The sequence below is a fragment of the Heyndrickxia sp. NPDC080065 genome, from assembly GCF_050281185.1.
Taxonomy (GTDB): Bacteria; Bacillota; Bacilli; order Bacillales; family Bacillaceae_C; genus Heyndrickxia.
This window is the reverse complement of record NZ_JBNNWS010000007.1, coordinates 115343-173013: the sequence shown is the minus strand read 5'-3', so window position 1 is coordinate 173013 and position 57671 is coordinate 115343. Positions and strand designations below refer to the sequence as shown.

Genomic DNA, 57671 nt, shown 5'->3' with positions numbered 1-57671 from the left:
CTCGCAGTCATCGTAATTGATTCTTGTGGATTTTGTAAAATATAAGAAGCGATTTTTCTTTCTGATGGTGGAAGCTTCGAAAGCATCTCAGAGAGCATAGCTAGTCCCCCAGTTGTTACTGCCATATACACCACCTCATTTCGATCATTCTATTTACCTATGTCAAGTTATAGCTGTTTTTATATAATAAAGTCAACAAAAAACCGAAGTCTCCACTTCAGTTTTTTTGCATTCGTATTACAAAGTCTTTTTCATCACATGAAATGTTCTAGTAATTTCAAAGCCCGTTTTCTTATAAAGATAGCCTGCTGAACTTTTTTCTCCGGTCCAAAGGAACCAAGCACTATGCAATCCCTTAGAACGCATTAAGTTTAGACAATCATGCAGAAGAATTTTTCCCAATCCCTTTCCTTGCTGATCAGGATCTACTCCAAATGGTCCAAAACGTTCTGGAACACCTTCATATCCTCCATGCATACAAAAACCAACAAGTTTTTGTTCCTGTCTAGCGATTAATATTTGGGTTAGGGACAAGCCTTGTAAAATTCCTTCTCGAATGGCTCTTCCCCAATCATGATTGAACTTTTCATTAGCAAATTGAATGACTTCATAAAGATCCTTATCTTCACAAGTAGAAAAGGTATAACCTTCAGATTCCCTCTGACTCTTCAAATCACGAACATCATTAGGAGCTTCATAACCAACTAGATTACGATCCATAGCAACAGGTGAATAGAGCTTTTCAAAGCCTTGTTTTTGTAGGAATCCGTGCGCTTCTGGATATGTATCTTCATCAATTCCCGGCAAAATGTAGTTCGGTGCATAAGAAGCAAAAAAGACATTTTTTCTCCCTTTTGCTTTTAAAAACTCAACTGCTTCTTTTATCAATTGAGATCCGATTCCTAATCGTCTGTAGCTAGGATCGATGAAAAAGAAAGGAATCCAGCCATTATCAGGCTCCAAGTCCGTACCATACATAGGTAACAATCTTCTGATAGTGTACACACATCCAACTAATTTATCGTTATCAAATGCTAGCCTTAAACCATTTGGATCAAAATTTGCATCTAACAAAACCAAATTCCTAAATCTTAATGAATGAATAGGATCCTTTTGTAAACTCTTATTCCAGAGAGAAACGATCTGCTTCTCATCACCTGATTCGTAGCATCGATAGGTAATCAATACGGACACTCCTTACTATTACTTATAGATTAAATAAGGTGCTTTTCTTCTATTAAAATCATCCAAGAGCTCATTGCACTCATCAAGGAAATGATGAACGCTTCCATTTAATATTTGGTTTTTTAGCCTTTTTGTCCCTGCTAATAAGTCAAAAAAATACTTCCCATTCGCTTCATTTTTATTAAATTGAAATTGTTTAGGGTACATTTCTGCTACTAATTCTAGCAATGTTAATCCAGCTTTTAAGGAGTGAAGGTTAAAGCGGTCAACTACATGCAATTGAATCCCTTCACACACTTGATCCTTATGTTTTTGATAAGTTGGGATAAAAGAAACAGGTCTAGCCAATACCCCAGGAATTTTTTTCTCATTAAAATGTTTTGCTAAACGATAACCATCAATAAAAGGAGCGCCTACATACTCAAACGGTCTTGTCGTTCCTCTCCCTTCTGATAGGTTTGTTCCTTCAACTAAACAAGTCCCTGGGTATAATGTACTCATATCTATTCCTGTTGTGTTTGGTGATGGAGGTACCCAAAATAATCCTGTTTGATCAAAATACATTTTTCGGCTCCAACCTGTCATAGGAACAACAGTAAGTTCACAATCAATCCCAAACTCATATTTATAAAGCTGGGCTATTTCTCCGACTGTCATACCATGGCGATTAGGAATGGGATATAATCCGACAAATGAACGAACATCATCCTCTACTAAATTCCCTTCTGTTGATAATCCAGAAATTGGATTTGGCCGGTCTAATACAACAAAGTGCTTTCCATACTCCGCACACGCTTGCATCACATAGGCCATTGTATAAATAAATGTATAGTACCGTGCTCCAATATCCTGAAGGTCAAAAACTACTACATCAACATGATCCAACATTTCTTTGCTAGGCTTTTTAGAAGCGCCATAGAGACTATATACAGGCAAACCTGTATATTTATCAATGAAGGATTCTACTTTTTCTCCCTCTTTTGCATCTCCTCTGATACCATGCTCAGGTCCATATAATGCTGTTAAATGAATAGAAGGATGCTCGTGGAATAAATCAATAGTAGGAATTAGTGATTCATTTACTCCAGTCATGTTTGTGACTAAGCCGATTCTCTTGTTTTGGAATTTTGAAATGTATTCTTCTAAGAATACAGTAACTCCTAATTTCATGTAAGTGACACTTCCTTTCAGTGAAAGGCAAATCTATTTTTGTAATTTGAAGCTCTTCTCTAAGCTTATACCGTCTGCTCAATTCTTTTTTCCTCTGCGACACGTTTTTCTTTCTTACCTAGCTCCAAATTCTTTGTTGCATTTAATACAAAGATAGAAAGCATTCCAATAAATAGTAAAAAGAACCCGATGATAGTAAAGCTAATTAAAAGTGTGATACAGAGAATTTGCACAAAAAGTCCAATCGTATACCATGTATGTCCCATAAACTCCTTTATAGATTGATTCATAGCTTTAATTGCCTTTACATCTTTTAATACTAAAAGAGGAATGGCATACACCTGCGTCGCAAGAAAAGTTAAGCAAAGATAGGTTTGAAACACTGCAAAAATGAAAATGAAGTAACTATTATTTATATTTAAGTAGTACCACCATTCGGATAAAGGAATGATTACCGCTAAGCTATAAATTAAACCAAGAAGGAATGCTCTTTTGAAAAAGTAAGCAAAAGACTTCAGAAACATTCCTAACTTATACTTTTTCCCTTCTAAAACGTGCTGAATTACAGCGTAAACAGCCGTTGTAGCCGGCAAAAAGATAATCATCAAATAGGCAATTGCCCAAGTTATTGGGAGTAAGAATACGGCAGGAACGATAAATAATGACCAACATATACTAACTCCCAGTACTGTTAGAATGTTCAAAAAGATTTGATGTCCCGTTTTTTTCAGTAATTTGCTGATCGATAGCATATGATTATCACCGTTCCTTCTTCAATTTTAAAAATTTCAAATTCTTTCCTGAGTCGCAGGGTCAAAAAGATGCATTTTTTCTAAATTAAAAAATAACTCAACTTTTGTAAGGCTGCTAAGTTTTGCATCAGCAGTTACTCTACCAGTAATTTGGTCATCACCAATATTAAAGTAAAAGAGTAACTCTGCCCCCAAATGTTCAACTACCTTTAACGTAGGATTTACAACATTGACTTCAGGTTGAGCACTTAGTAGATTGGTAGAAATAATATCCTCAGGTCTTATTCCTAGAATAACCTCTTTGTTCTGATAGCTTTTGTATTTTCCCATCAGTTTTTCCGGTACTGTAAATGTATAATCCGAAGTAATTAATTGATTTCCATCTAACCTAGCCTTGACAAAATTCATAGGCGGTGAACCAATGAAGCCTGCTACAAACATATTATTTGGAAATTCATATAATTCTTCCGGTGAAGCGATTTGTTGAATTTCACCTTGATTCATAACGACTATCCTTTGACCTAATGTCATTGCTTCAACTTGGTCATGCGTTACGTAAATGACAGTTGCTCCCAGCCTTTTATGTAACTCAGAAAGTTCCACACGCATTTGTACTCTTAATTTAGCATCCAAATTACTTAATGGCTCATCAAATAAGAAAACACTTGGATTTCGAACTATTGCCCTTCCAACAGCGATCCGCTGCTTTTGTCCACCACTTAATTCTCGCGGTTTACGATCTAAAAGATTCTCTATACTCAAAATGGCTGCAGCCTCTTTAATCTTTGCTTCTATATCAGCTTTTGGGGTTTTTAAATTTTTCAATCCAAATGCTAGATTCTCTTTAATTGTCATATGTGGATAAAGGGCATAATCCTGAAAAACCATAGCAATATCCCTATCCTTTGGATGTACCTTATTCACTAATCTATTGCCAATGTAAATATCCCCACTAGATTGTCTCTCAAGTCCAGCAACCATTCGCAAGGAAGTCGTTTTCCCGCAACCCGAAGGTCCAACAAAAACAAGAAATTCTTTATCTTTAACAGTAAAATTCGCGTTATTTACGGCACGAACCTTACCTTTTTTCTCATCTTCAAACTCCTTAATAACATTGACAAATTTCACTTCTGCCACTGAAATTCCTCCTAACCTTTAACAGCTCCTATAGTAATACCACGTAAGAAATACTTTTGTAATGCAAGGAATACAATAATCATAGGAATTGCGCTACAAACCGCCCCTGCCATCATAGCTCCGTAGTCCTGTAAATGTTCAAATCTAAATGTTGTTAAACCTACCTGTAATGTTCTCATTGTGTTTGTATTCGTTATTAAAAATGGCCAAAAAAAGCTATTCCAATGTCCAACGAATGTAAATATAGCCAAGACTGCTAATCCAGGTTTCGAAATCGGAAGAATTATTTTCCAGAATACACCAAACTCACTACATGCATCTATTCTTCCAGCATCAATCAATGAGCTAGGTAAAGAACTCATAAATTGTTTCATTAAGAAAATACTACCGACGCTAACCATTCCTGGAACGATTAATCCTACATATGTGTTTTCTAAATGAAATGTATTTACAACTAAAATATATAATGGAATTAATGTTACCTGTCCAGGTATCATCATCGTTGATAAAAGAATCCAAAAAATTGTATTTCTTCCTGGAAATTTTAATTTCGAAAATGCATATCCTGCTAAAGATGCAAAAAAAACATTAATTATAGTACTTATTCCTGCGACAATAATACTATTAAGAAACCACCTGCCTAATCCACCCATTTCAAATATTCTCTTAAAAGCATCTAAAGTAGGATGTTCAGGTATTAATTGGGGAGGAACAGCAGTTATCGCTGATGAATCTTTAAAAGAAGAACTAATCATCCAAATGAAGGGGACGAAAGTGAAAATTGCCCATATCCCCAATACTATGTAAATAATAATAAATCCACATGTTCTTAAAACTTTTTTATTCTTCTCTCTCTTCTCATCAATATCCATTTGATGTTGGGGATTAGTTGTTGGTTGTAATTCCATGTTACTATCCTCCTAATATTCTACGTCACTCGACATATACTTAAATTGTAGAACGGAAACTATAATAATAATTACCCCTAAGACAAAAGCCTCTGCCGATGCTAATCCAAATTGGTAATATTCAAATGCATGCTTGTAAATCAAATATGCAATGGTTGTCGTTGCAAAATTTGGTCCACCCTGTGTCATAACATACGTTGCTTCAAACACTTGAAACGAACCAATAATTCCGGTTATTAACATATATAAAGTTGTTGGTTTTAATAGCGGCCACGTTATATTTTTAATTTTTGACCACCAGCTTGCAGCATCAATATCAGCTGCTTCGTATAAAGATTTTGGTATCCCACCCATTGCTGCCATATACAGGATAATCCCACTACCATGTCCACCAATATATGTCATCAACATTAAAGAAAATAAAGCAGTATCTGAACTTGCCAGCCACATATGCTGATCAATGCCAAACCAACTTAAAAAAAGATTAATTAATCCTGATTTTGTTGGATCAAACATCCATAACCATATAAGTGACATCGTTACTCCTGAAGTTACTGCTGGTAAATAAAAGGATGCTTTAAAAAAGGTTTGAGATCTTTTATTTAATGGGAAAATTAATAACGATAATAGAAAGGATATGATAATACTTACAGGTACAGTGCCAACTGTATATATCACTGTGTTTTTTATTGATTTCCAAAAAATTTCACTACCAAGTAATTTCTTATAGTTTTCTAAACCTATATATCTAGACTCTAAGATTCCATATTCCTGAAAACTCATGATAAATGCTGATATAAGAGGATACACAGTAAATACAAGAAACAAAAGAACTGGAAGAGCAATAAATATATAACACCATCCATAGTCTTTAATAAATTGTTTTGCGATCCCCCATGACCATCGCTTTTTATTTTCCCTAAGAACAGTGGCCATAGTTTTCATCTCCTTCACATTTTTTTAGCTAGCGATGAAAGGATTCCCGCCAAAAGGCGGGAAATCTTATTAAGGTTTATTTCAAAATACTTTCTGCAATTTTAGTCCACTGCTCAACCGTTTCTTTAGGTGTTAATTCACCGGCTAAGAAACCTTGGAATTTCGGTTCTACTCCATCTGCATCAATTTGTCCGTCTTTTTGAGCCATCACTGGATCTAATTGAGGTGCCCTTACAACATATCCCAATGTTCTTTGAATAAACTTACCATTGTCAGTATCAAACTGTAGCATATCTGAATACATTTTTTGACCAGATTTTCTTGCAGGCGGAATGAATTGTGTAGCTGCAGTTATACTTGATTTAGTTCCTGTTAGGTATTTTAGTACTTTTGCAGCATTGTCTGTATGCTTATCCCCTTTATAATTTTTTTGTTTGAATAACCACATACCACCACCGCCACCGGTAGCTACTTCTTTTGAACCTTCATGATGTGGGAAAGGCAGTAAAACCATATCTATTTTCTCACCTTTTATTTTTCCTTCATCTATCTCTTTGTTTCTATTGTCATTTTGTGTGATTTGATATGGACCTGTTCTTCCGAAAATAGCTGCTTGTCCATCATTAAACATGTCTATCATTTTTTGTTCATCGATACCGGCTGTTTCTTTTGGCATTATTTTTTCATCCATTAATTTTTTCAAGAATTCTAATGTTTCTACTGCCTCTTTTCCTCCCCATTGAAACTTACCCTCTGGAGATAGAGACCTTAATATGCCATAGTTTCTCATCAAATGCCCGAAAGTTTCAGGTGATTTTCCTTGTGTTAGGAAACCATAAAGGTCTTTCCCATCCTTTGTCTTTTTACCTGTAAATTTCTTTGCAATATCGTAAAATTCCTCCCATGTCCAGCCATCTTTTTGTATTTTAGCAATATCTACTCCTGCTTCTTCTAATAGAGCTCGATTTCCTCCCCAAGAATGAAGTGCAATCCATTGCGATACTGCCCATATTTTCCCATCAAGTGTGAAGTTTTCCTTCGCAAATGGTTCTAAATCTTCAAGGTCATCTTTATCTAAATACTTATCTAATGGTATAGCAAGACCTGTATTAATATACTTTGGCTGCATTGTAGAGAAGAAAACATCTGGTGGATTTCCAGAGTTTAAAGCAACATCAAATTTCTTAGCCCCTTCTTCCCATGAAAGAATTTCATATTTGACCTTAATATCTTTATTTTCTTTTTCAATATCAGCAATTAATTCCTTAAGATGGTCTTCATAACTTTTTTGTCCAATTTCTGGATGTGCTGGATAATGAGGATATGTCCATACCGTGATAATATCCTTACCATCCTTAGTCTTTCCTCCGGTTTCTTTACTACTACATCCAGCCATTGAAATGACTAGAATAATAGATAATAATAAAACAATTAGTTTCTTCATTTACTTTCCCCCTATCATTCATAACCTATATACACACTTTGTAAACAATAATGTTGACCGCTGCTCCCCCCTCACCTCCTTAACATTTTTAAAAACTAGAACTTTTTTTCATTTATTTCTGAGCACTTTGTTGTGGTAAGGTAACCGGTAGTTTTCCTTCAACTAATATCTTCCCGTAGATTGCCTGTGCAGCTATTCTTAGTGCAGGTGTGGTAAATTCGTAGGTACAAACATATCCTGGGACATTAGGTAAAAACGCTAAATCATACGGATTCCTAGTTGCTACAACTACTACCCTATTATTTGTTTCAACTATTTTTTCTACTAATTTGATTTGCTTACTCCCGGTTATTGCTGATAATGTCGCAACTACTACCGTATCGAAAGTTTTCGCTTGAAGAGCAATATCATTAATTTCATCCTCTGTTGGAGGATTAGATAATTGGACGACTTGAGCATTCGGATGAATCTCCTTAATCGACTCACCGAAGGAAAAACTTAAATATCTTTTGTCTTCTACACCCAATTTCGAATTATTTTCTGGATACACAATAAGAACCCTATGAAAAGCATCTGTTGATAAAGGTAATATATCCTGGTCATTTTTCACTATTGTTACCCCTTGACGATAGACCTCATTCACCATTTCATCATGTTCTTCACACCCTACAACTTCAGGGACCTCAATCTCTTCGTAAAATTGGATATCATTCCAACTTAAATATTTTTCTTTTAGTTTCGCCACTCGATTAAGTGAGGAGTCAATAGTTTCCAACTCAATTTCTCCTGTTTCTACAGCATGAATTACTGCTTCCATTGAATTCACTTGTGGACTGTATGAGTGAGAGATCATCACTAAATCTACACCGGCTTTTATTGCTTCCACTGCCCCTCGAGGGGTTCCAATCGTACTTGAAATAGCCTCCATTTCCATACAATCTGTTGTTACGACACCATCAAATCCGAGTTCCTCCCTTAGCAAACCATTAATAACTTTATTTGAGAGTGTTGCTGGAACATTTTTGCGATTTTCGATAGCAGGAAAATACACATGTGCTGTCATCACTGTATCAGCACCATTTTGGATACAGTCCCTAAAAGGCAATAGTTCCACATTTTGAAGTCGTTCCATATCATGATCAATTGTAGGAAGATCTAAGTGAGAATCCACACTTGTATCTCCATGTCCAGGAAAATGCTTTAATGTCGTGATCATTCCAGCATTTTGCATCCCTCTCATCAATTCTTTTCCTAATAACGATACATTTGATGGGGATTCACCAAATGATCGAACACCAATAACTGGGTTTTGAGCATTATTATTCACATCTAATACAGGTGAGAGATTCCAGTTGATTCCTAATGCCTTAAGTTCCTTCCCTGTGGCATTTCCAACCTTATTAGCATTTTCTGGTTTATTAGTTGCTCCTAATAACATAGCTCCTGGAAAAATTGTTGTTCCCTCTCCTAATCTACGAACCGCTCCATTTTCCTGATCCGTACATATTAACAACGGATGTTTATGTCCCGCCTCTTTTGCTACTCTTTGCAGCTCAGTCGTTAGCTTAAGTACTTCTTCAGGCGTTCCAATATTTCTTCCAAATAAAATAATTGCTCCAAGATGATAATCCTTTATTAATGCTTTTATTTCTGGAGTTGCCTCTTTCCCATTAAACCCAAAAACCATTAATTGTCCGACTTTTTTCTTTAAGTCCAATATATTCACTCCACTCGTTAATGGCTTTTATGACAATTCAAAGCCTGGGATGATTGCTCCTTTTCTTACATTCGCTCCAATTGGAAATTTAAGTGTTTGGGCATATTTCGTTCGATTTACGCATCCTCTCACCGTTCCAAGTGCTTTATAGTAGTCGTAATAACGGAAAGACTTTGAATTCATAATGAACCAATAATTTGATAATGCCTCTAAGTAAGTGTCGAACTCATCTGATACATCAACGAATACATCTGGCTCGTATCCCTCCATGTCCTCCCAGTTTTCACTATGATAAAAGCCGTAATAATGTGGGGCTAATCCATCTAAATCAAAGCCCGGCAGCCCTGCTTTTAATTGTGCTGCTTGCACAATTTTTGGACAAAGAGCATGGTCAGGGTGGATACTATTCACCCAGTGTGTAATTACAACATTCGGTTTTAGCTTACGCATTAAAGTCGCTACTCTTGTTACAGTTTCTTCATCACACTTAAGCTCCGCATCCTTATAATCAAGAGTGATACTTTTTCCACCAAGGATTTCAGCTACCTTTTCTGCTTCTTTTACTTTTTGAACCCGATAATCTTCAACAGAAATGTGTGCAGGATTCCCCTTCTCGCCAGCAGTTAAATGAACAAAGGTTACCTCATGTCCTGCCTTAGCATATTTGTGAGCAATAGCTCCAGCCTGTATTTCTGCATCTCCACAATGGGCTCCCAATATAACTAAATGCATAATGATACCTCCGGAAAAATTTTAAAAATACGAACGAATCAAATTATGTAGTCTTGGACGCAATCGAATAATGGCATTCTTTCTCCCTAAATGAACTCGATTGGTTAATAAAATGACATGTAGTTTTATTTCTGGATCAAACCAAATGCTTGTGCCTGTAAATCCTGTATGTCCGTAGGAGCTTTTTGAAAATAAGTCACCACTAGAAGAATAATTCTCGCTCTTTAGCATCCAGCCCAGTCCACGGAACTCCTCATCAAAAGGGGTAAAATTTTCTCTTGCCAATAAAAGAGCCGCACTTGATAATATACGTTTTCCCTGAAATACCCCTTCATTTTCAATCATTGATGCATAGTTACCTAAATCCTTTATAGTAGAAAATAATCCTGCGTGTCCGCTTATGCCTCCCATACTTTCGGCATTTTCATCATGAACAATGCCTGTCTTGTATTCCTCTAAATTCTCACAAAACTCAGTAGCGGCAAATCGATCTCGATTATCGTTCAGATTAAATCCTGTATCATTCATTTCTAAAGGGTTAAATATTTCTCTTTTTGTGAATGTTTCGAATTTTTCCGTCGTGACTACTTCAATAATTTTATATAGGAGTATAAGACCAAGGTCACTATATGTCACCTTTTCCCCTACTCGAGAAATGAGTGGTTCTTTACAAATCCTATTAATTAATTCATCCTTGTTTAGTGACTCTTTATAAAATGGTTTGTGTGCTGGAAGTCCTGATGTATGGGTTATTAAATGTTTTAATGTAGTTTCTTCGGTGTGGAATTGCGGAAGGAAATATTTTACTTTATCATCAAGTCTAAAAGTACCTGTCTCTATTAGCTTTAAAATAGCTGGCAAGGTTGCAACTACTTTCGTGAGAGATGCAAGGTCAAATAGCGTTTCCGTTTTCATTGGACTTTTTTCTGGAAATAAAGCACGATAGCCAACCGCTTCTTGTAAAAGAACCTTCCCTTGATAGGAAATATGGATAACAGCTCCAGGTATATGTTCTAAATCTATTTCTTGCTGAAGAAAATGAATGATTTTATTTTTCACAGGCCAGCTTTCCCCCTTTTGCTTTTACAATTGCTTTATGAACAAAACCATGGGTACGATTTAATAAATAGTTAGCTTCCTCCAATGATACTCCTGCAAGAATCATAACAATCGCAGGCTTAACCTTTTGATCGGTCTGATTTAATATTGCTGCAGCTTCAGTATAACTGACTCCAGTAATTTTTTTCACAATGTTTCTCGCTCTTTCGATTAACTTTGCATTGCTTGGGTTCAAATCAACCATTAAATTTCCATATACTTTTCCAAGTTTGATCATGGTAGCTGTAGTGAGCATATTTAAAACCATCTTTTGTGCTGTTGCTGATTTTAATCGAGTAGATCCTGTTAATACTTCAGGACCAACAATAATTTCGATTCCTATTTTTGCAAAATTACTAATTTCAGCATTCTTATTGCATGAAAGAGCAACAGTGTTTGCACCTATGCGATCGGCGTATTCAAGTGCTCCAATAACATAGGGAGTTCTTCCACTTGCAGCTATTCCTACAACTACATCTTTAGCTTGTAACTGTTTTTCTGCTAAATCGTATTCTCCATTTTCCTTGCTATCTTCAGCACCTTCTACTGCTTTAAAGACGGCACCCTTGCCACCTGCAATAATACCTTGTATTAATTCAGGAGGTGTACAAAAAGTAGGTGGACATTCCGAAGCGTCTAAAATCCCAATCCTTCCACTTGTTCCTGCACCGATATAAAATAATCTTCCTCCATTTTTTAGTGATTCATAAATCAACTCAATTGCCTTTGATATTTGAGGGAGTTCCCTTTTTACAGATACAGCAACTGTCTGATCCTCATCATTCATCAACTCTATTATTTCCAATGTTGTGAGCCGATCTATATTTTGAGATCGATTATTTGTTTGTTCTGTCATTAAAGTTGAAAGATCTACCTTCATTTCCACACGCCTTTCCAAGCTTTCCGTATTTCTAATTCAGAAGCAAAAGAATTCACTATTTACTCCACCAAGCTTTTACTATATTTTGAGTAGCTTTTCCATTTCGTATATCCTAATTTCCCATAGAAATCTACTAATCCGGTCCAATCAATAACAATATCATTGATTCCTCGAGATCTTAGTGTAGATATTCCAGCCTCGACAATCGCAATACCATATCCCTTTTTCCTTTCAGCTGAATCTACTCCTAAAGGGCCAATTCCACCTAATTGTCCATTTAGTAAAGGAGACCAATATACATTTTGAGCGATAAATGGAGATTCGGAATCATTCACTCGGCAGAATCCTATAATTCTATTATTTTTCTTTAATACGACAAATTCCCGTCCTTTACCGCCTTTCTTAAAGTAGTGAATCGCTTCGTATTCCCATCTTCCAGGAAAACAGCGATGAAGAAAGGATAATAATTCCTCTTTTTCTGATTCCTTAAGCAACATAAATTCCACATCTTCTACAGAGGGGGCTTCAAACGGTAACTGTTGGCTGTAATGAGCAATTAAATCATGGTCACTGCCAGTATTTATGTATCCTCTTTTTTCAACCCATTGGTTTATAGTTTTATATTCACCAGGAATTCCAGGAAAATAGTGCCATGGGTCTCTTCCAATCAATACCTTTTTAACACCTTCTTCAGCTAATGCTGTTTCCGCTTTTTCTAACAATGCAGTCCCTATCCCTTTATTTCTGTAGTTCGAATCAATTAAAAGGCATTGAATCCAGCCAATCTCTTGGCTCATGTCAACTTTTAGACCATTTTCATTCCACTTTTTTGCAACAACTAGTCCAATCACCTGATTATCATTATTTAAAGCAATGGCTGAACCAGATAAACAAACATTTTTATCATCAAAACTATTTTGCTTAAGCAGTTCCTCCCTCATCGGGTATTGATTCCCAATCTCTTTATTCCAAAAACTAACTAATTCTTCTAATCTGTTTACTTGCCAATCTGCGATAATCATTAATCACTCACCTCTTAATGAACAAAATATAATAACATTAACAAAATTATATTTTTGTTTTTATATTTCATTGCCGATAAAAAAATAATCGCTAATCACTTGTTAACGCTTCCATTTTGTTAAATTCTATTATAATCGATAATTATGATTTTTCAATATTTTTATAAAAGTTTTAAAATATAATTTTATTGATGAAATAAAAAGGCTCTTTACGAAAGTAGCCAAAAATAAAACGCCTTATCAAAAAGGCGTTCGTATTGTTAGTAAATTAAATTGATAAGCTCTTCTGTTCTATTGAAATGTTACTAAGGAAAAGACGATAGTAAATTATATCGTCTCTCAATTTTTCCCGTTAACTAATTCATTAATTGCTTCTCGTAAATATCCGTTACTGTTCACTAAAGCATTTGTCACCTTTTCTCCCTTTTCACCAGTTATTAAAGAAAGGATAGCAGGTTTAACTGAACCGAATTCTTTTAATGCTTCTTCCGCTTGTTCAATGCTAACACTTGCTGCTTCTGCTACAATATGCTTGGATCTTTCCCTTAGTTTAAGATTAGTAGGCTTAACATCGACCATTAAATTACTATAAACTTTTCCCATCCGAATCATCGTTGTTGTAGTTAAAGTATTTAATATTAACTTTTGAGCAGTCCCTGCCTTCATTCTTGTAGATCCAGTTACCACTTCTGGCCCTACTTCTGCGACCATTGTAATGTCTGCTACCTCTTCCATTAATGATTTTGGTGTACATACTACAGCTGCAACTGTTGCACCCTTGTCCTTTGCAGCCTTCATTGCAGCTATTGTATATGGAGTTCTTCCACTCGCAGCAATTCCAACGATTGTATCATTTGGCCCAGGGTTATGGCTCAGCAAATCTTGTTTACCTAATTCTTCATTATCCTCAGCACCTTCTAATGCGAATTGAAGTGCTTTTTCACCACCTGCTATAATAGCGGATACTTGATCAGAGGATGTACTATAAGTTGGAGGGCATTCAGAGGCATCTAAGATTCCTAATCTCCCGCTTGTCCCGGCTCCTATATATATTAATCTTCCACCTTTTTTCATTCCTTCAACGATTTTATCAACTACTAATGCAATGGTCGGAAGAATATTTTCAATAACGAAAGCTACCTTCTTATCTTCCGTATTAATGGCTCTCACAATTTCTACACTTGATTGTTGATCTATGTTAAATGTATCAGGATTTCTTTTTTCTGTAAGTATACTTTGAAGATTCAAAGTTGTCCCCTTCCTTTATATATAAAATTCGGATCACCGTTAGGAGGCAAGGTAATCGATCCAAGGATTACTTGTTCTTTTGATCCTGTTGCTCTTGGTACATTTGAATATTGCTGATGGATAGTCTCATTTGCCAAAATGGAGAAAGCAATTGCCTCTTTAGCATCAGATGAATACCCTATATCCTCCTGTATATAGATAGCTATATTAGGCATCAGTTCCTTAAGCAGGCGGATTAAGGTACGATTATAGCTTCCTCCTCCACCAACAATCATTTCATCAATTGGAACGTTAGGAAAAACAAATTTTTTATATGCGTCTGCAATTGAATACGCAGTAAAATATGTCACCGTTGCTATTAAGTCCTGATTAGATAAAGCAGGATATTCTTTAAGTACTTTTTCAGTGAAATGTGTACCAAATAATTCTCGACCTGTTGATTTAGGTGGGGATACATGAAAATATTTTTGTTGCATCCAAAGATCAACTATATGTTTATGCACTTTACCTTTTGACGCCCATTCTCCATTAGGGTCGTAAGGCAAACCTATTCTTTTTCTGCAAACCTCATCAATAATCATATTTCCTGGACCTGTGTCAAATGCATATAAATGATTTAACGTACCACCTTTAGGTAAAACCGTTACATTGCCTATCCCGCCAATATTCTGTAGTGCTCTACCTTTCGTATCGCTTTGATAAATTAAATAATCTGTGTAAGGAACTAGCGGTGCCCCTTCTCCGCCGGCTGCCATATCCATCGCTCGAAAATTAGAAACTACAGTTACACCTGTCTCATAGGCGATAATAGCTGGCTCTCCTATTTGTAAAGTTGATTTAACATAATCTCCATATGCAGTTGGAAGATGATAGACCGTTTGACCGTGCGAACCAATTGCATCGATACGAGTCAACGGAACATTTGCCTCTGCACATACCTTTTTCACAGCTTCAGCAAAAAGCCTTCCAAGCTTAAAGTTCATACTTGTTAAAAAAGCTACATTTGATATTTGTATATCCATACATTGTAAAATATCTTTCTTTAATTCTGCAGAAAAAGGCAAGGTGATAAAGTGTATGAGTTCGACCTTTGTCCTTATACCGAAATCATTTATTTTAACAAGCGCTGCATCTATGCCATCTAGAGAGGTTCCAGACATTAAACCAACAACAAGTTTCTCCAACTTATTCACCTCCAAGAAATAGAGTTACAAAGGCTTATACAATTTCGCAGCTGCATAGGCTCCAGTCGCAGGTAAATTATTTGATTCTAAAAAATTGATTGATTCCACGTACTTATTTAATTCACTCTTGAAAGCTTCTTGAACATACTTATTTTTTTCCAATAAGCTTCCTTTACACCCTACGGATAATGGGGAAGTTAATTTTAAATTCTTTATTAGCCTTAACGTTTGGTTAGCTAAATCAATCCCTGCTCGTTCAAAAATATCCTTCGCTTCTTTATTTCCTTCCTCCGCTTGAAGAAAAACAATATAGGAAAGAGAAGCAATTTCCCCCTTAGTTGCACGGTAAATGAAGCCTTTCAGTTGTTCAGCATCATGAATATTTAATTCTTTAAAAAACGCTAAGGACAACGGAGAATAATGATCCCCAAACTCCTTTTCCTTGATCATTTGCTTGCAGGCCTGTATGGCAACATCGTAAGAACTTCCTTCATCACCAAGTAAATGCCCCCAGCCACCTGCATACTTTTCGGCATCCTCATTTCTCCCATATGAGATCGATCCTGTTCCCGCAATCGTTAAAACACCATCTCCTAATTCAAATATGGAGTGATAGGCGAGAACCGCATCATTTATAAGAATAATAGGGATATTGACTGCTTGTTTCAGAGATTGGTGGATTCTTTCACGATTATTTCCAGCCTCTATTCCGGCAACACCAACAACTACTAGATGGCATTGGGATCCAAATGGACTTGATAAACATATTGAAAGAACCTCAGAAATATTTGCTATTGCACCTTCAAAATCAATATTAGGATTACCATATCCTGCATCTGCTTCAAATAATATTTCTTTATTATCTGTCAAGATGAGTCCTTTTGTTTTTGTACCACCTGCATCGATCCCAATAATATAGCTCATACGCGCACCTCCTATTTCCCCGTTTGGAATGCAAACTTACCCCAAGGCTTTAAATAGTCTAGAAGGAATATTTCCTCTTCACGAATTCGTCCGACTACATTTGTTTTTCCTGAGTTTTTCATATCCTTTAAGACAATTTGGAGCTCTCCTGCATATTGACCGTATAAATCATTCTCGATGACGATATCGCCTTTTTTCATATTTTCAGTATGGTGCGGTTTAAATTCTTCACCACGATATTTCACCCTGCTCTGTGTTGATCGAATCATGTAGTCTGAGACATCTCCACGGTAAAAATGAGGTTCTTCAAGAACAATCGTTTTTTCCAAATCAGAAACACCCTCATGAAGCGTTACATTAAATGTTAATTTTTCTTTATTTATTTGCGACAAGCTTATTAATTCTTGCTCAGAAGCATAAGCATTTCCAATAATCACATCATCAATAAGACCAGTAGCAAGAAGATGCTTTGCTTGAACATCAATAGGAAGATCACGATGCATCTCTAATGTTGGGAGTCCTTCAACAATTGGCCATGGCCCGAATTGGGCATCATGAGACGAAACAAACGCCGCTGTTCGAATCCCAAGCTCTTTAAATTTTTTACTGCATTCAATAAAGAAAGGATACGAAAGTCCAGAATAACGATGTGGATAGAAATTATGACAGCCTAGAAGCTGCTTTTGATTCGGTTGATATGACATAATATTGTCAATATATCTCGTCGCATTACTCATATTTAACTCAATTTTTAATTGATGTGGGTTATAAGTCATCATCGCTTCTTCATTTCCGGTAAAGCCCATATCCAATCTAATTCCTGAAACTTCTAAATTAGCAAAGAAGGATAGATCATTGTAGGAAATTTGCAGTTCCTTAAATACTCGCGGACTAATATCAGCAATAACTTCCATTCCACACTGATTCGCATGTTCGATTGTTTTTTTGAAATTAGAGATTACTGCATCTTTATCGCCGTCAACAGATAGTAAGCAGGTAAAAATACGCATAAATCCATAACTGCTTGCTAAAGAAATATATTCCATATCCTTTTCCAGCTTGGAATGGTTTGGGTAAATAGAAATACCTAATTTATTTTCCACTGCTACTCACTCTCCCTATTTGTTTTCTAAATCATGAATTCGTTTAATCATTTTTATCATTTGTTCAATTAATGAGATTTCGCTAATAGCCGTCATTAAATGATCCTGACAATGAATCATTAATAAAGATTTTTCAATACTCTCCCCGTTAATTTCAGCTTGGATCAGTTTTGTTTGAGTATTATGAGCCAAATTTAACTCTTCGTGTGCTTGTTTAATCATTTCTTCTGCTTTTATAAAATTGCTTTTATGTGCTTCTTCTAATCCTTCATAAACTAGACTTTTAGCATTCCCACCGTGTGCAATAATAGCAAAAATTGATTCTTCCACATTTAAAGTTGTCATTTTACAAACTCCTCGAATTTGAAATAATATTTTAAAAATGTTAAAAAATAAATGAAATTTAACTTCACAACTACTTGTATTTATCTTATAATGAAACTGCTTACAATTCAATGTTTTTTTCGGAGGTGGTCAAACGATAATAGATTAATAGAATTTCGCTTTTTTTATAGCAAAATTCATTAAACCTCAATCTTTATATTTTTAGTTTATAATTTTATTTGTCTTTCAAAAACTCAAATAAATGATATAGGAGGAAATAATATGAAAGTATTATTTGTATGTTCTGGTGGTATGTCTAGTGCAATTGTAGTTAACGCACTTAAGAAGGAAGCTGAAAAAGAAGGAATTGAAATGGAAGTTCAAGCAATCGGTACTGGGGAAGTAGCACAAGAAATTAAAAACGGCTGGGACATTTGTATGGTTGCCCCTCAAATTCGTCACCGGTTTGATAGTGTGAAAAAAGAAGCTGATGCTGTTGGAATTCCTTGTGAGGCAATTCCACCACAAGGATATTCACCACTTGGCGGACCTATTGTTTTAAAAAAGCTTAAAGAAGTTATGAACATAAAATAACCATCTAAGATAAGGGGGAAATTTCATGGGAAATTTCGTTAGTTGGCTAGATAAGTCCTTATCGGGACCAATGGCTAAGTTATCTGAGCAACGACATTTGCAAGCAATTCGTGACGGAGTAATTTCCGCATTACCTTTCATCATTGTAGGATCTTTTTTCTTAATTGTGGCCATGCCACCACTTCCGGAAAAATGGGCATATACACAATGGGCTGCTGAACATGCTGGTGAGATTCTTATTCCATATCGCTTAACGATGTTTATTATGTCACTTTATATATCGTTCGGTATTGGTTTCAATCTAGCAAAAAGCTATAATATTGATCCACTGTCTGGAGCACAAATTGCTACAGCTGCTTTTCTTCTAACGCTCGTTCCGCAAGTTGTTGATGGACTAGGATTTGTTCTGCCTATGGCAAACATGGGAGGACAGGGTTTGTTTGTTGCAATGGTTACATCCATTGTGGCTGTTGAAATTCTAAGGTTTTGTAAACAAAAAAATATAACGATTAAAATGCCTCCACAAGTACCTCCATCCGTATCACGGTCTTTTGAGGCATTAATACCTGTAGCCATTGTTATTCTTTTTATTTCACTATTTACTGTATTATTAGGTATTGATTTACACAGTGTAGTTAGTAAAGCCGTTGCTCCACTAGTAAAGGCTGGAGATAGTCCATTTGGAGTTATCCTCCCTGTATTTTTAATTACTTTTTTCTGGTCATTCGGTATACACGGGGTTTCAATCGTAGGAACGATAGCACGTCCCCTTTGGGAAGTTTATATCGGTAAAAACTCGGAGGCAGCCGCTGCTGGTGAAGTCATTCCACATATTGCACCTGAAACTTTTTATCAATGGTTCATTTGGATTGGAGGATCAGGAGCAACTTTAGGACTAGTATTAGCGATGGTATTTTTCTCACGTTCGAAATATTCCAAAGCACTTGGAAGAACTTCTATTATTCCATCCATCTTTAATATTAATGAACCGGTTATCTTTGGTGCACCAATTGTATTGAATCCAATTTTGATTATTCCATTTATTATTACACCTTTAGTAACAGGAACATTATCTTACATTGCAACAACTACAGGCTTAGTTAGCCCAACTTATATTATGCCACCTTGGACATTGCCTGCTCCTATAGGTGCATACCTTGCCACTGGTGGTGACTGGAGAGCCATTGTACTAGTCTTAATAAATATAGCTATTTCTTTTTCTATCTATTTTCCATTCTTTAAAATGTATGATAATAAACAAAAGAAACTAGAAGAAACCGACAATGGAAGTATTGCTAGCTAAATCTTTTGGTGGGAATCAAATCGATTCCCACTTTCTTGTAATATGAACTTTTAAAGATTGGCTTCATTTACTATTTTAATAAGGAGGCCTTTTTTCATGAATTCGAGCTTTGAATTTAAAAGAATCTCTGCTAAAAGCATTATGTTTTTTTTAATATTTGTTTCATTAGTAAATTTTTTACTTGCTCAGCCTTTAATATTACTTGGATTTTCAAAAGAACTAGCCTTTTTTATCAGTACTAGTATTTCCGGTACAATCGGTTTAACTATTGTTTTAACAGTAATAGAAAAAAAAATAAAAAATCGAAAAAAGATTTTAAATAGATTATTACTCTCTTTTGTAATATGTACCGCATTTAGCTACTATTTAATCTATTTACTAAAACTATTTTCGTAAAGATAAAAGCTACTTTATAGAAAAGATAGAATTACAGTTTGGTTTCGAGGCATCTCTCCTTTTTATTTACGTTAGATTAAAAAACAAAGGATGAAAAAAGAACCTTCACAAAGCCTATTTAATAGAATTGGAGGATTTCAAAATGTCAAATCAAGGAATAAAAATTGCAACGATTGGAGGAGGCTCAAGCTACACTCCTGAATTAGTGGAAGGATTTATTAAGAGATATGATGAACTCCCGATTAAAGAGCTCTGGCTTGTTGATATTGAAGAAGGCCAAGAGAAATTAAATATTGTTGGAAATCTTGCTAGACGTATGGTCGAAAAAGCTGGAGTTCCTATGGAAATCCATTTAACATTGGATCGCAAAGCAGCATTAAAGGATGCAGATTTTGTTACTACTCAAATGAGAGTTGGACTGTTGGATGCCCGAATGAAGGATGAAAGAATCCCACTGCAGCATGGAATCATCGGTCAGGAAACCAATGGTGCAGGCGGGTTATTCAAAGGTCTACGTACGATCCCAGTATTATTAGAAATTGCGGAAGAGATGCAGGAGCTTTGTCCTCATGCATGGCTAATAAACTTTACAAATCCAGCTGGAATGGTAACCGAGGCATTGCTACGCTATGGAGCGCATGATAAAGTCATCGGAGTATGCAACCTTCCAGTTAATATGCGGATGACAATAGCCAAACTATTAAATGTAGAGACTGAACGAGTTTATATTGAATTCGCAGGATTAAATCATCTTCTTTACGGTATTGATGTCTATCTTGATGGTAAATCTGTTCTGGACGAGGTACTAACCATTATGGGAGACCCCGAAAAACAAATTTCTATGCAAAATATCGCACCGCTTCCATGGGATCCTTCGTTCCTTCAATCATTAAGACTAATCCCTTGTCCATACCACCGCTATTATTATAAAACAAAGGAAATTTTAGAAGAGGAGCTCGTTTCGTTTAAAAAAAGTTCAACTCGTGCAGAAGTTGTTAAAAGACTTGAAGGAGAATTATTCGAACTATATAAAGATCCTAATCTTAACATTAAACCTCCGCAACTTGAAAAAAGAGGTGGGGCCTACTACAGTGATGCTGCATGTAATTTAATTGCATCCATCTACAATGACAAACGTGATATTCAAACACTGAACGTTAAAAATAATGGTGCTATTTCTGATCTTCCAAATGAATCTGCTGTAGAAATCAATTGTATCGTTACAAAAAATGGCCCCATTCCTTTAGCTGTTGGAGAGTTACCGACTTCAGTGAACGGTTTAGTTCAACAAATTAAATCATTTGAACGAGTAGCTGCAGAAGCTGCTGTTACTCGTTCCTATGATAAGGCACTTTTGGCAATGACAATAAACCCACTTGTTCCAAGTGACAAACTAGCAAAAGTCGTCCTGGATGAACTATTAGAAGCACATAAAGAATACCTGCCTCTGTTCTTAAAAAAATAACATAAAAAGGAGTATCTTCTTAGTATATGGAAGATGCTCCTTTTCAAATGAAATCATTTATTAACTATTTAACTTTAATTACACACCCCTGTATCCTCTTCACCGCAATCTCCAACCTCTCCCTCGGACAGGCAATATTCATGCGCAAAAAGGCTTGTCCACTATCCCCAAACTTATAACCTTCATCAAATTTGATTTTTGCTTCCTTTAAAAAGTATTGAAATAATTGTTCTCCGGACATTCCTAGTTTGCTGCAGTCTAGCCAAATGAGATGGGTAGCTTCAGGCTGGATCGGGATGATTTCAGGAATATGGGTTTGGAAATAGTCCAGAACATATTGTAGGTTATCTTCTAGATAGACAAGCAATTCCTCAAGCCAATATTCACTCGATTCATAAGCAGCAATCGTTCCTTCAACACCAAAGGCATTTGGTCTCATTAATCCATATTGAAAAAGCTTTTGCTGATACTTCTCTCGCAGCTCTTTGTTTGGAATCATAATAATGGAAGTTTGTAACCCCGCTACATTAAATGTTTTACTTGGTGCTGCACATAATATGGCTCGATTTTTTATTTCAGGATGAACGCTGAACAATGGATAATGACGATTTCCCTTGTAAACAAGATCTCCGTGCATTTCATCAGAAATGATCCACACATCATGCTTTAAACAGATTTCAGCTACTCTTGATAATTCATCTTCTGTCCAAACCCTTCCAACAGGATTATGCGGACTGCACAGAATCATCACTTTTGCTTTCGGATCACTCGCTTTTTTCTCTAAATCGGAAAAATCCATCTCATATGTACCATTTTTATAAATTAATGAATTTTGAACAATGTTACATTGATGATTATCGATAGTACTATAAAAAGGGTAATAAACTGGCTCTTGAACGATTACATGATCTCCAGGTTTTGTTAGCAGCTGAAGCAAAAGATTAATACCAGGAATAATCCCAGGACTGAAGGAAATCCATTCTTTATCGATATCCATATCGAATCTTCTTTTCCACCATCCAATAATCGAACGATAATAACGGTCACAAAAAGTCGTATATCCATATATACCGTGCTCAGCTTTTTTCTTCATTGCCTCCAAGATTTCCGGTGCCACTTGAAAGTCCATATCTGCGATACACATCGGAATTATTTCATCTGGTGCAGCCGACCATTTTACTGAATGAGTATGTGTTCGTTCTATACAGTCATTCCAATTCATCCATGAGTCCTCCTATAATTAAGAATCTTAATTATTACTTTAATATAATTTGGAGAATTTAAACACCTCTTTTATGAACAATCAAAAAAGGGCCTTCACTAAGGAAAGTCCTAAATTAATGGAGCAAGATTATTTTCTAATCGAATGATTTCTTCATTAATCTCTTCATATATTCTGTCTATAATGGAAAAATCCATAGCCTTTATATAATATTTTTCTAATTCATCATGTAAAGATTTAGCTTTTGCTAAACAAACGGTTCCTTCTTTCATTTTATCTTTATACCGTTTATGAACTTCATTTATTTCAATTGCGTATTTTTCATCGGTACCCGGAGTAACAGCTGCTAAATAAAGATCGATAATTTCATCTCCATCTCTATCAGGAAAATATTCATGTGGATCTGTACTATCGAAAATGGCAAAGCTTAATTCTCTTACTACGATCATATCAATACTATTTGGATCGAAACCACAATGATAGATCTCGGTATCAAAGCCTCTTTCATCTGCAGCTGCTGCTAATTTTTTCAGTAATGTGGACTTTCCTGTTCCTGCACGGCCTTTTAGAAAATACCGCTTTTTTAACCCTTCCGTTATATTCGGTATATAATCAACTGCTCCTTGTGGCGTAGCCGCACCTAGAAAACGGTGGCGGACATCTGCCGCTTTAGAAAGTCTATTATCTTCAAATAATTGTTGGATTAATTCCTTTGTAAGATGATTTGCCTTTGCAAAGTTCATTTCTTTAAAATATATTTCCTCTAATTCATCATGCTCTTGAAGACCCTTTGCAAACGTAACATAGGCTAACTGAAAAGCATTTTTTATTTCAGTATGAAGTGCGACGATGTTTTCTTTCTCTCGTATTAGTTTTTTACTATCCCAGGCTAAACCTAAATTAACATATTCTTCGATAGCACCCGGTGCAGTTGGTTCAATAATATGTGGAGCGGTTCCATCTACCATACCAAATTTTAATTTTGGAATCATCACTCCATCAATCGAATCATTATCGGACGAGCAATGAATGATTTCCAAATCATATCCTTTCGTACCCCACTCATCTGCAAGTCTTTTCATCAAACTTGATTTTCCGGTTCCGGGTCCACCTTTAAGGATAAAAAGACGGTCTAACCCCTTTACATTTGATTCAAATAAACTGTAAAATCCCCTGCCAGTATTTCCTCCTGCATAATAATTCAATACTTTTCCTGCCAAGTAAAACACTCCTTTTACAGTGGGTTTTTATCTATGGATCTTTTCGTAAACTTTTAACCGAAAACAGCCCCCTCATTTTATCTACACATTAGCCTATGCATCTCATCGAAATAGGTTCACAAATGTTATTAATAGAAAAGAGCCTTAATAAAAAATACAATCAAGGGAAAACTTTACATATTCAGTGAAGCTAGTTCATTAGATACAGCCATCTTTCTACCATAATTTTATAAAGGGGTTAATGAATAAATGACTTTTAAACATAAATTCGTACGGATGATTGTCTTATCAATACTGGTTATTGGTTTGTCATTTCAATTCCTGCACCATACTAGTTCAAATAAAAACTCATTTTCAAAAAAGGATGCCATTCCAACCATTTTTGTACATGGATACAAAGGAAATCTTCATTCTTTTAATAATATGTTAAACCGATTTGAAAATGATTATTACTGGGGAAGAAAAACAATGATCTGCAGGGTTAGTCGTAATGGGCAAATTCTAGTGCCTGGCGGGATTCCAGCTAATCAAAAGCATCCTTTTGTCCAAGTGATTTTTGAAAATAATCGTGCCAGAATTCAAGATACAACCAACCAGCTAAAAGAAGTAATGAAGATATTGAAAAATAAATACCATATAAATAATATGTATGCTGTTGGTCATTCCATGGGAGGACTGGTACTAACAAATTACCTTGAACAAACATATAGTCAAAAGAACTATCCCGAAGTAAAAAAACTGATCACGATCGGAAGCCCATTTAAAGGAATCGAAAAGAAATCTTATTTTACTAATCCTCGTAATACCGGCCCTGCTTTAAAGGATTTTAAACCAAACTCGACTGCATTAAAAACGTTATTTGATCGTAAAAAGGAATTCAATCCTAACATTAGTGTCTTAGCAATAGCAGGAGTTACATTAAACCCTAAAGTAGGGGATGGGGTTGTGTCACAGTCAAGCGCTCTTGCCATTAAAGAAATAGTGCCCTCCAAACAATTCCAAGAACGGATTGTTAAAGATAAAAATACCACTCATAGTGGATTGCATGAGCATCAAACCGTTGATCGCTACATTGGTGAATTTTTGTGGGGGATTGAAAAGTAAGAGATAGGGGCTGTCTGACACTTTGCTTTTCAGACTGCCCCAAAAAATTTATTAATTCTCTTCATCTAATTTTTCTAATTGATCATTTAAAACTTTTAGCTCTTTCTCAATTTCGTCTAGTTGTTTTTCTAATGGGGATAAATTTCCCTTTACGAACTCAAGCTTTTCTAAGTCATGCTGAAGACGTATATAATCCGCCTTTAAATCTTGGATTTTATATTCAATTTCATTTCGATTCATGAAAAAACACCTCTGACTTTTCTATTGGCTTTATGAATGGTTTATTGTTGATAAAATTACTTGTGGTGCATGAAGCAGCCATATTTACTATTACCGTACCATAATTTATTCATAAGTTGTTAACCATTTATTTTATGAATATTTTCCCATGCGTAGGCAACTTCTAATATACCGCTATCTCCAAGCGGCTGTTCAGCAATTAGTGATCCACCCAGCTTTTCATAAAATTTTCGTGCATTTTGATTATCTTTCAACACCCACACTAATAAGGACTGAAAATTCCTTTCTTTAAGGAATTCTATGACTTGATTGAATAATAATTTACCTACTCCATTTTTTTGGTACTCCTTTAGCATATAAATCGTATAAAGCTCACTGTCAATTCCATATTTTTTTGTTCTCTCTATCCCGCATTCTGCAAACGCAAATACTTCATCCCCATCCGTTTCTGCTAGTAAGCACTGATAATCGGAATTGGGATTATCTAATCGAGGTCGCCAGTTTTCTAGTACTCTTTCATATGTACGATTCTTAAACGTTTCATCTGAAAAAATCCCTTTGTATGTAGTTAGCCAGCTCTCATAATGGACTTTCGCTAGTCCTTCAATATCCTGGATTGTTCCAACTCTTATTCTCATAGTTTCATTTCCACTCCTTTGTTAGTATGTTATAATAGAAATATATGTTATGCGCTTTCATGGATGAGTTTTGTTATTAACATGATTCTACCATTTAATGGGCAATTTTTTTATTTCCAATATCATAGGAAGGTGAAAAACCAGCATGGATCAACGTACTGTTTCATCCATAATGGAAGTTATACAAGATATAGTACCTAAGGATACTTCTATTGCAGTAACAAATAATAAAAAATATATATACTATCAACCTAGTAAACAAATAGATTTAAAGATAAAACCCGGTGATCAAATTAAAGAAGGTACAGCAACCTATAAAGCCTTAACAATCCAGCGGAAAATTGCTGATTATATTGATAAAAATGTATTAGGAACTTCTTATTTTGGCATGTCCGTTCCGATATTAAACGAAGGAAACGTAAGCGGTTGCGTAACCGCTATCCTTCCAAGGAAACCACTGGCATTCCCCACTTCATTCCTTACGGTGAAATCAAATGATCGTTGGCTGCCAGTACCATTTAAAGAAATTATGTATTTAGAAGCCCAGAGCAGAAAAACGAATGTTCATACTGAATCATTGATTGGCACACATAAATTCAATTTAACAGAACTTGAGTTTTATTTACCAAATGATTTATTTTTAAGATGCCATCGTTCTTACATTATTAATATTAATTTTATTGCTGAAATTCATCCAGATTCACATTCAACCTTTTTATTAATCATGAAAGATGGCACTAAAATCCCTGTAAGTCAGACCTATGCCAGCCAGTTTCGAAGAATACTTTGTTTTTAGCAACTTGCAAATTATGCAAGTTGCTTTTTTTATCTTAAGAGTAATCGCACGCTTGGTGTCTTTGAAGTACATGCTTGGCTTTTTTACGTATGATGTACCTTATTCTCCATCGTTTTTCGTTCTTTCAAAATTGCTTGGTCACCTTTCATTTCCCAAGCTATCGTACCACCATTACAAAACTCTCTCCTTTACGTATTTATTTTTCTGCTTAATACACCATTAAAGCCTTTTCATCCCAAAACCAGTGAATTACCATTCATTTATTGATAGAATATTTGAAAAGAAACAAGGGGTGATAAAAATATGGAAATTAATACTTCAAAATATATTAGAGACCCTCGTTTAACGGATCGAATTGTAACTGCTAAAGAAGCAGCTTCATGGATAAAAGATGGTATGACATTAGGCTTAAGCGGATTTACAAGAGCGGGAGATGCGAAAGCGATACCTATTGCACTTGTAGAACGAGCAAAATATGAACAATTAAAGGTTAATGTTTTCACAGGAGCCTCTTTAGGATCTGATATAGATAAATTAATGGCAGAAGCCGGTATGGTTCATAAAAGAATGCCATTTCAAGTAGATAAAACGATGCGAAAAAATATCAACCAAGGCGAAGTGTTATTTGTTGATCAGCATCTATCTCATATGGCAGAGTCTATTCGGGCAGATGTTTTAAACCCTGTTGATTTTGCAATCGTGGAAGCGATTTCAATTACTGAAGATGGCATGATTATCCCAACAACCTCTGTCGGCAACTCTTCTATTTTCGTAGAAAAGGCAAAACAGGTTATTGTTGAAATTAACACGGCTCAGCCTCAAGGATTAGAAGGGCTTCATGATGTTTACGAAGCTGGTAAACAAGGGGAACGCGACCCTATTCTATTAAAAAAAGTTGATGATCGAATTGGCAGTTTAGGTATTCCAGTTGAAAGTGATAAAATCGCTGGAATTGTATTCACTCATCAATTGGACTCAGCGTCTTTAATTGTTCCGCCAGATGAAGAAACACAAATCATGGCAAAACACTTAATTAGCTTTTTAAGAACAGAAGTGGAAGCTGGGAGATTAACCAATCAGCTAGCACCTTTACAATCTGGAATTGGATCAGTAGCAAATGCTGTGCTCCATGGACTGCTAGAATCAGAGTTTACTGACTTAGAAGTATATTCAGAGGTATTACAGGATGCTGTCTTTGAATTAATTGATGCTGGCAAGGTACGCTTTGCTTCTTGCTGTTCGATTACATTATCCGATGAGAAAATGAAGCAAGTTTTCACAGAACTTGATAAATACAGGGAACGACTTGTTCTTCGTCCACAGGAGATTTCAAACCATCCAGAAATTATCCGGCGCTTAGGTTTAATTTCGATAAATACTGCTTTAGAAGTTGATATATATGGTAATGTGAACTCTACACATGTTCGCGGCACACATATGATGAACGGCATCGGAGGCTCAGGTGACTTTGCTCGAAATGCACGTTTAGCCATTTTTGTAACGAAATCTATCGCAAAAAATGGTGACATCTCTAGCATTGTTCCTTTCGTCTCACATGTTGACCACACAGAACACGATGTAGATGTCATTGTGACCGAACAAGGATATGCAGATTTACGCGGACTAGCACCCATTGAACGTGTTCCGCTTATTATCGAAAATTGTGTGCACCCATCCTATCGAGCTCAGCTTCGTGAATACTTTGAAGAAGCAAAGCTAAGAGGTGGACAAACACCACATATACTTGAAAAAGCTTTTTCTTGGCATATCAATTATGAAAAAAATGGAACGATGCGTCAGCTAGTAGAACAAATCTAATCCCTTTTCACAAAAATATAAAACAAATTTCTATCCAAATAAAAAGCCGCCCCTTTTCTATGTGGAAATAGGACGGCTTTCTTATTTTTCTTTCTCTACTATGCTTCAATTGCTTTAGGCTGTTGATATACTTCTTTATCTAATTCTCCAGTTATTTTACCTGTCAACACTCCTGCTGTCATACTGCCGCTGACGTTAAGTGCAGTACGTCCCATATCAATTAAAGGCTCAACTGAGATCAGTAGACCAACAATAGCTATCGGAAGGTTCATCACAGATAAAACGATTAGTGCTGCAAAGGTAGCGCCACCGCCGACGCCTGCGACACCAAAGGAGCTAATAGCTACTACAAGAATTAGTGTAATAATAAATGACGGGTCCGTTGGATTAATACCTGCAGATGGGGCAACCATAACCGCCAGCATCGCTGGGTAAATGCCCGCACAACCGTTTTGCCCGATGGATAGACCAAAGGAAGCTGCAAAATTGGCAATCCCATCGGATACACCATAATCTTTTGTTTGAGTCTTTATATTTAATGGCAATGTCCCTGCACTTGAGCGTGAAGTAAAAGCAAACGTTAACGTAGGTAAAGCTTTTTTCACATACTTTAATGGACTAAGTTTTGCTAACGATATTAATACTAAGTGAACGATAAACATAATTATTAATGCGACATAAGAGGCAATAACGAATTTACCTAACTTTGCAATAGCTGCATAATCACTAGTAGCCATTACCTTTGTAATTAATGCAAGCACTCCATATGGGGTCAATCGAAGGATAAGTGTAACAATCCTCATTGTAATCATATAGAGAGTGTCAATTATTTTAGCAAAAAATTCTCCATGCTCAGGATCTTTACGCCTTACACCTAGGTAGGCCATCCCCACAAATGCTGCAAATATAACTACGGCAATTGTAGAAGTTGGACGAGCCCCTGTTAAATCCTGAAATGGGTTACTTGGAAATAGCTCAAGGATTTGCTGTGGAATGGTCATATCCTTCACACCCGTTACTTTTTCCTGTAATAACGCATTTCGCGCCGCTTCTGCTTCCCCTTGGTTTAATTTAATCCCATCTAGGTTAAAGCTTAATGCAGAACCGATACCAATCGCTGCTGCAACAGCAGTGGTTCCTAACAAAATTCCAATCACTAAAAAACTAATTTTCCCTAGATTTTTAGTCAACTTTAATTTTGTAAAAGCTCCAACGATTGAAATAAATACAAGTGGCATAACAACCATTTGTAATAGTTTTACATATCCATTGCCCAAAATATTGAACCAATCTATCGTATTAATCGTTACTTCGGACGTTGTTCCGTAAATAAGATGAATGAAAAAACCAAAGACAATACCGAGTCCTAAACCAGCAAATACACGCTTTGAAAATGATACATGCTTTTTCTGCATAATGAAAAGACCGATACTCAAAAGTAGTAATACAACAATATTTATAATAATCAGCAAAGTATTCACTTTAATCCTCCTTTATTCAAGTAAAAAATGAATGCAAGCAAAACTATATTATAATTAATCCAATCAGTCAAGTATGAATTAATATAATACTAGTTTTCTAGTATATGCTCAAATACCACATTTATTACAAAAGATTTAAATGAAACTGAATGCTTTTATAATCGTAAATAAATTAAAAGGAAAAGGAGGATATGCTATATGAGTTCGGTTTATTATTTTATGTTTGCTGTTATTATTGCAGTTATTGGTATTGCGATAAATTTTAAAATTCATATGGACAAATTAAAAGAAAACCCAGCTAATCGAGAGTCTATTCAATCTAAGTTTTTTATAGGTATCGCAATCATTGAAGTTATTCCGATCATATTAGTTATATTTGGTTTTATGAATTTAACTCCAGTATCGAATATAAACGAGCTGCTGCTACCTGGTATTATAACCATTCTATCAGCTCTGCTTGGGCTATTGTTTGTATTTTTACAGTCGAAAGTGGATGTAACGGAAGAAGCGAAAGGAATGATCAATACATTTACTTTTATAGGATTTACTTTAATGATGACCTTCCCAATTATTGCTATAGTTAGTATGTTTATAATGATTACAGGCGCATAAAGAACAAAAGCGCAAGCGCTGCACGGATTTCGTAGTCTTCGACTGAGATATAGGAGACACGGCGAGGGACGAGTCGATGTTGACTTATCGTAGGGAAAAGACGGAGAAATCCGCTAGCCGATAGGCGCTGGAGCTAGACGTAAACCTCGCTCTTCAGAAAGTTATACTCAATGCGAATATTTTATAATTTCCTAAAAAATAAAACGAGAGTGACCCATACATTTGCTTTCGGGTCATTCTCGTTTTTTTAGGCTCTTTTCTGAAACATTGTTGCTTTCTGCAACAAAGTAAAAATCGGTAGAGATTTTACGTAGTAAATATCTGGTAGGATTTTTACGGTTATTTACTACTTTCATAATGAGTATGGGATGATGAAAAGAGCACGATGCATATTTATTTAAGGATTGGAGCTATATACGAAAAGCAACAATTTATGCGAAAACAGCTTTTTTTTAACATTCACTGAATGGTCTTAATATATAACCTTCCAATTTTCATTAACAGTAGCTTTTACGACTTTTTTCTCTAATATATAGTTCGCAATAAGCTCAGATACATCAGTAGGAATGTCTTTAATAACAGGCTTGTCCTGATACATAAAGTACTCACCGCCACCACCCGCACGGTAGTTATTCATGACGACATCGTACTCGCCATTTGGATCAATAGGTGTCCCTTTATATTCAAGCTTCACAACCCGTTCGCCAACTGGTTTTCTAATATCGATTACATACTCGATTCCTTCCCACATATCATAGTTAAAATGCTGCGGTTTTGGTGTCGTGAAGGAAGGGTTTACCTCAACTTCCCCGCCATCATATTGCTTAAAGTATGAAGCTGATCTTTCGAGACCTTCCTTCATATCTTTACCGGTGATACGGATCACCTTTAACGTATTTGGATAAATATAATTCGATACAACATCCCTCATCGTCACATGCTCTGTTAACCCTGGTGACTGATTATCAAATAAGGCTGTATTCGAAATTTCTACACCTGCTACTTCCATTTGAACATGGTTAATAAATTCGATCAATGCATTATCCTTCATGCGAATGTCCATCGGATTGCTAACAACCATGTCACCTTCAATTTTACCAATTGGCTGATCAAGCCATTCTTGTGTCGCTCGCTCATATCCGGTTACTTTTTCCAATAAATTAGAATCAGCGCGGACACCAGTAACAGGAATTAGCTCTGAGGTTTTGTCTACGCATTTCCACTTGCCATCATGATTTTCCAGCTGTAATGTAACCTTTCCTAAAGCAATCCCATTGTTACCAGGCTGAACAACTATCACACCATTAATCTTATTTCCAGCAATTTGTCGGTGCTGATGACCTGTTAGCAAGACATCGATTCCTTCAACCTCATGGCATATTTGATAGCCTTGGTTCTCACCAGTTAGAGTTTCCGTTGGTTCGCCTGTTTCAAGATCACGTTCAAATCCACCATGGTAAGATACGATGACAACATCCACTTTCATTTCATCACGTAAAATCTTTACCCATTTCTTTGCCACAATAACAGCATCTTCAAATCCGATTCCTTCAATGTTCTCAGGCTGTTCCCAGTTCGGAATGTATGGAGTTGTTAATCCTAAGATTCCAACCTTTACTCCATTTACTTTCTTAATTAAATAAGGCTGTCCATAATAAGGCTCCCCATTTTCTTTATTAACGATATTAGCTGATAACCAAGGAAAGTTAGATTCTTTTATAGCAGCTGCTAATATTTCCTTTCCATAATTGAATTCATGGTTACCAAAAACAGCAGCATCATATTTCAACTCATTTGCTAATAAGATCATCGGATTAGGGCGATCATGATTGATTCGTGCATAATGGTATGTTAATGGAGTACCTTGAATTAAATCTCCATTATCGATAAGGAGAACATGTTCATTATTCTCACGTTCCTTTTTTATCAACGATGCGATTTTTCCTAATCCCACATCAGCTTCTTTATTTGTCCCATAATTTATCGGAAAAATACTTCCATGTACATCACTAGTTTCAAGAATAGTTAGATCCATTTTTTTCATTATTTATAAATCCTTCCATATAAGAGGTAGTTCAAAAAGTCCGGGAAAAATAGCTGTCGAATTTCTTCGTCAGCTTGCTGCTCCGCTCCTCACGTATTAAAAGCATACGCTCCGGTGCTCGCATACTTCGCTTCCTTGAACTTCTCGGCTCTTTTTGTCCTCCTTTTTGAACACGCTCTATAACTTTTTTCTACTTTTTATTATAAACTAAAAATTTTACATCTCACTACTATATATTTTCATTATAAAATTATTAATTATTAAATAAATCGGTATATTAAAAAAATATATTTATCTTAGCTACTATTTTTACATAAATTTAACCATACTTTCATATTACTTAAATAATTTACATTTCTCTTCAAAAAATTTCATAAGAATGCAATTTTCATATTTCTTTTATACTAAAAATATTATATGCTTAAAGCGTATTCAAAAAAACTTTTTACATTCGGAGGTACATGTATGCTTAAAAAATTTGCTACATTATTCCTAGCCCTTGGAGTCATTGCAATGGTAATGGCCGGCTGTGGCAAAAGTGATGACAAAGCAAAAGATGGCAGCAAAGCTGGTGATAAAGCTTTCGTTCCAAAAGAAATCAGAATTGGTTTTGTTCCATCACAAAATGCTGAAACATTAGAAGCAAAAGCTAAACCTTTAGCAGATTTACTAGAAAAAGAACTTGATATCCCTGTTAAAGTAACCGTTACAACTGACTATAATGGTGTTGTTGAAGCAATGGGTTCAAAACAGCTTGAACTAGGTTTCTTACCACCAACTGATTATGTATTAGCTCATGAAAAAGGTTATGCGGACGTATTACTTCAAGCTCTACGTAATGGTGTAGATCCTGAAACAGGAAAAGCGACTGACGAATTAGTAGATTACTACTATTCCGGAGTACTTGTAAGAAATGATTCTGGGATTAACAGTATCGCTGACTTAAAAGGCAAAAAAATTGGCGTTCAAGCTCCTACATCTTCTGCAGGTTATGTATGGCCAGCGGTTGAAATGAAAAAAGAAGGTGTAGATATTCAAAAAGACATGACTCCTGTTCAATTACAAGGTCATGATAAAGGTGTTGCAGGCGTTATGTCAAAAGATATTGACGCAGCAGCAGTATTCGTTGACGCTCGTAATATCGTTGAAAAAGAATATCCAACTATTTATAAAGATACTAAATATCTATTCCTTACTGAAAAAATTCCTAATGATACAATCAGTGTCCGCCCTGATATGGATCAAAAATGGAAAGATAAAATTGCCGATGCATTCGTTAAAATCGGTGAAGATGAAAAAGGTAAAGAAATCATCAAAGCGATCTATTCTCACGTAGGTTATAAAAAATCACAAGACTCTAATTTTGATGTAGTTCGTGATTACACAGAGAAATTTAAGAAAATCGGTCAGTAATACCAAAAAGTGCCAATGTTAATTGGCACTTTTTTATTGAGATTTAATAATTATTATCAATATCTCCTCTCTTTTTTCCATCAACAAAAAAAGAATGTAGATTATTATAGAAATATCTACATTCTTTCATGTCTATTTCAACATTATACTAAACGTTTACGAATCGCTGCTGAGATCAGATCAATGATCGTTACCATAACAATGATTCCATATAAAATAATCCCTACACGATCCCAAGTATGACCATTTAACGCAAATATGAGCGGTGCACCGATACCCCCTGCACCAACAATACCTAAGATGGTTGCTGAACGGATACTGATTTCAAAACGATATAAAGTGTATGACATAAAAGCAGGCATTACTTCCGGAATAATGGCAAACCATAATACTTGAAGTTTATTTGCTCCAGAGGCAATTAATGCTTCCCTTGCACTGAATTCTGTATTCTCGATAGATTCCCCAAACAGCTTCCCTAACATACCAATAGAGTGGAAACCTAGTGCTAAGATCCCTGCAAACGGTCCAAGACCAACTGACTTAATAAATAATAAAGCCATAATAAGCTCTGGAAATACACGAATACAGCTTAAAATGATTTTCCCAAGACTGGATATTGCACGGTTCTTACTCATGTTTCTTGCTGACCAGAAGGCAAATGGAACACATAATATTGCCGAAATAAATGTACCTAAAACAGCTATTGCTAATGTTTCAAGTAAAGTACGCAACAAATCTTCACCTGCCGGGTCATATACATAATCCCAATCAGGATGAAGGAACCCATGAAATATCGCTTTTAACGCTTGCACAGCAGAATCCTTGAGTTCTATCGAAGGTGCTCCTGCAAAGGCCCAAACATAAATAGCAATAACGATAATTAAAATTGCCCAGTTTTTTATCCGTTTTTTTATAGGTTTCTTTACTGATATTTGGCTCATAATAATTTCTCCCGGATCTTATTACTTATCGCATCTACAATGAGCACCACGATAAATGTGTAAATAATAATAGATAGTACACGATCATATTGGAAAAATCCTAATGCATTATTAAGATATAAACCAATACCCCCTGCACCTACATACCCTAATATAGCAGCCGCTCGAATATTAATTTCAAAGCTGTATAAGAAAAATGACATATAATGAGCAAGTACTTGCGGAATGACACCAAAGAAAATCCATTGAATTTTATTTGCTCCAACTGCAGTCATTGCTTCTAATGGTCCCGGGTCAATTGCTTCAATAGCTTCATAGAAAAGTTTAGCTATAATACCAAATGAAAATATTGAGATGGCTACAATACCTGGAATTTCACCGATTCCAAAAACCGGTACGAATAATGCAGCAAGCAACAATTCAGGAATGGTACGAATTAAATTCATAATAAATCGAGCAATTTGATAGATAACAGGAATTCGGACCACATTGCTTGATGAAAGCAACGCGACTGGGATGGCCACAATTCCGCCAAAGGTTGTCCCTATAACAGCCATTCGAATCGTAGCAAGCATCGGTTCGGTTATCGATTTAAAATAACTCCAATCCGGAGGAAACATTTCACCCAGTAATGTCCCCATATTAGGAAGTCCTTCCCATAGCTGTTGGAACGATACTCCAGTATTAAGTGCACTTGCCCAAAGAATGACTAGAATAAGGATGAATGTAGCAATGCTCTTCACTTTAGACGGTTTTTTCATCTTTACTGAATTCATTATTCTGTCTCTCCTAGTAGCTCGTCTTTCTTAATCTCACGTCCGTAGATTTCAGAGAAGACCTCATCAGTTGCTTCTTCAACAGGACCATCATAAACAACTTCCCCTGCACGTATCCCAATAATACGTGTCGCATATTGACGAGCTAGATCAACAAAGTGAAGGTTAACAATAGTAGTGATCCCTAATTCTTGATTGATACGTTTTAGATCATCCATTACTTGTCTAGTGGTGAATGGATCTAGTGATGCAACAGGCTCATCCGCAAGAATAATTTTCGCTTCTTGAGCTAAAGCTCGAGCGATAGAAACACGTTGTTGTTGTCCACCAGACAGTTCATCAGCACGTGAGTAGGCTTTTTCTTTAATATTCACACGATCAAGTGCTTTTAAAGCCAATTCGACATCTTCTTTTGGAAACATTCCTAGAAGGGTACGGACAGTCGAATGGTAGGCAACTCTTCCGGATAATACATTTCGAAGAACGCTGGAGCGTTTAACAAGGTTGAAGTTTTGAAAAATCATACCAATATCTCTACGAATATGACGGAGCGATTTTCCTTTCGCTGCAGTAATTGATTTTCCATCGATGAGAATTTCACCTTCTGTAATTTCATGCAGCCTATTAATCGAACGAAGAAGGGTCGATTTACCTGCACCTGAAAGGCCAACAATAACGACAAAATCACCCTTATTAATGGTAAGGTTAACATTTTTCAAACCTTTTGTCCCATTAGGGTAGACTTTTGATACATTTTTAAATTCTATCATTTTTTAATAATTTCCCCTTTTGGATAATTTTTTATATAAAAGAAAAATATAAAATACTACAAAATACAACATTAAATGTACCAGTGAATCCGCTTAAACTCAAGCTTGATTTTCAATTTGTGAAAAATTTTACATAATCTACATAAAAATTAAAATCTAGTACTTTTCTATTATATCTTAAAATTGCCTTCTGCATCTATGAAAACGTTTACCAATTTAAAACTAGCGCTCAGCTTTCAGAGATAAAAAAGGCAAGCCGAGGCTTACCTTTTCCAAACTATTCTTTATTCCACTTTTTACTCTTTAAATCCTTTTTTGCGGTATTAAATTCAACTAGTTCTTCACTAATTTCGTTTTTATTTTTTACATTATTATTTCTTTGGGCATTTGCATTTCCACGTTTTGTTCTTCCCATCTTACCCAGCTCCTTTTTCAATCCTTCATTTTGTAGTTTGATTAAAAGGAGAAATATTATTCACTTCCTTCTTTTCGGTTTTCTGTTTTCGAATGGTTTCCTTGTTGTTTTATCGTTTGTATTTCGCGAGCGGCCTTTACCCAAACTCTGCTTCTTTTGATTTTTCCCAGTAGCTTTTGGCCCCGTTTGTTCCTTAGGTGGACTCACGCTTATTTTTTCAATCTTTTGGTGGATCCCTTTTTCGATCATATCTAAATATTGTTTGTCCTTCGGTGCGACAAATGTAATTGCCAATCCTTTTCCACCTGCTCTACCTGTACGCCCTATTCGGTGGATATAGCTTTCCACATCTTGAGGGATATCATAATTGAAAACATGGGTAACACCTTCTACGTCAATGCCCCTTGCCGCGACATCGGTTGCGATTAGAAACTGTATCTTTGCATCGCGAAAAAGCTTCATAACTTTTTCTCTCTTAGCTTGAGACAAATCACCGTGAAGCTCTTCTGTTTCATAACCATATCCTTTAAGAGCATCGTTTAATGTACTTGCTCTTCTTTTTGTACGGCAAAAAATGATCGCTAGAAAGGGGCGATATTGATCCATCATCATGCGAAGAGAAGCCTGTTTTGCCCGGTCGGTTGTCTCAACAATAATTTGATCAATATCCTCAACAGTTACCTGCTTATTTTTCACACGAATATCAATTGGTTTATTCATATAATTTTGAGCAATTGAATGAACTTGTTTTGTCATGGTTGCTGAAAAAAGCATGGTTTGTCTATTTGTTGGTACTGCATGAATAATGTCCTTCACTTCAGGTAAAAAACCTAAATGAAGCATTTGATCAGCTTCATCTAAAACAAGCATAGAAACCTCAGATAGATTTATCGTGCCCCTTCTAAGATGGTCCAATAATCGACCAGGAGTGCTAACGACAATATGAATAGCACCTTTTAACCGCTTCATTTGCTGTTCGACATCTTGTCCTCCGTAGACAGCTAAAGTATGTATGTTTTCAAGAACGGATGTAAAATGCTTTAATTCTGCGGTAATTTGGAGAGCTAGTTCTCGAGTTGGAGTGACAATTAATGCTTGTACATTAGAATTGCTCGTATCAATTTTTTCAAGAATCGGTAAGAGAAAGGCCAATGTCTTTCCCGTTCCAGTCTGTGCTTGTGCAATGACATCTTTACCCTCTAGGAGTAATGGAATCGTTTCACTTTGAATAGGAGTAGGCTCATTGATCCCATTTGAATTGAGCTGCTTTTGAATAATAGACCGGATACCCAGTGCTGAAAAATCTGTCAAATATATCATTCCTTTTATAATTTCTACTTTATTATCCGTAAATTAACTATTATATATGCGAAAGAAAGTGATAGCACCTTTACTGATGATATCACTTAAGTATCATACCATTATTCCTTTATATTAATGCTATATTCATCAAACCAATAATGAATTTGTGCAAGGTATGCAAGTAACTGCGGACCTGTCATTAACTGCCCAAACCAAGGTACTTGAAATGCGTTTCCTTCTGATTCAACGAGAGAATTTAACTGTTCCTTCTTCAGAAATTCATAAAGAACCGAGTTTTTATTTTGTAATATCTTTTCTAACCAACCTTTTACAGCCTGTGTATAAGCTGGATGATGGGTTTTCGGATAAGGGCTTTTTTTACGATAAAGCACTTCATTAGGAAGAACTCCTTCCAAAGCTTTACGTAACAATCCTTTTTCACGATTCTCATACATCTTCATTTCCCATGGGATGTTCCAAGCATATTCAACTATGCGGTGATCGGCAAAAGGTACACGAACCTCCAAGCTAGCTCCCATGCTCATGCGATCTTTACGGTCTAATAATGTTGTCATAAACCAGACCATATTTAAATAAAACAATTGCCTTCTTTTTGCTTCTAATGGATCTTCTCCTTCAAGAGCAGGGGTTTCAAGTACAGTTTCTTCATATCTTGATAAAACATAATCCTTTATATTTAATCTTTTATTCCACTCATCCTTTAATAAACTAACACGCTCATCCACCGACCTCATCCAAGGAAACCCTTCACGTTCTAAATCATCCTGACGATAAAACCATGGATATCCACCAAAAATTTCATCCGCGCATTCTCCTGAAAGACTAACCACAAAATCATTTTTGATTTCTCGACAAAACCATAATAATGAAGAATCAATATCTGCCATTCCTGGTGTATCACGTACCAGTACAGCCTCTTTTAAATACTCTGCTAATTCATCCTGACGAATAATACATGAGTGATGAATGGTTCCAAATGTTTTTGTAATTTTATCTATCCAATGAACATCTGAATTTGGTTGAAAATCATCCACTGTAAAAAATTGAGCATTATCTTCATAATCAATCGAGAATGTATGAAGCTGTCCTTTTCCCTCTTCATTAAAATATTTGGAGGCGATAGCAGTGATCGCACTCGAATCAAGACCTCCAGACAGGAATGTACAAATAGGGACATCGGATACAAGCTGTCTGACCACTGCATCTTTAAATAAGTAATTAATTTTTTCTGCTGTTTCTTCAACAGAATCGGTATGCTTTTCACTTCTTACATTCCAATAACGCCACATTTTCAAGCCATTTCTCGAAAAAGTAAAAGCATGCGCTGGACGTAATTCATTAATACCAAGAAAGATTCCGTGGCCCGGTGTTCTTGATGGCCCTAATCCAAAGATTTCAGAAAGGCCGTCTAAACCAATTTCCGTCTTTACATCCGGATGAGCAAGAATGGCTTTCAACTCCGATCCAAATAACAAGCCGCCATTATGTTCTCTATAAAATAATGGCTTTACTCCTAACCGATCTCTCGCAACAAATAATTGCTGCTTTTTTTCATCCCAAATGGCGAAGGCAAAGATCCCGTTAAAATAATTAATACATTCCTCTTCCCATTCCATATAGGCAGTTAATAATACTTCTGTATCTGAATGACCTTGAAATCTGTAGCCTTTCATTAAAAGCTCTTTCCGTATGTCCTCTGTATTATATAGCTCGCCATTATAGCAAAGTGTATAAGTAAAGTCACCTTTCGTACGCGACATCGGCTGAACACCACATAAAGGATCAACTACTACTAATCGTTTATGTCCAAATGCTGTGTGATCAGAAAACCATGTATTTGTATCATCCGGACCGCGCTTTGATAAAGTTTCCATCATCTTCAGAATTGTGTCATGTGCATGCTGTATATTTTTTCGAAAATCAACCCATCCAGTAATCCCGCACATCTATTGCATCTCCTCCTATATATCGTTTAAAAACTGATATTTAGTATATGTGCGTTCGCCTAGGTGTTGAGTTGTCTTATAAAGTGTTCACAAAATTAACATTTTGGGGAAAAATCGGTTTATAATAGCAATAATTAAATTTTCTTAATAAAAAGGAGGTTATTAACAATAAATAAAAAACTGCCTATTTATTGTCTAGTATTAATATTAGTATTAACAGGATGTTCCTCTGCTGTAAATACGAATCCCACTGCACAGGACATTCTTAAAGAAAATCCCTCAGCAGACATTTTTCAATATAATCAATTGATTTATAGTAACGCATCGAACCTGGAATGGGTAGAAAAATCGAATTATATTAAGGGGAAAAAGATAGGAAAAATTATTAAAACTACAACATCTTCTAGAAACTTCAAAGATTTCTATGCGACTAAATTTGCAGTCGGTACTGAAATTTTCTCTACTAATGATAAAAATACTTATACTTTAATTGTAGAAGTAAATGGAAAACAAATAATCTATATTGCCCTGATAGAAGGGTAATATTAGGTATCCGGTTTTTCCTTACTTATTTCATATAAAAAAACACTCAGAGCAAAAAGACTCATGAGTGCATTTTTTTTGATTTTGGTGTCGTTTTTTTGATCATTTGATTGATTACTTCAGCAAATACAATTCCGATTGCAATAGCTCCTGAAATCATGAACGCCTTTGCAGCTAACTGAATTGCTGTATTATAATCATTAGCCACAAAATGGCGCATGGCATCATAGGATAGTCCTCCAGGTACCAGCGGAATAATTCCGGATACACTAAAAATAATAATTGGTGCTTTATATATTTTAGCAAAAATTTGACTGATAACCGCGATCACAAAAGCGGCAACTAAACTGGCAACTGCAGCATTCGGATGATTGTTCATAAGTAAAACGTAAATAGACCAACCAATCATTCCAACTAGACCACATAGCAATAACTTCTTCCTAGGGATGTTAAAAATAATTCCAAACGCACCTGTCGCAATAAAGCTCGTTATTAGCTGTTCCACCATCATTTTATTTCCTCTCCTAATCGCCTAAATCATCGAAAAAAACGAAATCACTACAGCAATACCTGTGCCAATAGCAAAAGCCGTTAAAAAGGCTTCTGCACCTTTTGATATACCGGAAACAAGATGCCCCGCCATGAGGTCCCTTACCGCATTAGTAATAAGTAATCCAGGGACAAGCGGCATGACTGAACCTATAATAATCTTATCTAACTCATACCCTAATCCACTTCTTACAAAAAGAACGGCTAGTAATCCGATGATGAGCGAAGCTAGACACTCTGAAAAAAACTTTACTTGTACAAGCCGATGCAAGTAAATAAAACCCGTAAAACCTAATCCTCCTGTAATAACAGCGGGGAGAAAATCATGCCATCCTCCCTTAAACATGATTAAGAAGCAACCGCTAGAGATGGCAGCAGCAGCTATTTGAATCCATATAGGATAAGCAAAATTCGTTTTCTCTATGACTCTCAGTTCCTCATAAGCCTCATCTAATGTTATTACTCCACCTGTTAATTTTCTGGAGATACTATTGACAATCGTCACTTTCTTTAAGTCTGTGGATCGTTCTGAAACCCGAACAAGCTTAGTTGGTTCTGATCCATCAATAGAAAAAATGATGCCTGTTGGAGTAACAAAACTATGAGTCCCATAAATTCCGAATGAATTAGCAATTCTTGTCATTGTATCCTCTACTCGATAGGTTTCAGCTCCACTTTGAAGCATGATTTTCCCTGCAAGTAAGCACGTTTCTACAACTTTATATCTTTGACCTGAATGAGTTTCCATCGTCCATTCTCCATTTACACACTTTTAATTTGCCTATATATTATCACATTGGGAAGGTATCAAATAAAATTTTTTTGTAAAAATAATAATGATTGAAAAATCAATCAATTTAAGTCTATTTATTGAAGTTCTTTTTAATAATATTTATACTTAAAAAGTACAAGTATTCCTTCTTTGGCTACAAAATACATATGTAAAGGACAGACTAGAATGTTACTAGGATTAATTATTATTTTGCTTTTAGTATTATTACTACCCTTCTCTGTTAAATTTGTCGAACATAATTTAGAAATATTTTTATTCATTATGGGGCTTGCATCTGTACTTGTTAGCGGAGTTTTAGACAGATCCTTAATCTTAAAGGCTCTAGAAGATCCAATTAATATTTCTTTAGCTGTATTAATTGCTGGATTATTATTCAGATGGCTACAAGTCCCATTAGAAAAGATGATACTTGGAATCAGCAGGGCTATCCCTTACCAATTATTCTTAGCGTTAATTGTTATAATATTAGGGTTGATATCCAGTGTTGTTACTGCAATAATTGCAGCATTAATTCTTGTTTTGATTGTGAGTGTGCTTCGACTTGATCGTCAATCAGAGATTCGTTTAGTGGTTTTAGCGTGTTTCTCAATTGGCCTCGGAGCAGCATTAACACCAATTGGAGAACCGTTATCCACTTTAGCTATTAGTAAACTACATGAAAACTTTTTTTATCTTTTTCGGTTAATCGGACCCGAAGTGATCTCATTAGTGGTCATTTTTGGAGTTTTAGCAGCCATTTTAGTTAAACCTAAATCAGATGAAAACGGATTAATAAGTGATCAAGCCACTGAAAGCTACGGAGAAATTATTATCCGTGCCTTAAAGATTTATCTATTTGTCATGGGGCTAACACTCTTAGGAGCTGGATTTGAACCATTAATTAAACGTTATTTGCTCGATTTAAGTCCATTGGTGCTATATTGGATTAATATGATATCTGCCATATTGGATAATGCTACACTTGCAGCTGCCGAAATAAGCCCTGCTATGGGACCTTCAACCATTAAGGCAATTTTATTAGGACTCCTTATCAGCGGCGGAATTCTCGTTCCCGGGAACATCCCGAATATTATTTCAGCCGGAAAACTGAAAATATCAAGTAAAGAATGGGCGAAGTTTGGAATACCAGTCGGGTTATCTGCAATGGTTATTTATTTTATAGTTCTGTTATTTATTGAGTGAAAAAAGAACAAAAGCGCAAGCGCCGCAGCTCTAGCGTACGGATTTTGTAGTCTTCGACTAAGATAAAGGAAACACGGTGAGGTAGTTCACGAGCCGATGTTGACTTATCGTAGGGAGGAGACGGAGAAATTCGCTAGCCGACGGCTGCTTGCGCTAGACGTAAACTTCGCTCTTTATAAAGTTATCCACAGTGCGAATATTTTATAATTTCCTAAACGACGAGAGGGTGCCTATTTTAGGCACCCTCTTCTTTTCTATTCATTCAATAACCGGATAAACAGTCAATAAAATCTTACTCCAAACCTTTCGCAGCTTCTTTAACCATTTCAGCTACAGACTCTAATCCTCCACCAGATAAATACCAGTAGCCAGGATCTAGGTAAACGATTTTCCCATTTTTATAAGCATTTGTTTTCTTAACTAGTGCATTTTCTATAACTTTTTTCGCATTATTTCCTTCACCTACAGCTGCATCACGATCAACGACATATAATATATCTGGATTTTTTTCCGTGATAAATTCCATTGAAATGTTTTGACCATGAACTGGGTCCGCTTCAATATCATTTGCTGCAGCCTTCACTCCAAAGACATCGTGAATAAGTCCGAATCTTGAAGCCGGTCCATAAGCTGTCACTTTGCCACCTGCAGTTAATGTAATTAAGGCTTTTGCATCACTTGCGTCTGCTTTTTCTTTTAAACTAGCAATATCATTTTCAATCTTTGTTAGTTCTTCTTTTGCTTGATCTTCTTTACCAAATATTTCACCTAAGGTTGTTACATTTTCTTTAAATGATTCCATGTATTTCTTAGAATCTATTCCCATAAAAATCGTTGGCGCAATTTCGGAAAATTTGTCATATGAATCTTGTTGTCTACCTGAAATAATAATTAAATCTGGGTCAACCTCTTTAATCGCTTCAAAATCAGGCTCTTTTAGTCCACCAAGATTGCTATATTTTGAATCTTGATATTTTTTTAAATACGCAGGAACACTTTCCTGAGGGATTCCAGCTACAGAATCTGCAAGACCAAGTTTATCCATAGTATCTAGTGTACCCATATCAAACACAACGACTTTTTTCGGGTTTTTCTTAACAGGTGTTTCTCCTAATTGATGCTTGATAGTTAATGTGTCACCTTTGCTTTCAGAACCACTTGATTTTTCCCCATTATTAGAACCGCATGCTACGGCAAAAATAGCCAATACGGATATGATTAAAAATAACGATAGTTTCCTTTTCATGACTACACCTCGTTTAATAAATTTTATATAAAAATTGTGATTGCAGAAAACGGGAATGATATTCATTCTCAATATAAGTTAAACAACTGAAGACGGGGCGCCATCCGTTCAATCAGTTATCAGTAATTTTCCACAATCGCAAAGTTTTCCAATTAAAGTAAAGAATTAAGCATAATAAACACAAATTTTGTTTTCATCGATATTTTGAATGGCAATATCCATTTCATAAATATCTCCTAAAATGGATGAATCGATGATGCGATCGGTAGGACCGTCTTGAATGATCTTGCCATCCTTAAGAGCAACCACATGATCAGAGTAGCAAGAAGCAAAGTTAATATCATGGATGACAATGACAACTGTCTTTCCTAATTCATCAGTAAGCTTCCTTAATACTTTCATAATTTGAACCGAATGTTTCATATCGAGATTATTTAATGGCTCATCTAACAATATGTAATCGGTATTTTGAGCAATAACCATTGCAATATAGGCACGCTGCTGCTGCCCTCCGCTTAGCTGATCCAAAAACTTATGCTGGATATCTGTCAATTCCATATAATCAATTGCCTCATCAACAAACTTCCAATCTTCCTTCGTGAGCTTCCCTTGTGAATACGGAAAACGTCCAAACGAAACGAGTTCTCTTATCGTCAGCCTGATGTTGATATGGTTCGATTGCTTAAGAATCGCCATTTTTTTAGCCAGTTCATTCGTCTTACATTTACTGACTTCTTTCCCATCGATGGTAATTTCGCCGGAATCCTTAGATATTAAACGGCTAATCATTGATAGGAGCGTACTTTTCCCCGCCCCATTTGGACCGATAAAAGAAGTGATTTTCCCTTTTTCTATATTTAAAGAAACATGATCAACGACACATTTATCACCATACATTTTCGAAACATTTTTAATTGTAATCATGCTTTATTCTCCTTTAATAGTAAATATATAAAATACACTCCGCCAATAAAGTTGATAATCACACTTAAAGTTGTTGAAAACGTAAATACTCTTTCAACAATTAATACTCCACCTACTAAAGCAATAATACTAATAAGAATTGCTCCAGTAATCAAATATAAATGACGATAGGTTTTTAAAAATTGATAAGCTACATTGGCAACTAATAATCCTAGAAAAGTGATGGGACCAACTAATGCTGTTGAGATCGAGATAAGGATTGCGACGACAATTAATAGCCTTTTGACTACAAAGTCGTAATCAACTCCCAGATTAATAGCCTCCTCTCTCCCAAGCGAAAGCACATCCAAATATTTAACAAACTTTAAAAAGTATAAAGATACGATAACAACTAAAACTATCGAAAGTGTAAGTAAATCTGTGTTGATATTATTGAAACTGGCAAACATTCGATCCTGAACAATAAGAAAATCATTTGGATCAATTATGACTTGCATAAAAGATGAGAAGCTCTGAAACAGGGTTCCCATCACCAAACCTACTAATAAGAGAAAATAAATATTTTTTCCTTCTTTTTTAAATAAAAACTTATATAGTAAACCTGCGAATAGGATCATCAATCCAACACAAATAAGAAAATTGACATTTTTATTCATTACTGTTGTACTTGTTGCACCAAATGCAAAAATAAGAACAGTTTGAATAAGCATATAAAGTGAATCTAAACCGATAATACTAGGAGTTAAAATCCGATTATTCGAAATCGTTTGAAACACCACGGTTGAAAAAGCAATGGAAGCTCCCGTTAAAACAATCGCAAGGATTTTAATGCCTCTTTTTGGCAGTACATAATCCCAATAGCTTCCCATATCCGTAAATAAAAAGATGATAATTAATGCAGCGGCAATCGTTGCTAAGATCCCTAATTTGGTTTTGTTATGCATACGCCTTTCTCCTCATCAGTAAGTAAAGAAAAATACCGCTTCCAATGACTCCTACTGTTAGTCCAATCGGAATCTCGTATGGATAAATGATGACACGCCCTAAAATATCACAGAACAATAAGAAAACTGCACCTAATAAAGCGGTTTGAAAAAGGTTCTTCTTTAAGTTGTCACCATTATATATTGAAACGATATTCGGCACTACTAAACCTAAAAAGGGAATCGTACCTACGGTTAAAAGTACAGATGTCGTAGATAGTGCTACAATAATTAGTCCAATATTAACGACTAGCTTATAGTTCAATCCTAGATTTACAGAGAAGTCTTCTCCCATACCGGCTATTGTGAATTTATTAGCAAAAACATAGGCTATGATGACAAGGGGGATACTAATATAAATCATTTCATATCTACCTGACATCACCATAGAGAAATCTCCTTGGATCCATGCCGAAATGCTTTGAATTAAGTCATGCTTATAGGCAAAAAACGTTGTAATAGAACTAACAATATTTCCAAACATTAACCCTACTAAAGGAATAAAAATAGCATCCTTAAATTTGATTTTATCGAGGATTTTCATGAATAAAAATGTTCCCACAAGAGCAAAAAGAGATGCCATTAACATTTTTTCCATCATACTAGCCGAAGAAAAAATGATTAATGAAACGAGAATTCCCAATCTTGCAGAATCCATTGTACCTGCAGTAGTTGGTGAGACGAATTTATTTCGGGAAAGCTGCTGCATAATTAAACCGCAAATGCTCATGCTTACCCCGGCTATAATTAGACTAACCAGCCTTGGTACCCTGCTGATAAACAAAATATCCCGCTGATCCTCGGTTAAATGAAATAAATCAAACGGAGTTATATTCTTAACACCTACAAATAAAGAAATGATGGATAATATGATAAAAGCAATGATTAAACCAACGTTTTTCATAGCAATTCCTACTCTTCCCTCTTGAATAAACGGCACTACATACTTTTGTCATTCAAAAAAATGCGATAATGAGATTCATTATCAATATCATTCATAAAAAAATGAATGGTCATATTATGAAAATAATAGTGTACTCATTCATTGATATGTTGCAAATGAGATTCATTATCAATTACAATACTAAACATTGAAAATCCTTTTGTCAACTCTTTTCAGGAAAATAGTCAAACTAACAACAAATTTGTCATCTATATCCTATTTTATTATGAGTGACCGGTCAATATCACGAATAATTTTTACAAATTACTGAACATATATTATAATTTTACTAATTTTATAGTCTGGAGAGAGGCTTAAATTATGACTAAAAACAAAATGTCTCTAAATGAACAAAATATCGTTTTTATTGGTTTCATGGGAGTAGGAAAAACTACCATTGGTGAAGCCGTTGCCAAACAATTAAATAGAGATTTTATTGATATTGATCAGGCAATTGAAAAAGAATTTCAGATGCCGACTACTGATATTTTTAAAATACATGGAGAAAAGGTCTTTCGCGAAAGGGAAAAAACATTAATTACTGAATACTGTATGAGTACAGGAAAGGTTATTTCTGTTGGCGGAGGTGCATTTTTACAAGAGGAAATCAGAACGATTTGCATGTCTCATTGCATCGTTATTTACCTCCATCTTCCATGGGACGCTTGGAAAGAACGATTAAGCTTGATTATTGATAGCAGACCTGTTTTAAAAGGGCGTACATTGGAAGAGATGGAAGAGCTTTTTTATGAAAGAGAGAAAATATATGCATCCTATCATTTAAAAGTGGAGACGGATCAACTGACTGTTGATGAAATAACCGACCATATTACAGAATTATTAAAATTGACTCGGAATTAACCCATTCTAAAAAGAAGGACGATTTACAGAGAAAGTGCCATTTTTCTGCAAATCATCCTTTTTTATATTGGCTTTTTCATAAAGATTGTTGCTTTTCGTAAATAGCTCAAATACTTAATTAAACTGTTTTCGTGCTCTTTTTTCATCCCATACTATTTATATATGTGCAAAAACAATCGTAAAAATCCTATTAGATATTTACTTTGTTACAAATAGCAACAAAGTATTAGAAAAGAGCCTTTTTGTTACAGTACTTTTCCCAAAAATGATTTGGTCCGCTCATGCTGTGGATTTTCAAAGAGCTCTTTTGGTGTATTTTCTTCTACTATATAGCCTCCGTCCATGAAAATTACACGATCTCCTACTTCTTTTGCGAATCCCATTTCATGCGTAACGACAACCATTGTCATACCTTCTTTTGCAAGCTGCTTCATAACCTCTAAAACTTCGCCTACCATTTCTGGATCTAAGGCTGAAGTAGGTTCGTCAAATAGCATAATTTTCGGTTCCATAGCTAAGGCTCTAGAAATAGCCACACGTTGTTTTTGACCACCAGATAGGGAATCAGGGTAAACATTTGCTTTATCAGACAGTCCGACCTTTTGAAGCAATTCCTTCGCTTTTGCTTCAGCTTTTTCCTTGCTCCACTTTCGTACAATCATAGGTGCCATCATAATATTTTCTAACACCGTTTTGTGAGGAAATAGATTAAACTGCTGAAATACCATTCCAACATCTTTTCGAATCTCATTAATATCTATCTTTTTCTCAGCAAGATCTGTACCTTCAATATAAACATGTCCATCTGAAATGGTTTCTAATAAATTTAGGCAGCGCAGAAAGGTAGATTTACCTGAACCTGATGGACCAATAACCACTACTACTTCTTGAGGTTTTATTTCTATATTAATATCCTTTAAAACTTCCATTGTACCGAAGGATTTTTTTAAGCCCTTTACAGAGATCATTCTTTAGCAAACCTTCTCTCTAAATATTGGATTAAATAAGTTAATGATAGAGTTAGAATTAAATAAATAACCGCAACAGCTAAGTATGGTTCCCACACCCGCATATACTGTCCTTGTGCGGCACGTCCCCAATAAAGCAGCTCAGGCGCAGCAATGATTGCGGCTAAAGAGGATTCTTTCAAAAGCACAATAAATTCATTTCCGAGCGGGGGAATCATACGTTTAAATGCTTGTGGCAAAATTACTTGTCTCATAGCTTGAGCATGATTCAGCCCTAAAGAACGAGCGGCTTCCATTTGCCCTTTATCAATTGATTGTATACCCGCACGGAATATTTCTGCAATATAAGCAGCCGAGTTAAGTGATAATGCAACAATAGCCGAAATAATCGGATTAACTGGTTTCATAAAAAGCGGCATAACACCAAAATGAATAATTAAGATTTGAACAAATAAGGGTGTTCCACGAAAGACATTAATATACCAAATAAATGGATAGCGAATTAATTTCTTTGACATTTTACCCAAGCCAATAAATAAACCAATAATGAGTCCTAAAATGGTTCCAGCAACGGATAAACCGATGGTAAGTAATGTTCCTTTTAATAAAAGCGGTAAATACTCTTGAATAATTTCAAAGCGAAAATCCATAGTATGGCTCCTTTTTTAGAGGTTGGAAATTAAGAAAAGCGCAAGCGCCGCAGCTCTAGCGTACGGATTTCGTAGTCTTCGACTGAGATAAAGGAGACACGACGAGGTAGTGAAATTGGCACTTCAAATTTCACCCTATGTTGACTTATCGTAGGGAGAAGACGGAGAAATCCGCTAGCTGACGGCTGCTTGCGCTAGACACAGCAGACACTTTTCATGTCTAATATCCTTAGTAAATTTTATACTTTCTTCTCTTTTGAATAATAAGAAATCGGCGAATTAGCCGATTTCTTCATCTGTCTTTCATTTAAATGCTATATTATTTCTGTGCCGATTTTAATACTTCCACATCTGGTTCTACCCCGAACCATTTTTTATATATTTCAGTATATGTTCCGTTATCTAAAACATCATTCAACGCTTTATCAAATTTAGCTTTTAACTCACTGCCTTTTGGAAACAAGATTCCATAATACTCTGGAGAAAAATTAGTCTTATCATCCACTGTTTTTACATTTTTGTCTGGATTCTTTTTTACATATTCATTCGCAACTGCATTATCTGTTACGACCGCCTCTACATCTCCATTTTCTAATGCCATAAATGACATAGCTGAAGTTTCATATTTTGATATATTCTTATTATTTTTTCCAAATAATTTTTCAGCTGCCATTTGTCCAGTAGTCCCATTTTGGACACCAATCTTTTTCCCTTTTAAATCTTTTGCATTTTCCACAGTAGAATCTTTTCCTACAACAATCATATTAATAGATTCAAAATAAGGATTGGAAAAATCATATGTCGACTTTCTATCCTTATTAATTGTAATACCAGCTATGCCTATATCAATACTTCCGTTTTGGATACCTGCCATCATCGGATCCCAACCAGTGTTTTTAATATCAACTTTATATCCTGCCGCTTTTGCTACTGCATTTAATAGATCGACATCAAATCCACTTACTTTTCCTTTATCCATAAACTCAAATGGAGCAAATGTTGCTTCTGTTCCTACACTTAATGTCTTAACACTTGAACTGTTTGAACCCGTTTCCTTGGCACCCTGGCCACATGCAGAAAGAATAAATATACAACTTATTAATAAAACAAAAACTGTTTTAACGTTTATCTTTTTCATAATTATACAGTCACCTCTATTTTTATTTATCTGTTACTAATGATAATAAACCCATAATCTATATTTTTCAATACTTATTTTAGAATTTCCTAATATTTTTATAGTTTGTATTTTATGCATAAAAAGTGCATAAAAATGATGATTTACTATTTTTATATATAATTAATTTGCTTTCATACAATAAGGTATTGAATATGGTGACTGTTATTATTTTTGATATTTTCCTAAAATAAAATTGATAAAGTATGGTTTAGGTTAGTAAGTACGACGACACTTTTAGTCTAAATCCATCCAATATCTTTGCTCTTCTTTTACTGCTTCAAAACCAACAGAATGATATAAATGTAATGCTGAATGATTTTGAACCTCTACTTCCAAATATGCTTCCTCAATATCATGTTTCTTCAAATAATTCAAAGCCAGGGAAAGTAAATATCGTGCAATTCCCTGATTACGCCATTTTTCTCTTACAGACACCTCTTCTGTTATCCCCACGTTTGGTTCATCCTGCCATGCTATCACACTACCAACGATTTCCTCTTTATAAAAAGCTGTTATTGCTGTCCATAGCGGGGATTGTTTTAACTCTCTTAATCTATTTATTCCTATTGGTGCATGTGGCCAAATTTCTAAATCTGCCTCTAAATACTTCTTTTCTTCCTCTTCCTTTTCGATTTTCCATTCTTTCACATCAATTTTTTCAGTTGGTTTTTTCACCTCTTCAATTGGTTCAATTAAATCTCTTTTCATTTGAACTATGCTTTTTTCATAGATAAATCCTTTTGACTGAAGATACTTGTTTTCAATGACTTCATTAGAGTAATTACCAAAACATAACTTCGTTTTGTATTGTGAAGAAAGCTTTTCTTTCATTTCTAAGGACTTTTCATAAATTGCATGAAATAGATGATCTTTTAATTCTGTATTCAATTCCCAATCTGGATGGACCTTCATATTCAAATAGATTTGATGACAAAAATTAGAATCGCTGCCATCTGGAATAACTGTAATTGGAGCTATTTGAGCTTTTGCTATTAATTGATGATCTTGTTTAACGCAAAGGACATAATCCCAAGTATTCTCAGGACCTGGCCACCAAAATACGATATCTTGATGCTTTTCCTTAATTGCTTTGTACAAATCCAATACAGATTCCTTTAAGCCAAAATGATAGTTCTGAATCACAAAATGAGCCAAAGTTCTCCCCCTTACTGTTCGAGCACACATTAATAATTGATTACCCACCAGAGAATGAAGGACATATTTCATCCCCTAGTATTTTTACTAATTATTTCTTCGTTCTAGTTCAAGAATCCTTTGTTTCAGCTCCAATATTTTTTGAGTATTTTCTTCTCTTTGATCTCCATCCCCAAGAATCTCCTCCGCAATTAAATTTGCTAATTGCAGCTCTAAGATGCTTTTTTCATTTTTGATTGCTTGAAGATCGTTAGGTGTGCGAACAGCTGCTGTCCATTCAACATATGTCCCTGGATAATCAGTTACTTCTCCATTTTCTAAAGCAATTACGCGATTTGCTACTTTTCTTAATAAAAATGAATCATGAGAAACCATGATGACTGCTCCAGGGTACAAAGTAAGTGCTTCCTCCATTCGTTCCCGTGTTTCAATATCTAAATAATTGGTCGGTTCATCAAAAACAAGAAGGTTCGCATTCGAAAAATATAATTTCACAAAAGCAACACGACATTTTTCCCCCATACTTAAATCTCTTACCTTTTTAAAAACATCCTCCCTGCGAAATAAAAAACATGCTAAAATGGTTCTCGCTTCCGTTTGTGTCATATTTGGCAGCGATATGATTTGCTCAATGATTGTTTCGTCATCTTTTAAACCCTCTAATTCTTGCATAAAATAGCCGACTTTTAATTGTGGATTTCTTGTGATTTTCCCTGAGGCTGTTTTTAAATGACCCGTTAACAATTTTAATAATGTCGTTTTTCCGGAACCATTCTTTCCGACTACTGCTATCCGATCTCCACGTTTTATCGTAAAAGAAAGCTGATCGAAAAATTTTATTTCCGTAGTATAAGAAAAATTAACATTGTTTAATGCCAGCATTGTTCTTCCAGAGAAATCCTCAGAATCGATACTATAGTTTAATTTTGTTGATTCAACAGGCTTTTCAATTCGATTGTTTTCAAGTCGTTCCAATGCCTTTTCTTTTGCTTTCAATCTCGTCATGTTTTTATTTGCCTTTTTCTTAGCAAAAGGGTCACGTTCACTTGCTGATTGATGTGCTTTTTCAAACCATTGCCTATACTGGTTAACCACTTCGATTAGTTTTTTTCGTTCATTTTCTTGCTTTTGATATTGAGATTCCAATGTTTTTTGTTCTAATTGCTTTTGTTCAGAATAATATTTGTATCCTCCATGATACTTTTTTGTCCCTTTACAGTTTAGCTCGTAAGTCGTTTTTGCTACTCGATCAATAAAATCTCTTTCATGTGAGGTAAACAATACAGCACCATTAAATTGAGATATCCAGTGGACAAGCCAATCAATCGATTCTGCATCTAAATGATTGGTCGGTTCATCCAAAATCAGCAATTTAGGTTGTTTCACCATTACTTTCGCTAGCTTTGCTCTCGTTTTTTGTCCACCGCTTAAATAATAGAAAGGTTCGGACCAAAGGTGCTCAGGTAAACCAACTTTAGAAAGCTGCCGCTCAATAGTAGCTTCCCATTCATACCCATCGGAATCTATATATTGTTGAAAGGCATCCATGTAATCATTTGAAAAATTATTTTGACCCTCTGCCAGCATTATTTTTCTTTTCAGATCAAATAATTTTTTATTTTCCATTTCAACAAACTCTCTTGTAGTTACCGCATGTAAGTCACTGGACTGTTGATCCATCCACCCTATTTCATCTCTTTGTATTTTTCTTTTGATGATTCCTTTTGTAATGGGTAACTCCCCAACCAAATTCCTTATAAAGGTCGTTTTTCCTACACCATTATTTCCAATGAGGGCAATACGATCATCTTCACCAATTTCAATCGATACATTTTCAAATAAACCATTTCCATTTATCTCTACGCTTACTTCTTCTGCTTTTAATAAAAACATAAACATCCACCACCATTTTTTAAAATGGCTTTGTTAAATAGTGCTATTGTTTTTTATTAAGTCCTGTAGTGCATGCGTTCAGCTAGTTATATCTCGCTTCACGCATACCCTACAGGCAATTTTATCAACATTAAGCATTAACAAAGCCTAATAAAATAAAAAAACACAGGCATCTGCCTGTGTAGAGATAGTGATGGAGGAAAAATTAGAGAACAGAACAAAAGCGCAAGCGCCTTGCTCATCGGCGTACGGATTTCGTAGTCTTCGACTGAGATAAAGGAAACACGGTGAGGTAGTTCACGAGCCGATGTTGACTTATCGTAGGGAGGAGACGGAAAAATCCGCTAGCCGACGGCTGCTTGCGCTAGACGTAAACCTCGCTCTTCATAAAGTTATCCACAGTACGAATATATTATAATTTCCTAAACGACAAAGAAGATATAGTTCTCCTATATTAAACCGTTCATTATAAAAGTCTGTACCTAAAAATAGACATACTTATCCCATCACTCTGACAACAGACAGAGCCACTTTTTCGTATAAAAAATATTAGCGAAAAAAGTGTATAGAAATCATGATGTCTAAATTAGATACCTCCTTTAAGTTCGTTACTTATAGTATACTCAAAATTGCAGAAAATTACAACAGATCTTATTTATAAAAATCCTAAAAAGGACTTATTCATAATAAGCCCCTAATAATTATTGTAAACCTAATTTTTCAGTATCAATCTTTGCCTTATCTTTGTGACCTCTCATAATAAACGGATACAATACTAACCCCAAAACATACAACCCAATTCCCAATAAGAAGGTTTTCATGTCAGCTGTTCCTGTTTTAATTACCCAAAGGGAGTAAAGAAGAGCTAAGGCCGTAATCATTCCGTCCTTTGTACGAGATCCTTTAATTAAGTCATATGTTTCACCTGTTACAACCAGCTTTAATTGGTAAACAGCTGAGACTAGGTATGGAATAAGATATGCTAGTGTTGCGACTACCATAGCAAAATTATAGGCTTGAGTGACAGTGCCTGAAATGGTAGAAAATAAAAAGATCTGAGTCATCGTATTAGTTAATGTTAATGAATTTCTTGGACTGCCTGTTTTATTTGTTTTAGCAAAAAATGATGGGAATAATCCTGCTTTCGCTGCTTGATATGGCACTTCAGAACTGACCACAATCCAACCAACAGTTGAACCAAATAATGAAATAAGTGCTAGGATAGCCAAAATATAAGTCCCTTTATTACCTATAGCTGCTCCAAGAGCATCGACCAACGGCTTGGATGATTCCTTTAAAACATCTTGAGGTAATGCGCCCATCGTTAATAACGTAATACCTATATAAATAACAAGTGAAATGAACAATCCAATAATGGTTGCTTTTTTTACATCGCTTTGTGATTTGGCACGATTTGAAAGCATTACCGCCGATTCAATCCCGATGAAAGCCCATAGTGTGGCGATAGCTCCCGCATTAACTTGTCCACCTAACGAAAAGGATTTTCCCGTTGCATCTACAAATTCTTTTGCATTCCCAAGATTAGCCTTATCGAAAATAAAAATCGTTGCAACAATAAATAATCCAAATCCTATAATTTTGGAGACTGTTGCCATTAAATTCATTTTCCCTGCACTATTAAAGCTTTTTGAAAGAATAAATTGAATCCCCCATAACATAACTGAACAAACAATAAATGTAATGAGCTTTCCAGCTTCTAACTGGAAAGATCCAATAGAAAAAATGATTTTTGAGCTTTGCATAATAGGAAAAAATGTTGTCAAATAACCAGCAAATGATATAATCACGGAAGCTGTAGCTGCCCAGTTCGCGGCCCAATAACCCCAAGCCATACTATATCCCGCTACTTTCCCCGCCTTTGGGGATGCAAACATATTTTGAGCATAGCTCTGTGGTCCCGCTTTTAAATTTTTCTTTCGAACAGCTAAATTACCGAAAACGAGTGCAATCATAAATACACCTAAACCAGTTGCTGCCCATGCAATCGTTGAACCTAAAGGACTTGATACTTGTGCTAAATTAGCTGGAAGCATAAAAATTCCTCCACCAACCATGTTACCTACTACAAAAGTGGTTAAGATCCAAAGTCCCCATTTATTGTTATTCATGATGTATCTCCTTTCTATGATGTATATTCGTATCTATTAATCTGTTGTTTATTGTACACCGATACTTTATTTTAGTAAAGTGGTAAATAGATGAAGGGGTGAAGTATGTATTTCATCTTAAATGGTTATTGTTGATAAAATCTCCTGTAAAGATGCGAAAGAGTATTTCAATACGCGGTATAACCAGCTGAACATGTGCACCATAGGATTTTATATATATTAAAGATTAGGTTTAACAAAGCCAAATTTAAATTAGAAAGGAAGGATAATAAATTTTTGTAAACTAGTTATCTACCCAGTTTATAAAAAGGCTGATGCATAAAATGTATGAACCGCCCTAAACAGAACACATCTGCAACCTGCCTTCAGATGGATGTGCCCCTTTTTTGAAGGGGCACTTTCTTGTACAGTCTAATCAAATCTCTAACATTTCTACTCTCCTACATGAGAATCTTATCAGCACAAGTCGTTTTAGTTTTTTTTCAAAAAGGACAATTGCCCCTGTCATTATTTTAGTTTATTCATATCATGTTAGCGAGAAAATGAAAGGGGTGAAATGGATATGGATGGTGGATATGGTGCTGGTTTTGCACTAATTGTCGTTTTATTTATCTTGCTCATCATTGTAGGAGCAGCATTTGTAGGCGGCGGCTACGGTGGTGGCTACGGTGGTGGCTACGGTGGTTATTATTAATCAACTAATTGATTAAGAGAAAGGAGGTTATTGTATGGGCTTCGGTTTATGCGGTGGAGGCTGTGGCTATGGCTATGCTCCAATGGTTGCTCCAGCTTATGGCGGTGGCGGTCGTTGGTTTGCTTTAATCGTTGTATTGTTTATCCTTCTCATCATTGTAGGAGCAACAATTTGCTTTAACTAAAATTGGCGCTTACATTGTGGTTCTTCTCTTCAAAATAATTGAGAATTTGAACACACCTGGGAACCTTGTGTAGACGTTAAACTAAATAAGCCTTTTAACAAAATTTTACGGTTAAAAGGCTTATTTCTTTTTATTTGAATGAACTCACTCTATTATTAATGAGTACACTATTAAGGAGTTGAAGGCTTTGCAAGATATCAAAATAATTGTTTTTGACCTAGACGGGACTTTATATGAAGATGTTCATCACTTTGATTATTACGCTAAAAAACTTTGTGAGAAGTTAGATTCAAAATATAGGGTGTCTTTTAATCAAGAGTACCAAAATGTTCTTAAAGGACTCCATCCATTAAAATTTGGATCCGTTTATGACGTCCAAAATGATCTTATATTAACTCATAAAAATGGACATGTAACACATGCTTTTACATGGGAAGGTGAACCACTTTCAAGTGAGGAAATTAAAAATATCTATAAAGCGGAGTTACAATTTGATTTTCACTCCATGCTTAA

General features: G+C 35.5%; 56 protein-coding genes and 1 pseudogene (2 of these 57 running past the window's edge). 15 read left to right on the top strand and 42 right to left on the bottom strand.

Annotated elements, in window-relative coordinates:
* The 18 genes from ACQKP0_RS10185 to ACQKP0_RS10100 all read right to left on the bottom strand — a co-directional run.
* On the bottom strand, positions 1-125 hold the 5' portion of the coding sequence (locus ACQKP0_RS10185) for a MurR/RpiR family transcriptional regulator (RefSeq protein WP_427405725.1). Its footprint begins 739 nt before the window's first position; only the first 125 of its 864 coding nucleotides appear in the window; its start codon is at positions 123-125; its stop codon lies off the left edge, out of view.
* A gap of 112 nt (positions 126-237) precedes the next feature.
* Positions 238-1185, bottom strand: coding sequence for a GNAT family N-acetyltransferase (locus ACQKP0_RS10180; RefSeq protein ID WP_427405724.1), 948 nt, complete (start codon positions 1183-1185; stop codon positions 238-240).
* A gap of 18 nt (positions 1186-1203) precedes the next feature.
* Entirely contained in the window at positions 1204-2355 is a 1152-nt protein-coding gene (locus tag ACQKP0_RS10175) for an exo-beta-N-acetylmuramidase NamZ family protein (RefSeq protein ID WP_427405723.1), read from the bottom strand.
* Positions 2356-2420: 65 nt separating this feature from the next.
* The gene (locus ACQKP0_RS10170) at positions 2421-3107 is read right to left on the bottom strand and encodes a hypothetical protein (RefSeq protein WP_427405722.1); all 687 of its coding nucleotides are present in this window, start codon (positions 3105-3107) and stop codon (positions 2421-2423) included.
* Between the two features lie 36 nt (positions 3108-3143).
* Positions 3144-4244 (bottom strand): ABC transporter ATP-binding protein, encoded by a 1101-nt coding sequence (locus tag ACQKP0_RS10165; protein ID WP_427405721.1) that lies wholly within the window; start codon positions 4242-4244, stop codon positions 3144-3146.
* Between the two features lie 11 nt (positions 4245-4255).
* Positions 4256-5116, bottom strand: a complete 861-nt coding sequence (locus ACQKP0_RS10160) for a carbohydrate ABC transporter permease (protein ID WP_427405821.1) — start codon at positions 5114-5116, stop codon at positions 4256-4258.
* A 48-nt stretch (positions 5117-5164) separates the two neighbouring features.
* Complete coding sequence (locus tag ACQKP0_RS10155) at positions 5165-6088, bottom strand: carbohydrate ABC transporter permease (RefSeq protein WP_427405720.1); 924 nt, start codon at positions 6086-6088, stop codon at positions 5165-5167.
* Between the two features lie 76 nt (positions 6089-6164).
* The gene (locus ACQKP0_RS10150) at positions 6165-7532 is read right to left on the bottom strand and encodes an ABC transporter substrate-binding protein (protein WP_427405719.1); all 1368 of its coding nucleotides are present in this window, start codon (positions 7530-7532) and stop codon (positions 6165-6167) included.
* Between the two features lie 112 nt (positions 7533-7644).
* Positions 7645-9258 (bottom strand): beta-N-acetylhexosaminidase, encoded by a 1614-nt coding sequence (gene nagZ, locus ACQKP0_RS10145; RefSeq protein ID WP_427405718.1) that lies wholly within the window; start codon positions 9256-9258, stop codon positions 7645-7647.
* An 18-nt stretch (positions 9259-9276) separates the two neighbouring features.
* Entirely contained in the window at positions 9277-9981 is a 705-nt protein-coding gene (locus tag ACQKP0_RS10140) for a PIG-L deacetylase family protein (protein ID WP_427405717.1), read from the bottom strand.
* Between the two features lie 21 nt (positions 9982-10002).
* Positions 10003-11040 carry a serine hydrolase domain-containing protein gene (locus ACQKP0_RS10135; protein WP_427405716.1) on the bottom strand — a complete coding sequence of 346 codons (1038 nt, stop codon included), beginning with the start codon at positions 11038-11040 and terminating at the stop codon, positions 10003-10005.
* Complete coding sequence (gene murQ / locus ACQKP0_RS10130) at positions 11030-11977, bottom strand: N-acetylmuramic acid 6-phosphate etherase (RefSeq protein ID WP_427405715.1); 948 nt, start codon at positions 11975-11977, stop codon at positions 11030-11032. The genes ACQKP0_RS10135 and murQ (ACQKP0_RS10130) overlap by 11 nt, the downstream gene beginning before the upstream one ends.
* 41 nt (positions 11978-12018) lie before the next feature.
* Positions 12019-12981 (bottom strand): GNAT family N-acetyltransferase, encoded by a 963-nt coding sequence (locus tag ACQKP0_RS10125; RefSeq protein ID WP_427405714.1) that lies wholly within the window; start codon positions 12979-12981, stop codon positions 12019-12021.
* Between the two features lie 339 nt (positions 12982-13320).
* The gene (murQ, locus tag ACQKP0_RS10120) at positions 13321-14229 is read right to left on the bottom strand and encodes an N-acetylmuramic acid 6-phosphate etherase (protein ID WP_427405713.1); all 909 of its coding nucleotides are present in this window, start codon (positions 14227-14229) and stop codon (positions 13321-13323) included.
* On the bottom strand, positions 14226-15413 hold the full coding sequence (gene anmK, locus ACQKP0_RS10115; protein ID WP_427405712.1) for an anhydro-N-acetylmuramic acid kinase AnmK: 1188 nt from the start codon (positions 15411-15413) through the stop codon (positions 14226-14228). Before anmK ends, murQ (ACQKP0_RS10120) begins: the two co-directional genes overlap by 4 nt.
* A 24-nt stretch (positions 15414-15437) precedes the next feature.
* Positions 15438-16337 carry a BadF/BadG/BcrA/BcrD ATPase family protein gene (locus tag ACQKP0_RS10110; RefSeq protein WP_427405711.1) on the bottom strand — a complete coding sequence of 300 codons (900 nt, stop codon included), beginning with the start codon at positions 16335-16337 and terminating at the stop codon, positions 15438-15440.
* 11 nt (positions 16338-16348) lie between these two features.
* The gene (locus tag ACQKP0_RS10105; RefSeq protein ID WP_427405710.1) at positions 16349-17440 is read right to left on the bottom strand and encodes a DUF871 domain-containing protein; all 1092 of its coding nucleotides are present in this window, start codon (positions 17438-17440) and stop codon (positions 16349-16351) included.
* 15 nt (positions 17441-17455) lie between these two features.
* Entirely contained in the window at positions 17456-17785 is a 330-nt protein-coding gene (locus tag ACQKP0_RS10100) for a PTS lactose/cellobiose transporter subunit IIA (protein WP_427405709.1), read from the bottom strand.
* A gap of 261 nt (positions 17786-18046) precedes the next feature.
* Here ACQKP0_RS10100 and ACQKP0_RS10095 point away from each other — a divergent pair, with 261 nt between their 5' ends.
* The 4 genes from ACQKP0_RS10095 to ACQKP0_RS10080 all read left to right on the top strand — a co-directional run bounded on the left by ACQKP0_RS10095 (position 18047) and on the right by ACQKP0_RS10080 (position 21522).
* The gene (locus ACQKP0_RS10095; protein WP_427405708.1) at positions 18047-18358 is read left to right on the top strand and encodes a PTS sugar transporter subunit IIB; all 312 of its coding nucleotides are present in this window, start codon (positions 18047-18049) and stop codon (positions 18356-18358) included.
* 25 nt (positions 18359-18383) lie between these two features.
* Positions 18384-19661, top strand: coding sequence for a PTS sugar transporter subunit IIC (locus ACQKP0_RS10090; protein ID WP_427405707.1), 1278 nt, complete (start codon positions 18384-18386; stop codon positions 19659-19661).
* Between the two features lie 96 nt (positions 19662-19757).
* The gene (locus ACQKP0_RS10085; RefSeq protein ID WP_427405706.1) at positions 19758-20057 is read left to right on the top strand and encodes a hypothetical protein; all 300 of its coding nucleotides are present in this window, start codon (positions 19758-19760) and stop codon (positions 20055-20057) included.
* 142 nt (positions 20058-20199) lie between these two features.
* Positions 20200-21522, top strand: coding sequence for a 6-phospho-beta-glucosidase (locus ACQKP0_RS10080; protein WP_427405705.1), 1323 nt, complete (start codon positions 20200-20202; stop codon positions 21520-21522).
* A gap of 64 nt (positions 21523-21586) precedes the next feature.
* Here the strand turns inward: ACQKP0_RS10080 and ACQKP0_RS10075 are convergent, their stop codons facing one another.
* Together ACQKP0_RS10075 and ACQKP0_RS10070 are read right to left on the bottom strand one after the other, a co-directional pair.
* A complete protein-coding gene (locus ACQKP0_RS10075) occupies positions 21587-22744 on the bottom strand; it encodes a MalY/PatB family protein (protein ID WP_427405704.1) in 1158 nt (385 codons plus the stop codon).
* Between the two features lie 110 nt (positions 22745-22854).
* Positions 22855-23964 carry a PRK06851 family protein gene (locus ACQKP0_RS10070; protein WP_427405703.1) on the bottom strand — a complete coding sequence of 370 codons (1110 nt, stop codon included), beginning with the start codon at positions 23962-23964 and terminating at the stop codon, positions 22855-22857.
* A gap of 249 nt (positions 23965-24213) precedes the next feature.
* On the opposite strand from ACQKP0_RS10070, the gene ACQKP0_RS10065 reads away from it, so the two are divergent.
* Positions 24214-25068 (top strand): alpha/beta hydrolase, encoded by an 855-nt coding sequence (locus tag ACQKP0_RS10065; RefSeq protein WP_427405702.1) that lies wholly within the window; start codon positions 24214-24216, stop codon positions 25066-25068.
* Positions 25069-25119: 51 nt separating this feature from the next.
* Here the strand turns inward: ACQKP0_RS10065 and ACQKP0_RS10060 are convergent, their stop codons facing one another.
* Both ACQKP0_RS10060 and ACQKP0_RS10055 read right to left on the bottom strand, forming a co-directional pair.
* Positions 25120-25308, bottom strand: coding sequence for an SE1832 family protein (locus ACQKP0_RS10060; protein WP_427405701.1), 189 nt, complete (start codon positions 25306-25308; stop codon positions 25120-25122).
* A gap of 119 nt (positions 25309-25427) precedes the next feature.
* On the bottom strand, positions 25428-25946 hold the full coding sequence (locus ACQKP0_RS10055; protein ID WP_427405700.1) for an N-acetyltransferase family protein: 519 nt from the start codon (positions 25944-25946) through the stop codon (positions 25428-25430).
* Positions 25947-26091: 145 nt separating this feature from the next.
* On the opposite strand from ACQKP0_RS10055, the gene ACQKP0_RS10050 reads away from it, so the two are divergent.
* Together ACQKP0_RS10050 and ACQKP0_RS10045 are read left to right on the top strand one after the other, a co-directional pair.
* Positions 26092-26742 (top strand): LytTR family DNA-binding domain-containing protein, encoded by a 651-nt coding sequence (locus tag ACQKP0_RS10050; protein WP_427405699.1) that lies wholly within the window; start codon positions 26092-26094, stop codon positions 26740-26742.
* Positions 26743-27045: 303 nt separating this feature from the next.
* The gene (locus ACQKP0_RS10045; RefSeq protein WP_427405698.1) at positions 27046-28560 is read left to right on the top strand and encodes an acetyl-CoA hydrolase/transferase family protein; all 1515 of its coding nucleotides are present in this window, start codon (positions 27046-27048) and stop codon (positions 28558-28560) included.
* A 98-nt stretch (positions 28561-28658) separates the two neighbouring features.
* Here ACQKP0_RS10045 and ACQKP0_RS10040 read toward each other — a convergent pair whose 3' ends face one another.
* A complete protein-coding gene (locus ACQKP0_RS10040; protein ID WP_427405697.1) occupies positions 28659-30041 on the bottom strand; it encodes an L-cystine transporter in 1383 nt (460 codons plus the stop codon).
* Positions 30042-30239: 198 nt separating this feature from the next.
* Here ACQKP0_RS10040 and ACQKP0_RS10035 point away from each other — a divergent pair, with 198 nt between their 5' ends.
* Positions 30240-30653 carry a hypothetical protein gene (locus tag ACQKP0_RS10035; RefSeq protein WP_427405696.1) on the top strand — a complete coding sequence of 138 codons (414 nt, stop codon included), beginning with the start codon at positions 30240-30242 and terminating at the stop codon, positions 30651-30653.
* 472 nt (positions 30654-31125) lie between these two features.
* Here the strand turns inward: ACQKP0_RS10035 and ACQKP0_RS10030 are convergent, their stop codons facing one another.
* A complete protein-coding gene (locus ACQKP0_RS10030; protein WP_427405695.1) occupies positions 31126-32697 on the bottom strand; it encodes a bifunctional metallophosphatase/5'-nucleotidase in 1572 nt (523 codons plus the stop codon).
* Between the two features lie 465 nt (positions 32698-33162).
* On the opposite strand from ACQKP0_RS10030, the gene ACQKP0_RS10025 reads away from it, so the two are divergent.
* Positions 33163-34110, top strand: a complete 948-nt coding sequence (locus ACQKP0_RS10025; RefSeq protein WP_427405694.1) for a phosphate/phosphite/phosphonate ABC transporter substrate-binding protein — start codon at positions 33163-33165, stop codon at positions 34108-34110.
* 143 nt (positions 34111-34253) lie between these two features.
* On the opposite strand, the gene phnE (ACQKP0_RS10020) is transcribed toward ACQKP0_RS10025, so the two are convergent.
* From phnE (ACQKP0_RS10020) to asnB, 6 genes are all read right to left on the bottom strand, one after another.
* The gene (phnE, locus tag ACQKP0_RS10020) at positions 34254-35051 is read right to left on the bottom strand and encodes a phosphonate ABC transporter, permease protein PhnE (RefSeq protein ID WP_427405693.1); all 798 of its coding nucleotides are present in this window, start codon (positions 35049-35051) and stop codon (positions 34254-34256) included.
* The gene (gene phnE, locus ACQKP0_RS10015; RefSeq protein WP_427405820.1) at positions 35048-35812 is read right to left on the bottom strand and encodes a phosphonate ABC transporter, permease protein PhnE; all 765 of its coding nucleotides are present in this window, start codon (positions 35810-35812) and stop codon (positions 35048-35050) included. The genes phnE (ACQKP0_RS10020) and phnE (ACQKP0_RS10015) overlap by 4 nt, the downstream gene beginning before the upstream one ends.
* 14 nt (positions 35813-35826) lie before the next feature.
* Positions 35827-36597 carry a phosphonate ABC transporter ATP-binding protein gene (phnC, locus tag ACQKP0_RS10010; RefSeq protein WP_427405692.1) on the bottom strand — a complete coding sequence of 257 codons (771 nt, stop codon included), beginning with the start codon at positions 36595-36597 and terminating at the stop codon, positions 35827-35829.
* A gap of 277 nt (positions 36598-36874) precedes the next feature.
* Positions 36875-37012: a hypothetical protein gene (locus ACQKP0_RS10005; RefSeq protein ID WP_427405691.1), complete on the bottom strand. Its 138-nt coding sequence runs from the start codon at positions 37010-37012 to the stop codon at positions 36875-36877.
* A gap of 60 nt (positions 37013-37072) precedes the next feature.
* A complete protein-coding gene (locus ACQKP0_RS10000) occupies positions 37073-38332 on the bottom strand; it encodes a DEAD/DEAH box helicase (protein WP_427405690.1) in 1260 nt (419 codons plus the stop codon).
* 101 nt (positions 38333-38433) lie between these two features.
* Entirely contained in the window at positions 38434-40281 is a 1848-nt protein-coding gene (gene asnB / locus ACQKP0_RS09995; protein WP_427405689.1) for an asparagine synthase (glutamine-hydrolyzing), read from the bottom strand.
* A gap of 306 nt (positions 40282-40587) precedes the next feature.
* Here asnB and ACQKP0_RS09990 point away from each other — a divergent pair, with 306 nt between their 5' ends.
* A complete protein-coding gene (locus ACQKP0_RS09990; protein WP_427405688.1) occupies positions 40588-40824 on the top strand; it encodes a hypothetical protein in 237 nt (78 codons plus the stop codon).
* Positions 40825-40885: 61 nt separating this feature from the next.
* On the opposite strand, the gene ACQKP0_RS09985 is transcribed toward ACQKP0_RS09990, so the two are convergent.
* On the bottom strand, positions 40886-41335 hold the full coding sequence (locus tag ACQKP0_RS09985) for a threonine/serine exporter family protein (RefSeq protein WP_427405687.1): 450 nt from the start codon (positions 41333-41335) through the stop codon (positions 40886-40888).
* 21 nt (positions 41336-41356) lie between these two features.
* Positions 41357-42121 (bottom strand): threonine/serine exporter family protein, encoded by a 765-nt coding sequence (locus tag ACQKP0_RS09980; protein ID WP_427405686.1) that lies wholly within the window; start codon positions 42119-42121, stop codon positions 41357-41359.
* Between the two features lie 210 nt (positions 42122-42331).
* On the opposite strand from ACQKP0_RS09980, the gene ACQKP0_RS09975 reads away from it, so the two are divergent.
* Positions 42332-43348 carry a DUF1646 family protein gene (locus ACQKP0_RS09975; protein ID WP_427405685.1) on the top strand — a complete coding sequence of 339 codons (1017 nt, stop codon included), beginning with the start codon at positions 42332-42334 and terminating at the stop codon, positions 43346-43348.
* 292 nt (positions 43349-43640) lie between these two features.
* Here the strand turns inward: ACQKP0_RS09975 and ACQKP0_RS09970 are convergent, their stop codons facing one another.
* The 4 genes from ACQKP0_RS09970 to ACQKP0_RS09955 all read right to left on the bottom strand — a co-directional run bounded on the left by ACQKP0_RS09970 (position 43641) and on the right by ACQKP0_RS09955 (position 47405).
* Complete coding sequence (locus ACQKP0_RS09970; protein WP_427405684.1) at positions 43641-44594, bottom strand: siderophore ABC transporter substrate-binding protein; 954 nt, start codon at positions 44592-44594, stop codon at positions 43641-43643.
* A 165-nt stretch (positions 44595-44759) separates the two neighbouring features.
* Positions 44760-45518: an ABC transporter ATP-binding protein gene (locus tag ACQKP0_RS09965; RefSeq protein ID WP_427405683.1), complete on the bottom strand. Its 759-nt coding sequence runs from the start codon at positions 45516-45518 to the stop codon at positions 44760-44762.
* Positions 45515-46462: an iron chelate uptake ABC transporter family permease subunit gene (locus ACQKP0_RS09960; protein ID WP_427405682.1), complete on the bottom strand. Its 948-nt coding sequence runs from the start codon at positions 46460-46462 to the stop codon at positions 45515-45517. Before ACQKP0_RS09960 ends, ACQKP0_RS09965 begins: the two co-directional genes overlap by 4 nt.
* The gene (locus ACQKP0_RS09955; RefSeq protein ID WP_427405819.1) at positions 46455-47405 is read right to left on the bottom strand and encodes an ABC transporter permease; all 951 of its coding nucleotides are present in this window, start codon (positions 47403-47405) and stop codon (positions 46455-46457) included. The genes ACQKP0_RS09960 and ACQKP0_RS09955 overlap by 8 nt, the downstream gene beginning before the upstream one ends.
* A 360-nt stretch (positions 47406-47765) precedes the next feature.
* On the opposite strand from ACQKP0_RS09955, the gene ACQKP0_RS09950 reads away from it, so the two are divergent.
* Positions 47766-48305 carry a shikimate kinase gene (locus tag ACQKP0_RS09950; RefSeq protein ID WP_427405681.1) on the top strand — a complete coding sequence of 180 codons (540 nt, stop codon included), beginning with the start codon at positions 47766-47768 and terminating at the stop codon, positions 48303-48305.
* Between the two features lie 245 nt (positions 48306-48550).
* Here the strand turns inward: ACQKP0_RS09950 and ACQKP0_RS09945 are convergent, their stop codons facing one another.
* The 6 genes from ACQKP0_RS09945 to ACQKP0_RS09920 all read right to left on the bottom strand — a co-directional run bounded on the left by ACQKP0_RS09945 (position 48551) and on the right by ACQKP0_RS09920 (position 56280).
* Positions 48551-49273 (bottom strand): amino acid ABC transporter ATP-binding protein, encoded by a 723-nt coding sequence (locus tag ACQKP0_RS09945; protein WP_427405680.1) that lies wholly within the window; start codon positions 49271-49273, stop codon positions 48551-48553.
* Positions 49270-49923: an amino acid ABC transporter permease gene (locus ACQKP0_RS09940; RefSeq protein ID WP_427405679.1), complete on the bottom strand. Its 654-nt coding sequence runs from the start codon at positions 49921-49923 to the stop codon at positions 49270-49272. The genes ACQKP0_RS09945 and ACQKP0_RS09940 overlap by 4 nt, the downstream gene beginning before the upstream one ends.
* Positions 49924-50242: 319 nt before the next feature.
* Positions 50243-51061: a basic amino acid ABC transporter substrate-binding protein gene (locus ACQKP0_RS09935; protein WP_427405678.1), complete on the bottom strand. Its 819-nt coding sequence runs from the start codon at positions 51059-51061 to the stop codon at positions 50243-50245.
* Positions 51062-51337: 276 nt separating this feature from the next.
* Positions 51338-52258: a GNAT family N-acetyltransferase gene (locus tag ACQKP0_RS09930; protein ID WP_427405677.1), complete on the bottom strand. Its 921-nt coding sequence runs from the start codon at positions 52256-52258 to the stop codon at positions 51338-51340.
* 87 nt (positions 52259-52345) lie between these two features.
* Positions 52346-54151, bottom strand: coding sequence for a ribosomal protection-like ABC-F family protein (gene abc-f / locus ACQKP0_RS09925; RefSeq protein WP_427405676.1), 1806 nt, complete (start codon positions 54149-54151; stop codon positions 52346-52348).
* A 701-nt stretch (positions 54152-54852) separates the two neighbouring features.
* On the bottom strand, positions 54853-56280 hold the full coding sequence (locus tag ACQKP0_RS09920; RefSeq protein ID WP_427405675.1) for an amino acid permease: 1428 nt from the start codon (positions 56278-56280) through the stop codon (positions 54853-54855).
* Between the two features lie 562 nt (positions 56281-56842).
* On the opposite strand from ACQKP0_RS09920, the pseudogene ACQKP0_RS09915 reads away from it, so the two are divergent.
* From ACQKP0_RS09915 to ACQKP0_RS09905, 3 genes and pseudogenes are all read left to right on the top strand, one after another.
* Positions 56843-56929, top strand: a pseudogene (locus ACQKP0_RS09915) (YjcZ family sporulation protein); the annotation flags it as partial.
* Positions 56930-57008: 79 nt separating this feature from the next.
* Positions 57009-57158 carry a YjcZ family sporulation protein gene (locus tag ACQKP0_RS09910; protein ID WP_427405674.1) on the top strand — a complete coding sequence of 50 codons (150 nt, stop codon included), beginning with the start codon at positions 57009-57011 and terminating at the stop codon, positions 57156-57158.
* Between the two features lie 187 nt (positions 57159-57345).
* Positions 57346-57671, top strand: partial view of an HAD family hydrolase gene (locus ACQKP0_RS09905; protein WP_427405673.1) — the beginning only. The gene runs 508 nt beyond the window's last position; the window shows 326 of its 834 coding nt (coding positions 1-326); it begins with the start codon at positions 57346-57348; the stop codon falls past the right edge of the window.

Excerpts from the sequence above, each read along its gene's own strand:
- ACQKP0_RS10175 (WP_427405723.1), bottom strand. The coding sequence starts at position 2,355 with ATGAAATTAGGAGTTACTGTATTCTTAGAAGAATACATTTCAAAATTC.
- ACQKP0_RS10170 (WP_427405722.1), bottom strand. The coding sequence starts at position 3,107 with ATGCTATCGATCAGCAAATTACTGAAAAAAACGGGACATCAAATCTTT.
- ACQKP0_RS10160 (WP_427405821.1), bottom strand. The coding sequence starts at position 5,116 with ATGGATATTGATGAGAAGAGAGAGAAGAATAAAAAAGTTTTAAGAACA.
- ACQKP0_RS10155 (WP_427405720.1), bottom strand. The coding sequence starts at position 6,088 with ATGGCCACTGTTCTTAGGGAAAATAAAAAGCGATGGTCATGGGGGATC.
- ACQKP0_RS10150 (WP_427405719.1), bottom strand. The coding sequence starts at position 7,532 with ATGAAGAAACTAATTGTTTTATTATTATCTATTATTCTAGTCATTTCA.
- ACQKP0_RS10140 (WP_427405717.1), bottom strand. The coding sequence starts at position 9,981 with ATGCATTTAGTTATATTGGGAGCCCATTGTGGAGATGCAGAAATACAG.
- ACQKP0_RS10125 (WP_427405714.1), bottom strand. The coding sequence starts at position 12,981 with ATGATTATCGCAGATTGGCAAGTAAACAGATTAGAAGAATTAGTTAGT.
- ACQKP0_RS10110 (WP_427405711.1), bottom strand. The coding sequence starts at position 16,337 with ATGAGCTATATTATTGGGATCGATGCAGGTGGTACAAAAACAAAAGGA.
- ACQKP0_RS10100 (WP_427405709.1), bottom strand. The coding sequence starts at position 17,785 with ATGACAACTTTAAATGTGGAAGAATCAATTTTTGCTATTATTGCACAC.
- ACQKP0_RS10095 (WP_427405708.1), top strand. The coding sequence starts at position 18,047 with ATGAAAGTATTATTTGTATGTTCTGGTGGTATGTCTAGTGCAATTGTA.
- ACQKP0_RS10090 (WP_427405707.1), top strand. The coding sequence starts at position 18,384 with ATGGGAAATTTCGTTAGTTGGCTAGATAAGTCCTTATCGGGACCAATG.
- ACQKP0_RS10085 (WP_427405706.1), top strand. The coding sequence starts at position 19,758 with ATGAATTCGAGCTTTGAATTTAAAAGAATCTCTGCTAAAAGCATTATG.
- ACQKP0_RS10080 (WP_427405705.1), top strand. The coding sequence starts at position 20,200 with ATGTCAAATCAAGGAATAAAAATTGCAACGATTGGAGGAGGCTCAAGC.
- ACQKP0_RS10075 (WP_427405704.1), bottom strand. The coding sequence starts at position 22,744 with ATGAATTGGAATGACTGTATAGAACGAACACATACTCATTCAGTAAAA.
- ACQKP0_RS10065 (WP_427405702.1), top strand. The coding sequence starts at position 24,214 with ATGACTTTTAAACATAAATTCGTACGGATGATTGTCTTATCAATACTG.
- ACQKP0_RS10060 (WP_427405701.1), bottom strand. The coding sequence starts at position 25,308 with ATGAATCGAAATGAAATTGAATATAAAATCCAAGATTTAAAGGCGGAT.
- ACQKP0_RS10055 (WP_427405700.1), bottom strand. The coding sequence starts at position 25,946 with ATGAGAATAAGAGTTGGAACAATCCAGGATATTGAAGGACTAGCGAAA.
- ACQKP0_RS10050 (WP_427405699.1), top strand. The coding sequence starts at position 26,092 with ATGGATCAACGTACTGTTTCATCCATAATGGAAGTTATACAAGATATA.
- ACQKP0_RS10045 (WP_427405698.1), top strand. The coding sequence starts at position 27,046 with ATGGAAATTAATACTTCAAAATATATTAGAGACCCTCGTTTAACGGAT.
- ACQKP0_RS10035 (WP_427405696.1), top strand. The coding sequence starts at position 30,240 with ATGAGTTCGGTTTATTATTTTATGTTTGCTGTTATTATTGCAGTTATT.
- ACQKP0_RS10030 (WP_427405695.1), bottom strand. The coding sequence starts at position 32,697 with ATGAAAAAAATGGATCTAACTATTCTTGAAACTAGTGATGTACATGGA.
- ACQKP0_RS10025 (WP_427405694.1), top strand. The coding sequence starts at position 33,163 with ATGCTTAAAAAATTTGCTACATTATTCCTAGCCCTTGGAGTCATTGCA.
- phnE (WP_427405693.1), bottom strand. The coding sequence starts at position 35,051 with ATGAGCCAAATATCAGTAAAGAAACCTATAAAAAAACGGATAAAAAAC.
- phnE (WP_427405820.1), bottom strand. The coding sequence starts at position 35,812 with ATGAAAAAACCGTCTAAAGTGAAGAGCATTGCTACATTCATCCTTATT.
- phnC (WP_427405692.1), bottom strand. The coding sequence starts at position 36,597 with ATGATAGAATTTAAAAATGTATCAAAAGTCTACCCTAATGGGACAAAA.
- ACQKP0_RS10005 (WP_427405691.1), bottom strand. The coding sequence starts at position 37,012 with ATGGGAAGAACAAAACGTGGAAATGCAAATGCCCAAAGAAATAATAAT.
- ACQKP0_RS10000 (WP_427405690.1), bottom strand. The coding sequence starts at position 38,332 with ATGATATATTTGACAGATTTTTCAGCACTGGGTATCCGGTCTATTATT.
- asnB (WP_427405689.1), bottom strand. The coding sequence starts at position 40,281 with ATGTGCGGGATTACTGGATGGGTTGATTTTCGAAAAAATATACAGCAT.
- ACQKP0_RS09985 (WP_427405687.1), bottom strand. The coding sequence starts at position 41,335 with ATGATGGTGGAACAGCTAATAACGAGCTTTATTGCGACAGGTGCGTTT.
- ACQKP0_RS09980 (WP_427405686.1), bottom strand. The coding sequence starts at position 42,121 with ATGGAAACTCATTCAGGTCAAAGATATAAAGTTGTAGAAACGTGCTTA.
- ACQKP0_RS09975 (WP_427405685.1), top strand. The coding sequence starts at position 42,332 with ATGTTACTAGGATTAATTATTATTTTGCTTTTAGTATTATTACTACCC.
- ACQKP0_RS09970 (WP_427405684.1), bottom strand. The coding sequence starts at position 44,594 with ATGAAAAGGAAACTATCGTTATTTTTAATCATATCCGTATTGGCTATT.
- ACQKP0_RS09965 (WP_427405683.1), bottom strand. The coding sequence starts at position 45,518 with ATGATTACAATTAAAAATGTTTCGAAAATGTATGGTGATAAATGTGTC.
- ACQKP0_RS09960 (WP_427405682.1), bottom strand. The coding sequence starts at position 46,462 with ATGCATAACAAAACCAAATTAGGGATCTTAGCAACGATTGCCGCTGCA.
- ACQKP0_RS09955 (WP_427405819.1), bottom strand. The coding sequence starts at position 47,405 with ATGAAAAACGTTGGTTTAATCATTGCTTTTATCATATTATCCATCATT.
- ACQKP0_RS09950 (WP_427405681.1), top strand. The coding sequence starts at position 47,766 with ATGACTAAAAACAAAATGTCTCTAAATGAACAAAATATCGTTTTTATT.
- ACQKP0_RS09945 (WP_427405680.1), bottom strand. The coding sequence starts at position 49,273 with ATGATCTCTGTAAAGGGCTTAAAAAAATCCTTCGGTACAATGGAAGTT.
- ACQKP0_RS09940 (WP_427405679.1), bottom strand. The coding sequence starts at position 49,923 with ATGGATTTTCGCTTTGAAATTATTCAAGAGTATTTACCGCTTTTATTA.
- ACQKP0_RS09935 (WP_427405678.1), bottom strand. The coding sequence starts at position 51,061 with ATGAAAAAGATAAACGTTAAAACAGTTTTTGTTTTATTAATAAGTTGT.
- abc-f (WP_427405676.1), bottom strand. The coding sequence starts at position 54,151 with ATGTTTTTATTAAAAGCAGAAGAAGTAAGCGTAGAGATAAATGGAAAT.
- ACQKP0_RS09920 (WP_427405675.1), bottom strand. The coding sequence starts at position 56,280 with ATGAATAACAATAAATGGGGACTTTGGATCTTAACCACTTTTGTAGTA.
- ACQKP0_RS09910 (WP_427405674.1), top strand. The coding sequence starts at position 57,009 with ATGGGCTTCGGTTTATGCGGTGGAGGCTGTGGCTATGGCTATGCTCCA.